General features: G+C 37.9%; 47 protein-coding genes and 1 pseudogene (1 of these 48 running past the window's edge). 31 read left to right on the top strand and 17 right to left on the bottom strand.

Annotated elements, in window-relative coordinates; translation table 11 throughout:
• The 4 genes in view from flhA to ACEN4L_RS04400 are tightly spaced (at most 51 nt apart) and all read left to right on the top strand, a layout consistent with a single transcriptional unit that may run on beyond the window.
• Positions 1 to 1,751 carry the 3' portion of a flagellar biosynthesis protein FlhA gene (gene flhA, locus ACEN4L_RS04415; RefSeq protein ID WP_407096133.1) on the top strand. The gene continues 340 nt to the left of window position 1, outside the view, so 1,751 of the gene's 2,091 nt are visible here — the last part of the coding sequence; its start codon lies beyond the left edge, outside the window; its stop codon occupies positions 1,749 to 1,751.
• A 51-nt stretch (positions 1,752 to 1,802) separates the two neighbouring features.
• Positions 1,803 to 2,519, top strand: a complete 717-nt coding sequence (locus ACEN4L_RS04410) for a sigma-70 family RNA polymerase sigma factor (protein WP_407096210.1) — start codon at positions 1,803 to 1,805, stop codon at positions 2,517 to 2,519.
• Positions 2,512 to 3,255 carry a flagellar hook-basal body protein gene (locus ACEN4L_RS04405; protein WP_407096132.1) on the top strand — a complete coding sequence of 248 codons (744 nt, stop codon included), beginning with the start codon at positions 2,512 to 2,514 and terminating at the stop codon, positions 3,253 to 3,255. The genes ACEN4L_RS04410 and ACEN4L_RS04405 overlap by 8 nt, the downstream gene beginning before the upstream one ends.
• 25 nt (positions 3,256 to 3,280) lie before the next feature.
• Entirely contained in the window at positions 3,281 to 4,063 is a 783-nt protein-coding gene (locus ACEN4L_RS04400) for a flagellar hook-basal body protein (protein WP_407096131.1), read from the top strand.
• Between the two features lie 705 nt (positions 4,064 to 4,768).
• On the opposite strand, the gene ACEN4L_RS04395 is transcribed toward ACEN4L_RS04400, so the two are convergent.
• Entirely contained in the window at positions 4,769 to 5,377 is a 609-nt protein-coding gene (locus ACEN4L_RS04395; RefSeq protein WP_407096130.1) for a 50S ribosomal protein L25, read from the bottom strand.
• A 489-nt stretch (positions 5,378 to 5,866) separates the two neighbouring features.
• Between ACEN4L_RS04395 and ACEN4L_RS04390 the strand changes: the two genes are divergently transcribed.
• A complete protein-coding gene (locus tag ACEN4L_RS04390; protein ID WP_407096129.1) occupies positions 5,867 to 6,658 on the top strand; it encodes a 3D domain-containing protein in 792 nt (263 codons plus the stop codon).
• Between the two features lie 148 nt (positions 6,659 to 6,806).
• A complete protein-coding gene (locus tag ACEN4L_RS04385; protein ID WP_407096128.1) occupies positions 6,807 to 7,622 on the top strand; it encodes a Cof-type HAD-IIB family hydrolase in 816 nt (271 codons plus the stop codon).
• Between the two features lie 100 nt (positions 7,623 to 7,722).
• Here ACEN4L_RS04385 and ACEN4L_RS04380 read toward each other — a convergent pair whose 3' ends face one another.
• Positions 7,723 to 8,016 (bottom strand): hypothetical protein, encoded by a 294-nt coding sequence (locus tag ACEN4L_RS04380; protein ID WP_407096127.1) that lies wholly within the window; start codon positions 8,014 to 8,016, stop codon positions 7,723 to 7,725.
• Between the two features lie 153 nt (positions 8,017 to 8,169).
• On the opposite strand from ACEN4L_RS04380, the gene ACEN4L_RS04375 reads away from it, so the two are divergent.
• Positions 8,170 to 9,354 carry a CapA family protein gene (locus tag ACEN4L_RS04375; protein WP_407096126.1) on the top strand — a complete coding sequence of 395 codons (1,185 nt, stop codon included), beginning with the start codon at positions 8,170 to 8,172 and terminating at the stop codon, positions 9,352 to 9,354.
• Positions 9,355 to 9,719: 365 nt separating this feature from the next.
• Here the strand turns inward: ACEN4L_RS04375 and ACEN4L_RS04370 are convergent, their stop codons facing one another.
• Entirely contained in the window at positions 9,720 to 11,171 is a 1,452-nt protein-coding gene (locus tag ACEN4L_RS04370; RefSeq protein WP_407096125.1) for a UDP-N-acetylmuramoyl-L-alanyl-D-glutamate--2,6-diaminopimelate ligase, read from the bottom strand.
• 298 nt (positions 11,172 to 11,469) lie between these two features.
• Complete coding sequence (locus ACEN4L_RS04365; protein ID WP_407096124.1) at positions 11,470 to 12,795, bottom strand: CHAD domain-containing protein; 1,326 nt, start codon at positions 12,793 to 12,795, stop codon at positions 11,470 to 11,472.
• A 269-nt stretch (positions 12,796 to 13,064) separates the two neighbouring features.
• On the opposite strand from ACEN4L_RS04365, the gene ACEN4L_RS04360 reads away from it, so the two are divergent.
• Positions 13,065 to 14,315: a dicarboxylate/amino acid:cation symporter gene (locus ACEN4L_RS04360; protein WP_407096123.1), complete on the top strand. Its 1,251-nt coding sequence runs from the start codon at positions 13,065 to 13,067 to the stop codon at positions 14,313 to 14,315.
• 56 nt (positions 14,316 to 14,371) lie between these two features.
• On the opposite strand, the pseudogene ACEN4L_RS04355 reads toward ACEN4L_RS04360, so the two are convergent.
• Positions 14,372 to 14,473: pseudogene (locus ACEN4L_RS04355) on the bottom strand (IS3 family transposase); the annotation flags it as partial.
• Between the two features lie 601 nt (positions 14,474 to 15,074).
• Positions 15,075 to 15,917: a helix-turn-helix domain-containing protein gene (locus ACEN4L_RS04350; protein WP_407096122.1), complete on the bottom strand. Its 843-nt coding sequence runs from the start codon at positions 15,915 to 15,917 to the stop codon at positions 15,075 to 15,077.
• 496 nt (positions 15,918 to 16,413) lie between these two features.
• On the opposite strand from ACEN4L_RS04350, the gene ACEN4L_RS04345 reads away from it, so the two are divergent.
• The 4 genes from ACEN4L_RS04345 to ACEN4L_RS04330 all read left to right on the top strand — a co-directional run bounded on the left by ACEN4L_RS04345 (position 16,414) and on the right by ACEN4L_RS04330 (position 22,200).
• Positions 16,414 to 18,174 (top strand): ABC transporter ATP-binding protein, encoded by a 1,761-nt coding sequence (locus ACEN4L_RS04345; protein WP_407096121.1) that lies wholly within the window; start codon positions 16,414 to 16,416, stop codon positions 18,172 to 18,174.
• A complete protein-coding gene (locus ACEN4L_RS04340; protein WP_407096120.1) occupies positions 18,161 to 19,942 on the top strand; it encodes an ABC transporter ATP-binding protein in 1,782 nt (593 codons plus the stop codon). Before ACEN4L_RS04345 ends, ACEN4L_RS04340 begins: the two co-directional genes overlap by 14 nt.
• A 538-nt stretch (positions 19,943 to 20,480) precedes the next feature.
• Positions 20,481 to 21,221 (top strand): acyl-[acyl-carrier-protein] thioesterase, encoded by a 741-nt coding sequence (locus ACEN4L_RS04335; protein ID WP_407096119.1) that lies wholly within the window; start codon positions 20,481 to 20,483, stop codon positions 21,219 to 21,221.
• 100 nt (positions 21,222 to 21,321) lie between these two features.
• The gene (locus ACEN4L_RS04330; RefSeq protein WP_407096118.1) at positions 21,322 to 22,200 is read left to right on the top strand and encodes a VOC family protein; all 879 of its coding nucleotides are present in this window, start codon (positions 21,322 to 21,324) and stop codon (positions 22,198 to 22,200) included.
• Between the two features lie 73 nt (positions 22,201 to 22,273).
• Here ACEN4L_RS04330 and ACEN4L_RS04325 read toward each other — a convergent pair whose 3' ends face one another.
• Positions 22,274 to 22,831, bottom strand: a complete 558-nt coding sequence (locus ACEN4L_RS04325; protein WP_407096117.1) for a hypothetical protein — start codon at positions 22,829 to 22,831, stop codon at positions 22,274 to 22,276.
• A 179-nt stretch (positions 22,832 to 23,010) separates the two neighbouring features.
• Here ACEN4L_RS04325 and ACEN4L_RS04320 point away from each other — a divergent pair, with 179 nt between their 5' ends.
• Positions 23,011 to 24,462, top strand: coding sequence for a DEAD/DEAH box helicase (locus tag ACEN4L_RS04320; protein ID WP_407096116.1), 1,452 nt, complete (start codon positions 23,011 to 23,013; stop codon positions 24,460 to 24,462).
• Between the two features lie 612 nt (positions 24,463 to 25,074).
• On the opposite strand, the gene ACEN4L_RS04315 is transcribed toward ACEN4L_RS04320, so the two are convergent.
• Positions 25,075 to 26,703 carry an ABC-F family ATP-binding cassette domain-containing protein gene (locus ACEN4L_RS04315; protein ID WP_407096115.1) on the bottom strand — a complete coding sequence of 543 codons (1,629 nt, stop codon included), beginning with the start codon at positions 26,701 to 26,703 and terminating at the stop codon, positions 25,075 to 25,077.
• Between the two features lie 466 nt (positions 26,704 to 27,169).
• On the opposite strand from ACEN4L_RS04315, the gene nrdD reads away from it, so the two are divergent.
• From nrdD to ACEN4L_RS04295, 4 genes are all read left to right on the top strand, one after another.
• Positions 27,170 to 29,362, top strand: coding sequence for an anaerobic ribonucleoside-triphosphate reductase (gene nrdD / locus ACEN4L_RS04310; RefSeq protein ID WP_407096114.1), 2,193 nt, complete (start codon positions 27,170 to 27,172; stop codon positions 29,360 to 29,362).
• Positions 29,363 to 29,391: 29 nt separating this feature from the next.
• The gene (nrdG, locus tag ACEN4L_RS04305; protein ID WP_407096113.1) at positions 29,392 to 29,961 is read left to right on the top strand and encodes an anaerobic ribonucleoside-triphosphate reductase activating protein; all 570 of its coding nucleotides are present in this window, start codon (positions 29,392 to 29,394) and stop codon (positions 29,959 to 29,961) included.
• 126 nt (positions 29,962 to 30,087) lie between these two features.
• Positions 30,088 to 30,549: a Dps family protein gene (locus tag ACEN4L_RS04300; RefSeq protein WP_407096112.1), complete on the top strand. Its 462-nt coding sequence runs from the start codon at positions 30,088 to 30,090 to the stop codon at positions 30,547 to 30,549.
• 160 nt (positions 30,550 to 30,709) lie between these two features.
• Positions 30,710 to 31,681, top strand: a complete 972-nt coding sequence (locus tag ACEN4L_RS04295; RefSeq protein ID WP_407096111.1) for a phosphoglycerate dehydrogenase — start codon at positions 30,710 to 30,712, stop codon at positions 31,679 to 31,681.
• Between the two features lie 53 nt (positions 31,682 to 31,734).
• Here ACEN4L_RS04295 and ACEN4L_RS04290 read toward each other — a convergent pair whose 3' ends face one another.
• Positions 31,735 to 32,718 carry a LacI family DNA-binding transcriptional regulator gene (locus ACEN4L_RS04290; protein ID WP_407096110.1) on the bottom strand — a complete coding sequence of 328 codons (984 nt, stop codon included), beginning with the start codon at positions 32,716 to 32,718 and terminating at the stop codon, positions 31,735 to 31,737.
• 192 nt (positions 32,719 to 32,910) lie between these two features.
• Between ACEN4L_RS04290 and brnQ the strand changes: the two genes are divergently transcribed.
• Both brnQ and ACEN4L_RS04280 read left to right on the top strand, forming a co-directional pair.
• Positions 32,911 to 34,278 (top strand): branched-chain amino acid transport system II carrier protein, encoded by a 1,368-nt coding sequence (gene brnQ, locus ACEN4L_RS04285; RefSeq protein WP_407096109.1) that lies wholly within the window; start codon positions 32,911 to 32,913, stop codon positions 34,276 to 34,278.
• A 964-nt stretch (positions 34,279 to 35,242) separates the two neighbouring features.
• Positions 35,243 to 36,001: a MerR family transcriptional regulator gene (locus tag ACEN4L_RS04280; protein ID WP_407096108.1), complete on the top strand. Its 759-nt coding sequence runs from the start codon at positions 35,243 to 35,245 to the stop codon at positions 35,999 to 36,001.
• A 433-nt stretch (positions 36,002 to 36,434) separates the two neighbouring features.
• Here ACEN4L_RS04280 and ACEN4L_RS04275 read toward each other — a convergent pair whose 3' ends face one another.
• The 3 genes from ACEN4L_RS04275 to ACEN4L_RS04265 all read right to left on the bottom strand — a co-directional run bounded on the left by ACEN4L_RS04275 (position 36,435) and on the right by ACEN4L_RS04265 (position 40,733).
• Positions 36,435 to 38,525 carry an RNA degradosome polyphosphate kinase gene (locus ACEN4L_RS04275; protein ID WP_407096107.1) on the bottom strand — a complete coding sequence of 697 codons (2,091 nt, stop codon included), beginning with the start codon at positions 38,523 to 38,525 and terminating at the stop codon, positions 36,435 to 36,437.
• Positions 38,526 to 38,573: 48 nt separating this feature from the next.
• On the bottom strand, positions 38,574 to 40,118 hold the full coding sequence (locus ACEN4L_RS04270) for a Ppx/GppA family phosphatase (RefSeq protein WP_407096106.1): 1,545 nt from the start codon (positions 40,116 to 40,118) through the stop codon (positions 38,574 to 38,576).
• Between the two features lie 135 nt (positions 40,119 to 40,253).
• Complete coding sequence (locus ACEN4L_RS04265) at positions 40,254 to 40,733, bottom strand: nucleoside 2-deoxyribosyltransferase (RefSeq protein WP_407096105.1); 480 nt, start codon at positions 40,731 to 40,733, stop codon at positions 40,254 to 40,256.
• A gap of 172 nt (positions 40,734 to 40,905) precedes the next feature.
• Here ACEN4L_RS04265 and ACEN4L_RS04260 point away from each other — a divergent pair, with 172 nt between their 5' ends.
• From ACEN4L_RS04260 to uvrC, 3 genes are all read left to right on the top strand, one after another.
• A complete protein-coding gene (locus tag ACEN4L_RS04260; RefSeq protein ID WP_407096104.1) occupies positions 40,906 to 42,078 on the top strand; it encodes a 3D domain-containing protein in 1,173 nt (390 codons plus the stop codon).
• Positions 42,079 to 42,100: 22 nt separating this feature from the next.
• On the top strand, positions 42,101 to 42,361 hold the full coding sequence (locus ACEN4L_RS04255) for a hypothetical protein (RefSeq protein ID WP_079650619.1): 261 nt from the start codon (positions 42,101 to 42,103) through the stop codon (positions 42,359 to 42,361).
• Between the two features lie 782 nt (positions 42,362 to 43,143).
• Positions 43,144 to 44,916: an excinuclease ABC subunit UvrC gene (uvrC, locus tag ACEN4L_RS04250; protein ID WP_407096103.1), complete on the top strand. Its 1,773-nt coding sequence runs from the start codon at positions 43,144 to 43,146 to the stop codon at positions 44,914 to 44,916.
• Between the two features lie 57 nt (positions 44,917 to 44,973).
• Here uvrC and ACEN4L_RS04245 read toward each other — a convergent pair whose 3' ends face one another.
• Together ACEN4L_RS04245 and ACEN4L_RS04240 are read right to left on the bottom strand one after the other, a co-directional pair.
• Entirely contained in the window at positions 44,974 to 45,321 is a 348-nt protein-coding gene (locus tag ACEN4L_RS04245; RefSeq protein WP_407096102.1) for an iron-sulfur cluster biosynthesis family protein, read from the bottom strand.
• 90 nt (positions 45,322 to 45,411) lie between these two features.
• Positions 45,412 to 45,756 (bottom strand): iron-sulfur cluster biosynthesis family protein, encoded by a 345-nt coding sequence (locus ACEN4L_RS04240; protein WP_407096101.1) that lies wholly within the window; start codon positions 45,754 to 45,756, stop codon positions 45,412 to 45,414.
• Positions 45,757 to 45,892: 136 nt separating this feature from the next.
• Here ACEN4L_RS04240 and ACEN4L_RS04235 point away from each other — a divergent pair, with 136 nt between their 5' ends.
• Complete coding sequence (locus tag ACEN4L_RS04235; protein WP_407096100.1) at positions 45,893 to 46,462, top strand: GNAT family N-acetyltransferase; 570 nt, start codon at positions 45,893 to 45,895, stop codon at positions 46,460 to 46,462.
• 42 nt (positions 46,463 to 46,504) lie between these two features.
• On the opposite strand, the gene ACEN4L_RS04230 is transcribed toward ACEN4L_RS04235, so the two are convergent.
• Positions 46,505 to 47,029: an LURP-one-related/scramblase family protein gene (locus ACEN4L_RS04230; RefSeq protein WP_407096099.1), complete on the bottom strand. Its 525-nt coding sequence runs from the start codon at positions 47,027 to 47,029 to the stop codon at positions 46,505 to 46,507.
• 244 nt (positions 47,030 to 47,273) lie between these two features.
• Here ACEN4L_RS04230 and ACEN4L_RS04225 point away from each other — a divergent pair, with 244 nt between their 5' ends.
• Together ACEN4L_RS04225 and ACEN4L_RS04220 are read left to right on the top strand one after the other, a co-directional pair.
• Entirely contained in the window at positions 47,274 to 47,543 is a 270-nt protein-coding gene (locus tag ACEN4L_RS04225) for an ACT domain-containing protein (RefSeq protein ID WP_407096098.1), read from the top strand.
• 17 nt (positions 47,544 to 47,560) lie between these two features.
• The gene (locus ACEN4L_RS04220) at positions 47,561 to 48,916 is read left to right on the top strand and encodes a PFL family protein (protein ID WP_407096097.1); all 1,356 of its coding nucleotides are present in this window, start codon (positions 47,561 to 47,563) and stop codon (positions 48,914 to 48,916) included.
• A 306-nt stretch (positions 48,917 to 49,222) separates the two neighbouring features.
• Here the strand turns inward: ACEN4L_RS04220 and ACEN4L_RS04215 are convergent, their stop codons facing one another.
• Complete coding sequence (locus ACEN4L_RS04215; RefSeq protein ID WP_079650744.1) at positions 49,223 to 49,387, bottom strand: YvrJ family protein; 165 nt, start codon at positions 49,385 to 49,387, stop codon at positions 49,223 to 49,225.
• Positions 49,388 to 49,676: 289 nt separating this feature from the next.
• Here ACEN4L_RS04215 and ACEN4L_RS04210 point away from each other — a divergent pair, with 289 nt between their 5' ends.
• The 4 genes from ACEN4L_RS04210 (at position 49,677) to ACEN4L_RS04195 (ending at position 53,912) form a co-directional block, all read left to right on the top strand.
• Positions 49,677 to 50,843 carry a Gfo/Idh/MocA family protein gene (locus ACEN4L_RS04210; protein WP_407096096.1) on the top strand — a complete coding sequence of 389 codons (1,167 nt, stop codon included), beginning with the start codon at positions 49,677 to 49,679 and terminating at the stop codon, positions 50,841 to 50,843.
• A gap of 42 nt (positions 50,844 to 50,885) precedes the next feature.
• Entirely contained in the window at positions 50,886 to 51,953 is a 1,068-nt protein-coding gene (locus tag ACEN4L_RS04205; protein WP_407096095.1) for a Gfo/Idh/MocA family protein, read from the top strand.
• Positions 51,901 to 52,764, top strand: a complete 864-nt coding sequence (locus tag ACEN4L_RS04200) for a sugar phosphate isomerase/epimerase family protein (RefSeq protein WP_407096094.1) — start codon at positions 51,901 to 51,903, stop codon at positions 52,762 to 52,764. Before ACEN4L_RS04205 ends, ACEN4L_RS04200 begins: the two co-directional genes overlap by 53 nt.
• Positions 52,765 to 52,838: 74 nt before the next feature.
• Positions 52,839 to 53,912, top strand: coding sequence for a Gfo/Idh/MocA family protein (locus ACEN4L_RS04195; protein ID WP_407096093.1), 1,074 nt, complete (start codon positions 52,839 to 52,841; stop codon positions 53,910 to 53,912).
• A gap of 710 nt (positions 53,913 to 54,622) precedes the next feature.
• Here the strand turns inward: ACEN4L_RS04195 and ACEN4L_RS04190 are convergent.
• Positions 54,623 to 55,513 (bottom strand): Cof-type HAD-IIB family hydrolase, encoded by an 891-nt coding sequence (locus tag ACEN4L_RS04190; protein WP_407096092.1) that lies wholly within the window; start codon positions 55,511 to 55,513, stop codon positions 54,623 to 54,625.
• Positions 55,514 to 55,663: 150 nt separating this feature from the next.
• On the opposite strand from ACEN4L_RS04190, the gene ACEN4L_RS04185 reads away from it, so the two are divergent.
• Together ACEN4L_RS04185 and pta are read left to right on the top strand one after the other, a co-directional pair.
• Positions 55,664 to 56,341, top strand: coding sequence for a uracil-DNA glycosylase (locus ACEN4L_RS04185; protein WP_407096091.1), 678 nt, complete (start codon positions 55,664 to 55,666; stop codon positions 56,339 to 56,341).
• A 155-nt stretch (positions 56,342 to 56,496) separates the two neighbouring features.
• Positions 56,497 to 57,471, top strand: coding sequence for a phosphate acetyltransferase (gene pta / locus ACEN4L_RS04180; RefSeq protein ID WP_407096090.1), 975 nt, complete (start codon positions 56,497 to 56,499; stop codon positions 57,469 to 57,471).
• The last annotated feature ends 200 nt before the right edge of the window (positions 57,472 to 57,671 follow it).

Genomic DNA, 57,671 nt, shown 5'->3' with positions numbered 1-57,671 from the left:
TTATCGTTGGAGCGGTTATCTTTATCATCATTATTCTTGTTAATATGATGGTGGTTACCAGTGGTTCTGGTCGTGTTTCTGAAGTGTCCGCTCGTTTCACATTGGATGCTATGCCAGGAAAACAAATGTCGATCGACGCGGATTTGAATGCGGGATTGATCACCGAAGATCAAGCTAAAAAACGACGCAAAGATTTAGAACGAGAAACGCAATTTTTTGGAGCGATGGATGGAGCCAGTAAATTTGTTAAAGGAAATGCTATAGCGGGAATCATTATTACTTTGATCAACCTGATCGGTGGGATCTTGATTTTCTCTCTTCAAGATGGTATGGGTATCATGGAAGCTTTGAACCATTTTGGAAAGCTGACGATCGGTGACGGTTTAGTGAGTCAAATTCCCTCATTAATGGTTTCTGTTGCTTCAGGGATCTTGGTGACGCGTTCAGGAAGTCAAACCGGTTTTGGGAGTTCGTTAAGCGGCGAGTTATTCGGAAATGCTAAAGTTATCAAAATCGCATCCGGCGTATTGCTGTTGTTTGCGATCGTTCCAGGTATGCCGACGATTCCCTTTTTGCTCATAGGGGTAGTGGCGTTTGCAGCTGGGTATTTGATGGATGAAAATGAAAAAGTAAAAGCCAGCGAAGCGAAAAAATCAGAGATTAAAGCTGTTGCTGAACAGAGAACTGAAAGTAAAAAAGTGGAAGAAGAGTCGATTACAACATTCCAAGTCGATCCGATCTCAATCGAAATCGGTTATGGGTTGATTCCATTGGCTGATGAGCGTCAAGATAACAATTTGACTAGTCAGATCCCGACAATTCGCCGTCAATGTGCTCAAGAGATGGGGATCTTATTGAATCCGATACGCATCCGCGACAATTTGCAATTAGCGCCAAATGATTATGTCATCAAAATTAAGGGCAATGAAGTTGCTCAAGGAAGCTTGTATCTGGATAAATTCATGATCATTGATCCTGGTGAATCAACGTTTGAATTCAATGGAATAGCAGCGAAAGAACCTTCCTTTGGTTTAGACGCTATGTGGGTTGATGAAAGCGACAAGGATATGGCCGATATCAAAGGCTATACTGTCGTTGATCCATTGACTGTACTGATTACTCATTTGAAAGAAACAATCACACAACACAGCTTTGAATTGCTGGGCAGACAAGAAGTGAAACAATTGTTTGAAGGCATCAAAGAGAAGTATAGTGTAGTCATTGATGAATTGATCCCGGACATCTTGCGTTTGGGAGAAGTGCAAAAAGTCCTGCAAAACTTATTGAAAGAACACATTCCGATCAATGATTTAGTTACGATCTTAGAAACTTTGGCAGACTATGGAAATACGACAAAAGATACAGAAGTATTGACGGAATATGTGCGTCAAGCACTCAAACGAACGATCGTCAAACCGCATTTAGATGCAAATGGTGTCTTGCACGTGGTGACGATTCATCCAGATTTAGAGGAACGAATCAGTCAAAGCACACGAAAATCGACAGCAGGGTCAATACCTGCTTTGCAGCCAAATGAAATTACCCATTTATTTGATAACCTGACCTTCTCAAATAACCAATTGGATAGTCATGGTATTCCACATGTGTTGCTGGCGTCACCAAAAATACGTCCAGCAGTGAAAAATCTATTGGCCTTTAATTTTCCGGACTTGCCGATCTTGTCTTTAAATGAAGTGCCAAATGACATTGCCATTGAAACTGAGGGCATGATTGAAACGACAGTGCGATAATGAGGCAAAGCAGTATACACCAAAACGAAATGGCTAGGAGGAAGGGCAATGATGTATTATGAGACAGACCGAGAACAGGAAATCTTAAAATATCTTCCCTTGGTCGAAAAAGTCGTGAATGGGTTAGACATCAAGCGAAAAGACTATGAGCGCTCTGATTTGATCAATATGGGCGTGATCGGTTTAATGGACGCCTTGAATAAATTTGATAAATCCAAAAAGGTCCCTTTTGAAGGATATGCCTATATTCGTATCAAAGGGGCGATCATTGATGAAGTGCGTAAAACGTCTAAAGTATCACGTTCACGCATTACAAAATTGAATGATTTTTACAAAGCGAAAGACAGACTGGAAAAGACATTGATGCGTACGCCGACAGATAAAGAAATCTGTGCGGAATTGGACATCGGTGAAAAAGAATTTGCAAAGATCCATGAAACGGTGCACCAATTAGCTTCCGTGTCTCTGGAAGATGTGTTGTTTTCGGAAGACGGACATGATGTTGAGGTGTTGGATATGTTGGAAGACACATCGGCTGTGAATTCTGAAGAACAACTGTTGGACATGGAACGAAAACAACTATTGGCTGTGGCCATTAAACGATTGGATCAACGTGAGCAGCAAATTTTAAATATGTTGTATGTAGATGAATTGAGTTTGAAAGAAATCGCCTATGTTTATGACTTATCGGTACCGCGTATTTCACAGATTCATGGGAAAATGATTGTAAAACTAAAAGGTTACATGAAAGAGGCTTACAATGATTAGAGGATTGATTACTACTAATAGGAACTTACATATTTTAGAAAAGAAACAGGAAAATTTAAGTACCTCTGTAGCAAATTTAAATACTGCAGGGTACAAAGAACAAGAAATCATTCAAAGTACGTTATTGGAACAGAATTTGTTCAATCGTTTGAATGGTCCAGAGTTGAATCAACAATTAGAGGTAGGCGGACTTCCTTTGGGCAATCAAATAGATGAAGTTTACCGTGATTTCAGTCAAGGCGGTATCCAATTGACCAATTCTAGTACGGATCTGGCGATTCAAGGAGATGCGTTTTTTACTGTTGAAACGGGCGCTGGAGAAGTGATGTACACACGTAATGGGAATTTTACGGTAGATGCAGAAGGGTTCTTAGCTACTCAGGATGGGAATCGTGTCTTGAGTACGACGAATGATCCAATCCAAGTGGGCAGTATGGAATTTACCGTTTCTAACAATGGAACAGTGATTGAAACAGGACAGCAGCTGCAATTGACGACATTTGCTGATCCAGCTGGCCTTACGAGTACGGGAGATACATTATTTGCCGGAAACGGCGGAGTGATGACTGGAGATAGTGTGGTCTTGCAATCAGCTATTGAAGGTGCGAATACGAATACGGCTGATGTGATGGTTGATTTGATGCAGATATCGAGAGAATTTGAAGCTAATCAAAAAATCTTGCAAGCAGCAGATCAAACGCTGCAAAAAGCTGTGAATGAATTAGGTAAAGTATAGAGTAAGTTGAAGAAGGAGGACAAGAATGAGTATTTCGTTAAGCACCAGCAGAAGCGGTATCCATGCACATCAAAAAGCAATGGATGCTATTGCAAATGACATTGCCAATGTCAATACAACTGGCTACAAATCAAAGCAAGTCAATTTCCGTGAATTAATGTCGAATCAGTTAGTAGAAGATAGATTGCTGTTGGCAGACAACGCAGAAAATACCAGCATCAGTACGGGAGCATTGAGTGGGATAACCACCTCAGACTTCACCCAAGGATCGTTAACCGAAAGCGGTGGGACGTTCCACATGGCGATTGCTGGGAACGGATTTTTTGGTGTCACAGATCCTGCTGGACAATTTTATTTGACCAGAGATGGCGGTTTTCAATTAACCGGAGATGGTACTCTGACAAATGGACGCAACGAATCATTGGTCATGAATACGACACTGCCTGTTGGTTCATGGCCTCAGGGAGATATCGTTATCCAAGAGACGGGCACAGTTATTGTCCAAGGTCTGAATGGTGAGGAAACACAAGTGGGGAACATTCCTTTATTTTACCCTAGTGTTCCAGACGCATTGCAACCTGCCGGCGGAAACAATTACCAAGTTCCTGAAGACATCGAGTTATTGACGTCAAATGGAAACAACGATGCATTCGGTACAATCCAACAAGGCTATCTGGAGAGCTCCAACGTAGACTTAGCCAGCACATTTACGGATATGATCGTCACCCAAAGAGCCTATTCCCTAAGCCTGAAAACGGCCCAAAGCAGTGATGAAATCATGGGAATGATCAATAACTTTAAACAATAGAGAGTGGAGTAAGGCGTTAAGCTCTCCGGAAAAAATAGAACCGATGAGAGTTAGGTGCACTTTACCTGACACTCATCGGTTCTATTTTGGGAGTGGGAGCTGCCTTACGCAACTTGTTCAAGCTAGAGAGTGGAGTTTATTTATCGAAAAGAGCAAGCACCAACGAAAGTTAGTAGTTTTTACTGACTTTTTGTGGGTGTTTTTTTGATAAGTGCGCTATTTATTAATAGAGGTTTACGAATAAGCTTTGATTATTAAGTAGAGGTTAGTTACTTCGTAAAAGGACTACTGACTAAGTTGCAATTGTGAAGTAGAGCCTTCTTACTTCACAAAAGTACCACTGATTAAGTTGCAATTGTTAAGTAGAGCCCTGTTACTTCACAAAAGCACCACTGACTAAGTTGCAATTGTTAAGTAGAGCCTTCTTACTTCACAAAAGTACCACTGATTAAGTTGCAATTGTTAAGTAGAGCCCTGTTACTTCACAAAAGTACCACTGACTAAGTTGCAATTGTGAAGTAGAGTCCTGCTACTTCACGAAAGCACCACTGACTAAGCAGTAATTGTTAAGTAGAGACCCTCCTCAATAATAGTAGTCGTTTTTGAAAAACAGCTAAAGACTATACTGTTTTAGTAGTAGAACAACAAGTTTAATTAAAAAAGGAATGTGGACTTATTGTCCACATTCCTTTTGAAATAAGTGATTTAGTTGGCTTCTGTTTCGCCGATTACTTCTGGCTGTGCGTCTTCTGCGCCTTCTTCAGCAACTTCCTCAGTACGAGGAGCAGAAACTGTTGCTACCAAAGTCTCAGGGTCTTCCAAGATTTCTACATCTGGAATTTCATCTAAGTCAGCAACCGTCAATGTGTCTCCGATTTCTAAACTTCCTGCATCTACAGTAAATTCATCAGGCACTTTCTCGGCTACTGTTTCTACAGACACTTCGTAGATTGCTTGTTCCAAGATACCCACTTTTATATTTTCGGTATTTTCTAATACGACTGGTACATTTACGGTTAATTTTTGTCCAGCTTTTAATGTTTGCATACTCACATGAAGGATTTGGTTTTTTAATGAGTGGCGTTGAACTTCTTTAATGTAAACTTGTCCAGTTCTACCACCTTCAACAGCAACATCAAAAATGGCACTGTCACCTTGTGTTTTTAAAATAGTCGCAATATCTTTTTCATCTAACAAAACAGGGATTGAATCTTCGCCTCTTCCATAAATCACTGCTGGAATTTGATCTTTACGACGATCCTGGTTTGAAGCGCCTGTTCCTACTGTGTTTCTTTTGATAGCTTTTATTTCCATGTTTGTTTCCCCCTTAAGATAATTACCTCACAACTAATCATAAAGGAAATCAAATTAAAATGAAAGCGATACGCATTGAGAGAGACTGCATGAACTCTCTCAATAGCTGTTTGTTTATCCAAAGGGACAGACAGAATAAAATCAAACCCTTACTTTTTTTGTGAAATAAGGAAAAGACTACTGTATCAAGGTTTTCTGCATTTTGAATGTCAGAATAATTACAAATTGTTGCAATAACATATTTTATTTTACGGATCGTCCGTATTTGTCACACATCTGCAAAGAACACTTACTTTTAATACAAAAGCAATAAGGAATCATAACAAATCCCCTTTTTTGCTTTTTTTCTTACCGATACGTGTTACGATTCATTTCGTGGCAGAGGAACCCATTAATAGAACACTTAAAGAATTATCTTTAAAGCTATTAAAAATTTCAAGGGACTCTGGAAATGCATTTACTGCATTTGGAATAGAAAGGGAGAAAATAATGAGAAACATGAAGTCGAAATTAGTAGCTGCAGGATCAACTTTAGCCCTCGTAGGACTCTTCTCAGTAGCGAACCCATCTGAAGCATCAGCAAACGAATATACCGCAAACTCATGGCAAGCACGTACAGTAACCGAAGTTAAAAATGACATTAAAAGTGATGAAAATGGTTCAAAATACACTTTCCAATGGGGAGATACGTTATCAAGTATTGCTTTAGCAACAGATATCTCTGTAGATTCATTAGTTAAAATCAATGACATCAACAACGCAGATATGATCATCGCGGGAAATTCTATTCACTTATCAACTGACCATTCAGTGGTAACGGTTGAAAACAACGATAATGTGAAAACTTATGATGTTAGTGAAGATGAAGTGAAAGAAGTCGAAACTCCTGAAGAAACTGAAGTTGTAGAACCCGAAGTTGCAGAGGAACCTGAAGCAACTGAACCTCAAACGACTGAAACTGAAACTGCTGAAGCAAGCGAAACAGCAGAACAAACTGGTGAATGGATTACTGTAGAAGCAACAGCTTACTCAACGAATCAACCAGAATTAAGCGATACAACTTATACAGGTATCAACTTAAACGAAAACCCAAATGTTATTGCCGTTGACCCAAGCGTTATCCCATTAGGATCAACTGTATATGTGCCAGGATATGGAACATTTATTGCTGGAGATACAGGTAGTGCAATCAATGGACACCGTATTGATGTTCACATGACCGATTTAAATGCTGCTCTTCAATTTGGAAGAAAAACTATTGATGTTCAAATTTTAAACTAATTCAATACAGCTATTAAAATAGACCTGACTATTCGCAAAAGAATAGTCAGGTCTATTTTAATACGAAAGAAAGCAATGCTTGGTTGAATATCTGTCAATAACTCGTATACTAGAACTAAAGAGAAATACTAGAGGAGTTGAAGAAAAAGTGACAATTAAAATGATTGTGGTGGATATGGATGGAACCTTTTTAGATGACAAAAAAGAATACAATCGTGAACGATTTAAGCGGTTGTTTACTCGGTTGCAAGAAAAAAACATCCAATTTGTCGTAGCTAGTGGAAATCAGTACGCCCAATTAAAGTCATTTTTCCCAGACACCTATCAAGATATGACTTTTGTGGCTGAAAATGGAGCTTTCATCATTGAAAAAGAAAAAGAGGTTTTTACAGAGAACATTCCTTTTGAACTGATCCGACATACATTACAGATTATTGAAAAAATACCAGATATATCAGTCATAGTATGCGGGAAAAAAAGTGCCTATGTATTAGATTCCTCAGACAAAAGGTTTATTGATATCGTCCGCATGTTTTACCATAAATTGACGATAGTTGAAAAATTTCAAGATATAGATGACCAAATCTTGAAATTGGCACTAGGGTGCTCAGAATCGCAAACGAGTTCTATACATGAGCAATTAAAAGAACTATTAATGGAAGAAATCACTCCAGTCAGTTCCGGGAGAGGGAGTATTGACTTAATCAGGACAGGCACACATAAGGCGAATGGGCTAAAGAAATTAGTTAAAGAAGAGAGGATAAAGCCCGAGGAAGTGATGGTTTTTGGAGACGGCGGAAACGATATCGAAATGCTGCAGTTTGCCAAATACAGTTTTGCGATGGCTAATGCAGATTGCGAGATTAAAAATAATGCAGCCTACGAAGCCCCTTCCAATAATGAAGAAGGTGTACTGGAAGTGATTGAACAATTTATTTTACAAGGAAATCTGCTAGAACAATAAAGAGTATAAATGCTCGACAAAAAAATCTAGGTCAGTTGAAGAGAGTCATACTTCTCCCAATGACCTTAAATTTTTGTCTAGCCTGCTCAAATGATCTGTGCTAGTAGAGAACGATCATATAAAAAATCGTTACCCCAATAGCTGCTCCCACAATAAAATAAAGCAGCATTTGCAGCAAGAGATACCAGTCCATTTTGTTGGCAGCATCTTTTTTCTTGTTTGTGGCGGATGTTGCAGGGTCATCTCGTTTAGATAAAAGGAAAAATCCAATCCCTACAATGATTCCGACAACGGATAAAAGAGACTGAGATACTTCTGGCCGAAGATACCCAACCACTAATCCCGTCAAAACGGCAAATAGCAATAAACTGTAACGTCCGATTTTATTTTTCATTACGTATCTCCTCGATGGATAAAGATTTAGTTATCTTTAAATAAGATAATTAAATTATACCATTATTCTGGAAATGAGACCGCTTAAATGTAATATAAGAAAATGAATAGTGGAACATCAATGATGTCATCCCACTAAAGGAGAAGATCAAAAATGAAAACATACTTATCTATTCTTGTTCTTTTGTCGCTGACTGGTTGTGCTGCTAAGGATACAACCTCAAATGAAATGGAACCTGATAACGTTTCTTCACTCGAAAGCAGCACGGAATCTGTTTCTGAAAGTGAGGCAGAAGAAACACGGATTTCGTTTATTGGTGTAGGAGATAACTTGATTCATGAAGAAATTTATACAGATGCTCAAACTGAAGAAGGTTCGTATGACTTTTCCTCTATGTATCAATATGTTAAAGAAGATATTCAGACAGCAGATGTAGCTTTTATCAACCAAGAAACCATGCTTGGCGGAGATGATTTAGGTTTCTCAGGCTATCCTTCATTCAATACACCAAGTGATATGGCTGAAAATTTAGTAGAGACTGGTTTTGACCTTATCAACTCCTCCAGCAACCATTCTTTGGACAAAGGGACTGAAGGTGTTTTAAATGCTTTAGAAACGTGGTCTGACTATCCTGAAGTGACTTATACAGGAGTATTTAAGGATCAAGAACAGCGAGACACTATTCCTATTTTTGAGAAGGACGGAATTACATTTTCATTGTTGACCTATACGTATGGTACAAATGGGATCGAGCCTGAGTATCCTTATTTGGTCAATTATTTTAGTGACGAATTGATCACTCAAGATGTCACACAAGCAAAAGAAATCAGTGATGTGGTGTTGGTCTCGGCACATTGGGGAGATGAACACACTTTTGCTCCTAATGAGTTTCAACAGCATTACGCTCAATTATTTGCTGATCTTGAAGTAGACGTTGTTTTTGGAACTCATTCCCATACTATCCAACCAGTAGAATGGGTCCAAGGAGAAGAGGGAAATGAAACTTTAGTGATTTATTCTTTAGGCAACTTTTTAGCTGCGACTACTTCAGACATTAATTTATTGGGCGGGATGATCGCTTTTGATGTTGTTCAACAAAATGATCAAGAAATCCACGTTGAACAGGTCAAATGGACTCCGCTGGTTATTTATTATGAGAATGAAGTAGCAAAGAACCTTGATACCCGGGAAAACTTTGCTGTATATAAATTGGAAGACTACACAGACGAGTTGGCAGAAACGCATGGATTAACTGGGTTTGAAGATAATGATGTATCCATCGATCAGTATCAGCAGTTGATAAAAAAAGTTATTGATCCTTCATTTTTAGAGGAGTAATGAAAAAGCAGGGGTTGGCTGTTTAAGAGCACACTGAGGAGATAGAGCTGGTGGCTTCAGAGAAGGCTGGTTGATCTGTAACATAGCGGATGGACTTGATAAGAGCTGTCTCAGAGCCATTTGGTGTGGTTCAACCAATCCGAATGTCGCTGATAAGCCTTGTCAGCGACATTTTAGATACTCGAATAAGCCGAATGAAATGGGATAAAAGTGCTTTTTCTAAAATAATAGTCTCGCCTCTTTAATATTAATTAAATACAAAGTAAAATGCACTCCCACTATTGGATGAAGAATCTAATAGTTTTGGGAATGCATTTTTTCTAGGGGCTTTTTGTTCCAACCCCTTCTTTTAGTTAAAACTAATCCTATTGTACGTGCTTTAATTGAAGAATCGTTTCTTTATCTGAGTGTGTACCCATTTGGAAGGTTTCTGTGTAAGCTTCTGGCCCTTTGCCAGTCAGTACGACATAATCTCCAGGTTTAGCCAACTTCTGAGCTTCCTGAACAGCAAGTGTACGGTCCATAACAATCTTGACATGGTCTGTAAGATTAGCTTCTGTTATTAACTGTTGATAAACGTCTATCATGTCCTCTTCAGAAACACCATTCAGATCATCTGTCGTCAATAAAGTATACTGACTTAGTTGATGAGAGGTCTCGAGCATCAAAAGGCGTTTCGTAGCATCTCGATTTCCGCGAAAACCAAAAATATGGATGATATTGTGGGCATCGAATTCGCGAATAGATTCCAGACAATATTGTAAGGCTAAATCTGAGTGTGCGTAATCAATGATGTAGTGAACCCCGTCAATAACGGCTGCCTGTTCAAATCGACCAGGGACGCCTGGAAAGTCCTTCAGATGTTCGCTGATTTCTTGAATAGAATGTCCTAAGTCAAACACCACAGCACCTGCCATCGACAAATTATACATATTGTGTACTCCGATCAAAATTGACTGCAGAGTAGAAACAGATTTATGAGTATCGATCTGAATGTCTTTACCTATTCTCGAAATGAGCCTAAATACAGCATCCTCATTTGTACCAACTGAAATGGTTTGAACATTTTTAGAAGCTAAGCGGTGTACTAACTTATTTCCCCAAGCATCATCAAAATTGATCACAGCTTTTCCAGTAGGTTTTAATTTGTCGAAAAGCAGTGCTTTTGCTTCAAAATATTCTGCCATTGTATGGTGATAATCTAAATGATCGTGTTGCAGATTAGTAAACAATGCATAATCAAACGTTATTCCTTCTAAACGATATTGAGTTAATCCGTGAGAGGATACTTCTACAATGATTACTTGGTCATTGGAATGAGCCATCATTTGATGGAGAAGTAATGAACTAGGCGTTGTATTTGATGACTTTGAGGTCTCACCATTAATCACGTATTCAATAGTTCCTATCAGTGATGTAGTGTAGCCCGCTTTTTCCAACAAATGCCTTAATAAATAACAAGTAGTCGTTTTTCCATTTGTTCCAGTGACTCCAATTACTATTTTATTGGAAGAAGGATTGCCGTAAAAAATATTAGCTAGCTGACCGAGCATTTTACGACTATTTTCTACTAGCATATAAGGAGTACTCATCAGATCGTTTTGAGGGGTCTCTCCGATGATCAAAGAAGCACCGTTCTTTACTGCATCCGTAATGTAGTTGTGTCCATCGAATTGATATCCTTTGATAGCAATAAATATCATTCCTGATTTTATGTTTCTTGAATCATCCGTTATACCAGTAACTTCCATTTCAGGATTTAGGCCTGAAAATTCAGATAAAGAAGAGAAGGATTCAAATAATGTGTTTAGTTTCATTTGGAAAAGTGGCCTCCTTCTATAAGACAGTCAGTATATATAAAAACAAAATCATTTTAGTTAAATGGATGTATTTTTTGTTTAAAAAGTTTCATCAATCTCAAATAAAAAACCACAAGGAAGCCTTTTGCGCTGGATAAAATCTGTAAACATGAGTTTAAAAATACCTTACTATATCAAACGTTATTTGTTTAAAGGGATAAAGAGTGGTCAGTAGGTGCTGCGGAAAATGAGGGATTTCTTAAATAAAAAATAGAAAAGAGGATATCCATCCGGAAAAACCGGATGGCTGAAGAAATCAGTGGAAAGTAAAAGGGTGTTGTTTTAAAGTCGTTAATTGTTTCTCAAGTTGATGAGTCTCATATTGCTGTAAAGTTGAAAAGTCATTCTTTAAGGATTGATCTGCTTCGGCTAAAAAAAATGCATCCAGAACAACCGTATTTTCATAAATATCCGTCACTCTACTCAATGATCTTTGTATTTTTTTCATTTGTTTTTGTTCTTTTTTGTATTTTTTATTTACTAGAGGGGGAAAGCTTTTTAAAATATAGCGGTAAGTCTTTGCTTTTTTCCGCGCTTCATGGACCTCTTTTGCATCCTTGTAGTCCAAATGTGAGAGCATCTTTTGCAATGATCGATGTTTTTTCTGAATCTTTTTTTTAGCAAAGCTCTCGAAGTCTTCAGTTTCCAATATTAATGGAACCCAATCAACAGTATCGGCCCATTCCAACAGATTATTTAAAATAGTCCGAAATTTCTTTTGATTACTGGAATGTACCAGTCTTCTTTTTTCTTTTTCGCGATTCTCAGCCATAACAGCCAATACAGCGGTACCGTTTTCTAATAAACTGGGTTCTTCTTCAATAATCGTGTTCACTCTATCGATCAAAACATCCAACTCACGCAAATGGGAAAATTGTTGAAACGCCTCTTTTGCAGGAACTTTAGCTTTTTGATAGACATTATCTGGCAATAACGGTTTTAGGAAAGAGAGCAATGAGCGGAAGTGGCGAATCTGGACTCGAAAACGATGAGTGGTTTCTTCATCAGCAGGATCTTCAAGAAAAGCTTGATGTAAACTTTGTATCTTACGGAGCTGAGATTGGAGCAGTAATCTGACTTTAATGGAATCATTAGTGTCTACTGAACCTAGATGTTTTAAAGAAACAGGCTGATGAAACCACAACAAATCACTTTTAGCAGAATTCTTCAGCTGAATAGCAGCACAGGAACCTTTATCAAATGGTAAGGAAACTCCTGTCAAGTGCTCAATCCAAATGCTTAAAGTAGGCTCATGTCCAACTACGATGGCCGTACAGTCTTTAGGAAGACTATCCAGTTCTTTAATCAATAACTGAATATCTCCTGCAGAGATAAATTCTTTTTGAACAATATCGGGATTTCCAAAAGACTGAGCCACAATCTCAGCCGTTTCATAGGCACGTGTCAAGGGACTAGACCAAATGAAAATTGGGTGTTGTGTATCCAATAAATACCGGAGATTTGGAGCGGAAGCCTGCAGTTCTTTTTTACCTTTGGGAGTTAGTGTGCGATCATAATCTGGTTTATCGTTAGTTTTTTTCTCTGCTATGCCGTGACGAAACAACCATACTTGTCGTCTCATTATATTCCTCCTTCCGATACCAAAGCGTTAACCATACTATAAAAAAATAACCAGCCAATTCTTGTTCACTATTATAGGTACTTATATTATCGCTTCTTTAATGGAATTTATCCACTAATACGATAAGGTGGTTCAGTTGTCTATCGGTTAGAGAATAATGAGTGGAGGAATATCAAAAATCTCCTAGAGTTTATAGGGAGAGTATGATAAGATTGAAACTAATTTATGAAAATAGGATTAAAATCCATATATGTAGGAGGAACCAGCAAATGAAGAGAATTAAAATAGGCTTAGTGCCGAAATTACTCATTGCTATTATTTTAGGAATACTTTTTGGCCAATTGGACATTTTGCCCACCGTTATTTTGCAGATTCCAATTACAATATCCAGTTTATTTAGTAGTGTATTATCCTTTATTATTCCACTCATGATTATTGGTTATGTAATTGTTGGTATTGCGGACTTGACTCAAGGTGCAGGGAAGTTATTAGGAGCGACGACACTTATTTCCTATGGATCAACATTAGTAGGTGGGGTAATTGCTTACGCTATAGCATCAAATGTATTCCCCATATTCATCACTCCTGAACTAAGTGAAAGTGTCACAGATAGTGGTGCAGGTTTAGCAGCCTTATTTACGATTCCCTTAGAGCCGATGATGGATGTCACCTCAGCGATTGTATTTGCATTCTTATTTGGGATCAGTATATCTTGGCTGAGAGGACAAAATAAAGGAGAAACGATTTATCATTTCTTCAATGACTTCAGTGCTATTATTACTCGTATATTGAATTCATTTATTATTCCGGGTTTACCAATTTATATTTTTGGAAATTTCATCAACCTCAGTTATACAGGATCAATTCAATCTATTTTAGCTGTATTTTGGAGAGTATTCTTGATCGTTTTAGCTTTACAGTTATTGGGAGTTGTGGTGTTATTTACTATTGCAGGTATTTACCGTAAAGAAAAACCTTGGCAATTTATTAAAAACCAAGTGCCAGGCTACATCACTGCTGTCGGAACACAATCATCGGCAGCTACGATACCAGTTAACGTAGAGATTGCCAAGAAAAATGGCGTCTCACAACAAATTCGGGAATTTGTTGTGCCGCTATGTGCTACGATTCATTTGTATGGAAGTATTACAACGGTCACTTCGTGTGTAACAGCAGTACTGATCATGTATGGAATTCCATTTGATTTTCCGATGATGCTGAGTTTTATATTGGTACTCGGCGTAGCTATGGTAGCAGCCCCAGGCGCTCCAGGCGGGGGGATAATGAGTGCTTTGCCTTTCTTGCCTCTAGTCGGTATTCCTACAGCAGGGCCGATTGCGACATTATTGATCTCACTCTATCTGACTCAAGATAGTTTTGGAACAGCTGCAAATGTCTCAGGCGATAACGCGATTGCGTTGATTGTAGATAAGATTTACCATACTAAAATCTTGAAAGATAAGTCATGGACTCCAAAAAAGAATTTTGAATCTAGTATTTTAGAAGAAAATAATCTATAAGTAAAAAGACTATCTGAAGTAAAAGGGGTGCTGGCCCCTAAAAGTGAGAGTTTTTATTATACAGCTGATTGGCTGGTTTGAGTTCGGTATTCAACCGGACTTAAGCCAGCCAATTTTGCTTTTGCTCGAACATGATTATACCATTCGATGTATTCCTCGTTTCTTGACCTATATTGGTACTGTCAGCTTTGATCAGAATGGGAGATTGGTGTATATCGTGGCTTGTTCCAGTGGGATGCTCTATCCAACGTGAAAGAGACGTTCGTTCGATGAGTGAATGAAGGTTATTCTTCAAGTGAGTATTAAATTGTTTCCCACTTGAAGAATAAAATCGATTTACTCATCAAGTGGACATAAAATTAAGTCTCACTTGAAGAAAAAATTTGGTTTATTCATCAAGTGAACATTAAATTAAGTTTCACTTGAAGAATAAACTAAAATAATAGTGCCGCTGGCTGTCTCTGACTCATATTTTTTTCTATTCAGGCAACATTTAAGGATAAAGGGATGAGAAACACACGGTTTCTTCATTATAAATAATAAATGATAGCCAAAGGACCTTTTAAATATTTTTGGTCTCTTGTAACTTAGATTCTTCACTAGATTTTGCCATAAAAAACGACCTCTAAAAATTAGATTTTGCTCTAACCTTTTTAGGGGTCGCTACCCTTCAGATAATCTTTTTTAGCAGAACATTTTATAAATACCAGAACCAGTGCCAGAGAACTTCTTTTGATAAGACAAAAAAAGAAATAAAGTCTATTTAAACTTCATTTCTTTTTGAAAAAGGGTCGGAGGCTTTCCGTAATACTTTTTAAATAATTTGCTAAAGTAATAAGCATCTTCGTAGCCTACCAGTTTTGAAATCTGGCGGATACTGATTGCTATGTCCTCTTCAATGATCTCTTTAGCTTTAGATAACCGCAGTTGAATGAGGTAATTGATCAAGGTTTCGCCAGTATGATCTTTAAAAATACGTGATAAAGAAGCAGGGCTAGTGTAAAAATGCTGAGCAATTTGGTTTACGGTAATGTCTTCCATGTAATGATTTTCAAGAAATAGAACCACTTCATCTACCAAACTGATTTTTTCTTTTTCTTCTTCTGTCAGCAATAACGAACTTTCTGTTAAAGGCAGCATAGCAGCGTCTCGTAAAAGTAAAACAAATAATTTCAATACTAATGATTTCAACAATAACTCTGAACCGGCTTTTGATTGTTCGCGTTCGATCAGAATTTCTTGGCAAGTATCAAAAAAAGAATGGTTGTGTTCAGATAGTTTAATGATTGGATTCGTAATAGGAAAATAATCTTTTGGGAATCGATCAACGTTAAAATTACGGATACCAATATGAATTTGGACATTTCTCATTCCCGTATCCGAGTATTCATAATGACTGATGCCCGGGTTAAAGAGTACGACGGTTTGTTCGCTTAGACGAGTAGTGTTCCCCTCTATATTATAGAAAATTTCTCCGCTGACGATCACACTCATTTCTACAAAATCATGATGGTGATTTTTCCCTTGAAAACGATCTTTAGATTCTGCGTCAAAGATATAAAGGATCTCTGGGTTAAACGTTTTTGCATCAATTTTTAACATGCTTACACCCCACTTCATGTTACGGCAATTATTTTGAACATTCAGAATAAAGCTATATTCAAATTATAGGTTATCTGAAAAGCGAACTCAATAAGGAAGATCGATAGAAATAGCGAAAACGGGATTTTTTTAGAGCGCTTACAGATCTATGCGATATTTCTTTAGTTAAATTAGGCTAGAGAGTATAAAAAAGAAAAGATTTAAAGGCTTACCTGTTGCTAACGCGTTAGTTTATACTGTTTGACTAAACCAGCTCCTTATCTTTCGAAGCATCATCTTTCTAAGCGAGCTTCGAGCCTCAGCTCCTCGGAGAAAATCATCCCCTTTTTAGAGGACGAAAAGAGTCCTCTAAAAAGGGGATAGATTTTTCTATCGGAGCTAAACGAGGCTCGAAGCATCTGGTAATTTTATCCATTGTTTTTGTTTGTTATGTCCATTTTATGGGTGGTTGTTTTGGTTTATGATGTGGGTAATTGGTTGGGGAGGGGTGTGTTTTATGGCGAGTTTTCGTTGGGTTTGGGGATATATCAAACCTAGTAAACTGAATTGGATTTGGGCGAGTTTGTGGACGGTTATGGTAGCTTTGTTGAACATCGTGACGCCTTATATCGGCGGGATGATTGTAGATGAAGTGATTGATAATAAGCGTGGTTCTTTGTTGGTACCCTTATTGATTATCATGGTCGTCGCGACGGTATTGCGAACAGTATTGCGATATGTTTATCAAATGATGTTTGAAACGATCGGGCAGGAAGTTTTATTTCAAATTCGAGAAGATCTCTATGTCAAACTGCAAGAAATGGATTTCGTTTTCTTTAATACTACTCGTGTCGGGGATATCATGGCACGAATGACTGGGGATACAGATGCTATCCGGCATGCAGTTTCCTGGGTGTATTTTAACGTGCTGGACAATATTGTGCTTTTTATTTCCGCTATTGCTTTTTTAGGCGGAATTCAGTGGCGATTGATGCTGGCAATGCTGGTTGTCACGCCGTTTATTGGGATATTGACCGTCATGTTATCATCTCGGGCAAATGCAGCTTATTACGAGATTCGGGAAAGTTTTTCCAGATTAAACTCCATGGTAGAAGAGAATATCGGGGGGAACAAGGTCGTTAAGGCCTTTGCAAATGAAGACTATGAAACGAAAAAATTTAACAAACGAAATGAAGATTATAGAGAACGCAATTTATTTTCAGCTAAAATTTCGCGTACGTATTTGCCGGTATTGGAAACGTTGGCTGGCTTGCTGTCGGTGATCTCTATTGGATTAGGGGGATTCTTTGTTATTAGAGGGTTGATGACTGTTGGAGAACTAGTTGCATTCAATGGGCTGGTTTGGATGCTGAATGCCCCTATGCGGAATATTGGGGGATACATGAATGATTCGCAGCGTTTTATTACCGCGACGTATAAAATTCGAGAAATGCTGTCTGCTCAGCCGTTAATTCCTGTTGAGCTGCAGAGAAGAGAAAAACGCATCAAAGGAGAAGTAGAATTCCAAAACGTCTCTTTTGCTTTTGCGGATGACCCGGACAATAAAGTATTGGAGAACATTTCGCTGAAAGCTTCTCCTGGTCAAACGTTAGGGATTTTAGGAGAAACGGGCTCAGGGAAATCAACTTTAGTGAATCTCATTTCCCGCTTCTTTGATCCTACAGAAGGAATGGTATTGATCGATGGGGAAGACATAAAAAATTGGAATGTACGGGAATTGAGGAAAAATATTTCCATCGTCATGCAAGATGTGTTCTTGTTTTCCGATACGATCAAGAAAAATATTTCTTACGGGACACCTCAAGCTACATTTGAAAATGTTCGAAAAATGGCTCGAGTTGCTGATGCCAGTCCGTTTATTGAAAAAATGCCGGAACAGTACCAAACTTATTTAGGAGAAAGAGGGAGCGGATTGTCCGGTGGGCAGAAACAGCGGCTGTCGTTGGCACGTGGATTGATGAAAGATCCCTCTATTTTAATTCTCGATGATACGACTTCAGCAGTTGATATGGAAACTGAAGTGAAAATCCAAGAAGGAATGAAAAATGTGAGTTTTGCGAAGACGACTTTTATCATCGCAAACCGGATTTCATCTGTGAAAAATGCTGACGAGATTATTATTTTGTCTAAAGGGAAAATCATCGAACGAGGCAAGCACCAAGAACTGCTCCAAAAACAAGGGGCTTATTACGATATCTACAAAGAACAGCTTGGACGATCAGAGGTAGAGGAGGTATCCGAAGATGGCAGAGAATAGTTTTGAAGAGGACAAGCAGTTAGCAACCAAATTCAATAAAGAAGACTACAAAAGAATCGGAAAATATTTAACGCCGTACAAATTTTCCATCCTGAAAATATTTGCGGTCATCATCTTTTCCAATTTAGTTCTAGTCTTAGGACCTTTTTTAACCAGTATTGTTATTGATGAAACCATTCCAAATCAAGATAGAACCCAGCTTCTTTGGATTACGGTCCTGTATGCATTGGCTATTTTCTTTAATGGTGCTGCTGTACGATACCGATTGTACAACATTACTGAATTGGGGCAAAATGTGTTAAGGGATATGCGGTCTGATTTATTTAACCATTTGCAGCGGTTGTCATTTTCGTTTTACGATACACGGCCGCATGGGAAAATTTTAACTCGAGTGGTCAACTACATCAATACGTTAAGTGACTTACTGTCAAATGGGGTCATCAATGTATTGTCGGATATTTTAAGTATTGTGGTGACTTTGGTATTCATGTTCTCTCTAAATGTCACGTTGACGCTATACAGTTTTATTTTGTTGCCGGTTTTATTTGCGATTACAATGGTGATCAAAAATAAACAGCGGGTGGCTTATGATGAGCTGAGTATTGAACAAGCTAATTTAAATGCTTATATTCACGAAAGTATTGCTGGGATCAAAACGACGCAATCTTATACACGTGAAGGAATGAATTACGATATCTTTTCTAAATTTAGTGACAACCAACGAAAAGCTTGGATGAAAGCCGTTCGAATACAATTTCTATTGGGACCCTTTGTCCAAAACATTGCCACTATCACGATCGCTTTTATCTATTTTGCTGGGATCAGAGGATTAGGAGTGGATGTATCGACGGGGATTTTAATTGCTTTCGTCGGGTACGTGAACAACTTTTGGAATCCCATCATCAATTTAGGGAACTTTTACAACTCCTTGGTTTCGGGTTCGGTTTATTTGGAACGAGTGTTTGAATTGATGGATGTGGAACCCAGTATTAAAGACTCCGAAAATGCTTTTGAAATGCCGCCTGTAAAAGGAGATGTGGAATTCAAAGACGTGACTTTTGGGTACAAAGAGGGACAAACGATTTTTGAAGAATTGAATTTCCACGTAAAACCTGGTGAAACGATAGCGCTGGTAGGGCCGACTGGAGCAGGTAAGTCGACGATCACCAATTTGATCAGCCGCTTTTACGATGTGCAAAAAGGGGCTATTTTAATTGATGGTATTGACATACGGAATGTGACACTGGATTCATTGCGCAATCAAGTAGGGGTCATGTTGCAGGATACGTTTATCTTTTCGGGAACGATTTTAGATAATATTCGTTATGGGAAGTTGGATGCTACAAGCGAAGAAATTGTAGAAGCAGCCAAGATCGTTCGTGCTGAAGAGTTTATCGATAGTATGAAAAATGGTTATCGAACCGTTGTGCAAGAACGAGGCAGTACGTTGTCAGCTGGACAACGGCAATTGATTTCTTTCGCTAGAACGCTGCTGGCCGACCCAAAAGTGTTGATTTTGGATGAAGCAACATCCAGTATTGATACGCAAACAGAAATTCTTCTGCAAGAAGGGTTAGACCGCTTATTGGAAGGTCGAACAGCATTTATTGTAGCTCACCGTTTATCGACTATTCGAAACAGCGATCGTATCTTCTATATCGGCGATAAGAAAATATTGGAAGCGGGAAGTCATGAGGAATTGATGGCGAAAAAAGGATTATATTATCAACTGTATCGGACACAGTCTGATTTATTGCAAAAGGTATAAGTAAAAGCTGAATTTACCACTAGATTTTTTTCGACCATAACAGGCATGAATGAAGAAATTCATTCATGTCTATTTGTATGAGAAAATCACTGATAAATCTTCTGAATAAAGAAAAAAAGGATTAGGATACACTTTTTTAGATTCTTATTGGGTTTGACAGTGAAGTAACGTGTCTCTATTTAACAAAACGCTAGGATTTTAGGGTTGGATTATGAAGTAGTGTGTCTCTACTTAACAAACCACTTGGATTTTAGGATTGTATTGTTCAGTAACGTGACTTTACTTAATAAATCGCTAGGATTTTAGGATTGGATTATGAGGTAACGTGTCTCTACTGAATAATTTACTGTGATTAGTGGATTGGATTATTCAGTAGATCGACTCTAGCGAACAAACCCCTGCGATTTCTGGGCCAGATTGTGAGCTAGAGGACTTTCTAAACTCTAGACGCATGGCATAGAAGCAAAACGTCTTACTCCACGTTCTATTTTTTTATGGTATTCTTATTGGTATGAATATAAGGAAATGAGGACATCAAATGAGTGGAAAAATTTATGAAGCAAAACATCTAGTGAAATATTATGAGTGTGATACCAACAAGAAAATGACATTGCCAATGCTGGTCAACATCATGATCCATACTTCAGGCGAACAAAGTCATTTATTAGGTGTTGGGGACGATGTTGTAAATGAAATGGGATTGTCGTGGGTTATTTTACAATATGAAATGAACTTTAAGCGAGTACCTGAATTTGCTGAAGAAGTGACGATCACAACACAAGCATTGTCCTACAATAAGCTGTTTTGTTACCGTGAATTCAAAGTCTACGGTGCAAATGGAGAAGAGTGCGTTACTGCTAAAACAACTTTTGCTTTGATTGATAGAGAAAAACGGAAAATGGCACGTATTCCAGAAGAAATTGTGGCACCATATGAGGTTGAATTTAATAAAAAATTGGTGCGTACAGCTAAACCGGAAAAAGTAGGAACTGAAGCAACTTCAACTGAGTATCGGGTACGTTTCTTAGATATCGATCGCAATCAGCACGTCAACAATTCAAAATATTTTGATTGGGCGCTAGATACATTAGACTACGAATTTTTAACATCTCATGACTTAGACTACGTCAATATTAAATTTGAAAAAGAAGTTCATTATGGAAATATGATTACAAGTTCCGTCAGTGTGATTGAATTAGAAGATGGAAGAATATCTACGGCGCACAAAATCACTACTGGCGAGACCGTGAATTGTGAACTGAGCATCATTTGGAAATAATAAGGGCTGAAAAAAGCAAATTATCCTTGTAATTAATGTGTCTGTCCTTTACACTTGTAAAAAGTAAGTAAATAAACAGGGTATATGAAAGGATAGAGAGATGTTTAAATTAAATGAGAATACAAAAATTGGAAAAGTAGTATTGAATGTTGAAAATTTAGAGAATATGAAAAATTTCTACAATCTATCTATTGGATTAGATATCAAATCAGAATCGGCTAAAGAAGTTTCTTTTGGACCGCATGGTGAAGATAAAGTGCTTTTGACATTGCAGGAAGTACCTGCTTCAGGAGAAAGAGGTCGTTTTGCTGGGTTATACCACTTAGCTCTTCTATTGCCGTCTAGAAAAGATCTAGGAGAAATCTTGTATCATTTATTGACTGCAAAATATCCACTAACAGGAGCTAGTGATCATGGTTATAGTGAAGCTCTTTATTTAGATGATCCAGAAGGAAATGGCGTAGAAATCTACTGTGACAAACCAGTAAGCGAATGGGATATTCGTGAAACGGGTGAGATCGCTGGAGTTACAGAACCAATGGATGCAGAAGGCGTAATTGCTGAAGCTAAAGAAGCTTTCAAAGGTATGCCGGCTGGAACTTATATGGGACACGTTCACTTATTTGTTTCAGATTTGCAAAAAACAGAAGACTTTTACCAAGATCTATTAGGATTTGATTTGAAATACAACTTCGGTTCGCAAGCGAAATTCTTCGCCGCCGGATTGTACCACCACCAAATCGGTTCTAATGTCTGGGCAGGTACAAATATCCCTGCAGCACCTGAAGGAACAAGAGGAATGGACTACTACACTATCGAATTGGACTCTGTCGAAGATTTTGCTAAAGTAAAAGAAGCCTTGGATGAAAAAGCTTATGCTTACACATTAGATGAAGCAGCCAATACGATTGCCTTAGATGATCCAAACGGCATCCATATCGTTATTGAAGTAGCGCAGAAAGTAAAAAAAGGCGTTTAGCCTATCAGCTTTGATTAAACAAGAACGGCAAAAAAGCCAGAGGACAAATGTTCTCTGGCTTTTTTGGCATTTATTAAGATTCACTCGGATCTCTAGGAGTTCCTGGTGAAAATGGAATACTTTGCTCATTAGTGGTTTGTTCCTTGTTAGAAGTTTTTGCTGGAATATTATCTAGTGAAGGATCTTCATTCGTATCAGCAGGCTTTCCTCTATACGCTTCAGATACTTCACCAATGTTTGAAAGCGTAGGATCGTCTTTTGATTTGATCGGCGAACGGTTTAAGTCTGTACCTTTTCCATTCGTACCTGCTCTTTGTTCAGATAAAATAACGTAACCGCCATTTTTGATAGTTTTATTGTACCGTTCGGTTGTATCAGCATCTAAATCATATGCACCAAGCGGGTTGTTTTCATCACCGTAATTGAATAATTTCGGGTGCCCTTTTTCTACTCCTTTTTTGTCTGCTACCGGATCTACATTTGCTATAGTAAGAGATTCTAAAGCGCCTTTATTTGCGCTGTTGGTTACGACAATAATGTCTGATGAGGTGTACCCATCGGTTAATAAATGTTCTATTTCAGCAGCAGTTTCTTCTACAGAGATATATCCACCTATTACTTTTTTGACCATTGTACGAATTCCTCCTTTATTTAGCTTATGTTCATTTACAATAGTAACAAAATTTGGAAGCGAACCCAAATGATTGAATTGTGTCCGAAAAGTCACGGAGTAGAAGATAACTCTCAGAATCCTTATACATCTAAGCGAAATCCTGTTATACTGTAAAAAAAAGAACGAAAGAGGCTAACATGAATAAAGAAACTAGTTTTAAAGATTTTGCAATCAGCTCTGAAATAGTAGAGGCCGTAACAGATCTTCGTTATTACCACCCAACAGCAGTCCAAGAAAGAGTCATCCCTGTTGCATTACAAGGAGAAGACATTATTGTTGAAGCTCAAACGGGCAGTGGGAAAACCGTCAGTTATGGAGTACCATTAGTAGAAAAGGTAGAATGGGCAGAAAATAAACCTCAAGCTTTAGTTTTAACTCCTACAAGAGAACTTGCGACACAAGTAAAAGAAGATTTAACCAATATTGGACGATTTAAACGTGTTAAAGTCGCGGCAGTATTTGGAAAATCCTCTTTTAAAAAACAACAATTAGAATTGAAACAAAAAAATCATATTGTAGTCGGTACTCCAGGGAGATTACTGGATCATTTGCAAAAAGGAACCTTGAGCTTGGAAAAAGTTCGTTACCTAGTGTTGGATGAAGCAGATGAAATGTTGAATATGGGGTTCATTGAACAAGTAGAATCGATTATTGAATTTGTACCGAAAGAACGCCAAACATTACTATTCTCGGCCACTATGCCAGAAGAAGTGGCGCGACTAGCCGGTTTCTACATGCGTGAAGAAAAAGCATCTATTCAAATTGAAACAGCAGAAGGCAGCAAACCGAACATTCACCAGTCATTTGTGAAAGTGCAAGAAGAAGAGAAAGAACGTCAGCTTCTGAACTTGTTGACGGTTGAAAATCCGGATAACTGCATGATTTTCTGTAATACGCAAGCAGCTGTAAACGAGGTACACAGTTTCTTGAGCAAGGCAGGATTGCCGATTGATAAGCTTCACGGTGGAATGTATCAAGATGACCGATTTGATGTGATGAAAGATTTTAAAGAAGGTCGTTTCCGTTATTTAGTAGCGACCGATGTAGCTGCTAGAGGGATCGATGTGGATAACGTGACTCATGTCATCAACTACGACGTTCCTGTGGAGAAAGAAAGTTTTGTCCACCGTACTGGTCGTACTGGCCGCGCTGGAAAAAGTGGATTGGCGTTAACAATGGTAACTCCAAAACAAATGAGCTGGTGGAGAGAAGTTAAGGAATATACCCATCAAACATTTGAAGAAATTCCAATGCCAAATGCTCGATTAGTACAACGTCATCAACGCGCATTCGATGAAAAAATCGCTACACGTCCACCTTTGAAACGTCCGCGTGAAAAAGAACTGAACAAAAACATTACTAAAGTTTATTTCAATGGCGGTAAAAAGAAAAAACTGCGTGCTGTCGATTTTGTTGGAACGATCGCCAAAATCCCTGGAATCAATGCAGAAGATATCGGGATCATTACGATCCAAGAAGGCTCGACTTATGTGGAGATCTTGAATGGTAAAGGACAACTTGTGATTGAAGCAATGAAGACCAGAACGATCAAAGGAAAACAATTAAAAGTTTTTAAAGCAAAAAAATAAAATCATGGAGTATGGCTTGTGAGCTGCCATGCGCAATTTGCATAGGAATAGAGTCATGAGGATTTTAATCGCTGTATTTGCCGAAGAGCCCGTCCAGAAAAATTCTGGACGGGCTCTTCGGCATCTTTATCTTGAACAAATAGGCTTGATTGAGAAGACGAATAAGGTCTATCTCAGAAGAAAAAGCCCCTTATTAGTCAAGTGGGAATTTATGTGAAGCTCGCTTGATCAGCAAACCAGTACTCTATGATAATTGAACTCCCTCTTAGTACCATATTTCACTGTTTGAAAGCACTATATGGTAGTTGAACACCTGTTTAGTACCCTATCTCACTGTTTGAAAGCACGATATGGTAGTTGAGCATCTTACTAGTACCGTATCTTTCTGTTTGAAAGCACGGTATGGTAGTTGAGCACCTTACTAGTACCGTAACTTTCTGTTTGACAGTTTTATTAGTCAAGTGGGAATTTATGTGAAGCTCACTTGATCAGTAATCTACTTTTATAGATAGATAAACAGAAAAAGCACTCCCGCTACTGAATAATTTTTCAGTAACGGGAGTGCTTTTTAGTGAGAGGTTTTTTGTCCTAATTCTCAATAATTAGTCTAGATTATTTTGCGTAAAGTTCTGCGATTTGTTTTTGAACTGTTTCATTGTCCAAGAATTCATCGTAAGTGGTTTCCGCACGGTCAACAACTCCGTTTGGTGTCACTTCAATAATGCGGTTCGCGATTGTTTGGATAAATTGGTGGTCATGTGAACTAAATAGTAATGAACCTTTGAAAGCGATCAAGCCATTGTTCAATGCTGTAATAGATTCTAAGTCCAAGTGATTAGTAGGGTCATCCATTACCAATACGTTGGCTTTACTTAACATCATTTTAGACAACATACAACGAACTTTTTCTCCCCCTGAAAGGACAGAGACTTCTTTCAGTACTTCTTCACCAGAGAACAACATACGTCCTAAGAAGCTGCGTAAGAATGTATTGTCACTTTCTTCTTTAGAAGCATACTGACGCAACCAGTCAACGATCGTTAACTTGCCATTTGCAAATTCAGCTGAATTGTCTTTTGGTAAATAAGATTGAGAAGTGGTAACTCCCCATTTGATCGTACCTGAATCAGGTTCCATTTCACCCATAATGATTTTGAAGAGAGTTGTGATAGCAATATCGCTTTCTCCTGTGAAGGCTACTTTGTCATCTTTGTTCAAACTAAAGCTGATGTTGCTCAAAATTTGTTTGCCATCGATAGATTTAGAAATGTTTTCCACACGCAATAAGTCATTTCCAATTTCGCGTTCAGGTTCGAAGCCGACAAATGGGTAACGGCGAGTAGAAGGTTGGATATCATCCAAAGTAATTTTTTCCAGTGTTTTCTTACGAGAAGTTGCTTGTTTCGATTTAGAAGCATTTGCACTGAATCGAGCAATAAAGTCTTGTAGTTCTTTTACTTTTTCTTCTTTTTTCGCGTTTTGGTCAGCTTGCAATTTAGCAGCTAGTTGACTAGACTCCAACCAGAAGTCATAGTTTCCAACGTACAATTTAATTTTACCAAAGTCTACGTCACACATATGTGTACAGACTTTATTCAAGAAGTGGCGGTCATGAGAAACAACGATGACCGTATTTTGAAAATTGATTAAGAACTCTTCCAACCATTCGATAGACTTTTTATCCAATCCATTGGTAGGCTCATCCAATAATAGAACATCTGGTTTGCCAAATAAAGCTTGAGCTAATAAGACTTTCACTTTTTGTCCACCAGATAATTCACTCATTTTTAGGTAATGCAAGTCTTCTTGAATGCCTAACCCTTGTAGTAATGTAGCTGCTTCAGGTTCAGCTTCCCAACCATTTAAATCTGCAAATTCTCCTTCAAGTTCGGCAACTTTGATGCCGTCTTCGTCAGAAAAATCAGGTTTCATATAAATAGCATTTTTTTCTTGCATAATGTCATACAAGCGTTTGTGGCCCATAATAACAGTGTCTAAAACCGTTTGGTCTTCATAATCATAATGGTTTTGTTTTAAGGTTGCCATACGTTCATCTGCAGCCATAGAAATATTCCCGGTAGATGGTTGGATTTCACCAGATAAAATTTTTAAAAAGGTTGATTTTCCAGCACCATTTGCTCCAATCAAGCCATAACAATTCCCTGGAGTGAATTTTAAATTCACTTCATCAAATAATTTACGATCAGGAAATTGCAAACTTACGTCCGATACAGTGATCATTAATTTATTCCCTCTATTCTTTATATTGTCGCAGGTCAACTAGTTGTATGTCTCCGGCTTCCAATTTTTTGTTGATCGCGCAACAGAAATTTAAAGTAGAACTCCACAACCAGTAAAAGCCCGATTAGTTCAACTAACATTCAGCGGAGTAAATTGCACCACTAAATGAAGTCTCACTTTATCTGCATAATTTTAGCATACTAATATTTAGAAAGCGATAGTATTGTGCTTTTTCTCATATTCAATAGTAACAATTTGTTCAAAATGAATGAAGATAAGATGGATACAGGACAGAGGGAATTTAATTTAAAATTGGTCAAATGTTATTGCTATTTTTATTTGTGATGTTTATAATATGGTTATCCATATATAGATTGTTTTATTGGATTTACATACTATATATAGTGTTTAGTAGGATTTTAAATATGTTAATAAATGAACTAATTAATAGTGAGTGGGGTAAAAAATGATGAGTCCATTAGTTGTTACGACGAAAAATGAGATGCTGAATGTGATCAAACGAGATGATCGGATGATACCGTATGACCTCGATAAAATAATGAATGCTTTGATGAAGTGTTCATTACAAGTAGAAAATCTGGTAGATGAGTTCCGCATGACTAAAATTTACACTTTAGCTTTGCAAATCGACCACGAAATAGCTCATCGCTTCAAAGAAGACATCAAAATTTATGAAATACAAAGCATTGTGGAACACTGTTTAGTGGAAGCTGGGGAAACTAAGATGGCCGAAGCTTACATCCATTACCGGAGTATGCGGGATATTGAGCGACAACAGTCCACAGATGTCAATCAGTCGATCAACAAGCTGCTTTCACGAGACGAGACCGTTATCAATGAAAATGCGAATAAAGACAGTAAAGTGTTCAATACTCAACGTGATTTGACAGCAGGAAGTGTAGCCAAAGCAATCGGATTGCAAATGCTGCCTAAGCATGTAGCAAATGCCCACTTAAAAGGAAATATCCATTTTCACGATTTGGATTATCAACCTTACTCACCAATGACAAACTGTTGTTTGATCGATTTTAAAAACATGTTTGAAAACGGTTTTAAAGTTGGGAATGCAGAGGTGGAATCACCAAAATCGATCAATACGGCTACAGCCCAAATGGCACAAATCATTGCCAATGTTGCTTCTAGTCAGTATGGCGGATGCAGCGCCGATCGGGTAGATGAATTGTTGGCGCCTTATGCGGAAAAGAATTACCAAAAGCATATAGCAGATGCAGAATATTGGATCGATGGAAAAGAAAGAAAACACAAATATGCATTTGCTAAAACCAAAAAAGATATTTATGATGCTATGCAAAGCTTAGAGTATGAAATCAATACCCTTTATTCGTCTAACGGACAAACTCCTTTTACAACACTGGGATTTGGACTAGGAACGAATGAATTTGAACGAGAGATTCAAAAGGCGATTCTACAAGTGCGTATTGAAGGGTTGGGAAAAGAAAAAAGAACCGCTATTTTTCCAAAACTGGTCTTTACATTACGTCGTGGAGTGAATTTAGAGGCGCAAGACCCTAATTATGATGTGAAGGCATTAGCAGTTGAATGCAGCACTAAGCGGATGTATCCGGATGTTCTTAGCTACGATAAAATCGTTGAATTGACAGGCAGTTTTAAAGCTCCAATGGGGTGCCGTTCTTTTTTACAAGGCTGGCAAGATGAAAATGGAAATGAAGTAAATTCCGGGCGTATGAATTTAGGCGTGGTAACGTTAAATCTGCCGCGCATTGCTCTTGAATCGAATGGAGACAAAGCGAAATTCTGGAATGTGTTCAGCGAGCGTATGCAGGTCGTGAAAGATGCTTTAGTTTATCGCATTGGTCGAGTAAAAGAAGCGACACCAGAAAATGCGCCTATTTTGTACAAATATGGTGCATTTGGCACGCGCTTAAGTGATGAAGACGCAGTGGATGAAGTCTTTAAACACAAACGCTGCACGGTTTCGATCGGATACATCGGGTTATATGAAGTCGCGACTGTTTTCTATGGTCCAAATTGGGAAACCAACAAAGAAGCTAAAGAATTTACTATAGAGATAGTGCGTCAAATGAAGCAAAATGCTGACGTTTGGGCTGCTGAATACGATTATCACTTTAGTGTTTATTCTACGCCTTCTGAAAGTTTAACAGATCGTTTTTGCCGATTGGACAAACAGAAATTTGGAGAAATCGCTTGTATTACTGATAAAGAATATTATACCAATAGTTTTCATTATGATGTGCGCAAACAACCGACTCCATTTGAAAAAATCGAGTTTGAAAAAGTCTATCCGCAGTATTGTTCCGGCGGCTTTATCCATTATTGCGAGTATCCAGTACTGCGTCAGAATCCAAAAGCTCTGGAAGCCGTATGGGATTTTGCGTACGACCGAATAGGTTATCTAGGTACGAATACTCCTATCGATCATTGTTACAAATGTGGGTACAATGGCGAATTTGAACCAACCGCTAAAGGTTTCCAGTGCCCAGCGTGCTTCAATACAGACCCAATGACTTGTGATGTGGTAAAACGGACTTGCGGGTATTTAGGGAATCCGCAACAACGCCCAATGGTCCATGGACGTCATGAAGAAATCGCGGCGCGTAAGAAACACATTACAGATGAACGCACTTATCTTGTTTAAAAGCATAATGAGTGGAGGAGGACGATAAAATGGCGCCTAGAATTCCACAGCAGCCAAAACCTAAAGCTTGGCTGTCTGAAAAGTGGACCCAGAAAAAAATAGCGGACTATAAACCCTTTAATTTTGTGGATGGAGAAGGTATTCGATGCAGTGTTTACGTCAGCGGATGCTTGTTCAACTGCCCGGGCTGTTACAATAAAATCGCTCAAGATTTTTCATACGGAGTAGAATACACACAACAACTAGAAGATCAAATTATTGCTGATCTAGGACAGACTTATGTCCAAGGGTTAACTTTGTTAGGCGGGGAGCCGTTCTTGAATACGCCAGTATTGCTGCAATTATGTGAGCGTGTACGACAAGAATTCGGCCGAACAAAAGATATCTGGTCGTGGACAGGTTACAAATGGGAGAATCTGCAACAGGAGTCTGCGGATAAGTTAGCTTTACTCCATTATGTGGATGTCTTAGTAGATGGTCCTTTTATCTTAGCTGAGAAAGATTTAACGAAAGCCTTCCGTGGAAGCCGTAACCAACGGATCATTGATGTAGCCAAGACGAAATCAACCGGTGAAATAGTCCTTTATATTGATGATTGATTATGGTTGATAAAAAGATCAAAATTTTTGTAAAAAAGAATGGTTTTAATTGACAAATTATATGGGTTTGTTTATAATAATTATAAGGTAATAGAAAAACTAAACAAAAACAAGGAGGATTTTTTCATGGCAAATCAAGAAGTACAAGAGTATTTGAACAACACAGTAGCAACATTGGGTGTATTTTATACGAAATTACATCAACATCATTGGTACGTAAAAGGATCTCACTTCTATACACTGCATGAAAAATTTGAAGAATTGTATGATTCAGTTAATGAAGTTTTCGATGAAGTAGCTGAACGGTTGATCACGATCGGCGGTAAGCCTTACTCTACATTGAAAGAATTTATAGATCACTCAGCTATTCAAGAAAGTCCTTATACAACAGAAAAAGCGGCTACTGAAATGGTGGAAGCAGTTGTGGCTGATTTAAGATTATTAGCAGATAGTTTAACAAAAGGAATCGAATTAACGGGTGAAGCTGGAGACGACGTGACACAAGACTTATTGATCGGGTATAAGACCGATGTGGACAAAAACATTTGGATGTACCAAGCGTTCTTAGGAGAAAGCCCAGTAGAATAACCATTTATTAAAGAGGTCAGGAAAACAAACATTCCTGGCCTTTTTTTTTCAGGTCTTGCAAAATCCTTTATTGATTCAATGAATAGGAAAGATTTCTTTTCTAATAGGAAGAAAAATGACATAATAGAGTTGAAGTCGAGTTTGAATAGGGGGATAACGAATGAACGAAAAAGGTATTTGGTTATTGAATGAAATGAAACCCGAGCACTTTAAAAAGGCGCAAGAAATAGCACCTGATTATGACTTGATTAAAGGGTGGGAGGAAAACAGTGAACTGGATTACCCTGTAGAAAAGATTGAAGTTGTTTACGGATGGGATAAAGACAAAGTACAAAAAGCAGGCTTATTCGATACAGAAGATAGCCAATTAAAATGGATACAAGCCAGTTCAGCTGGAGTGGATTACATGGACTTGACTCATTTGGAAGAACAAAAAATCTTGTTAACGAACGCTAGCGGTATTCACAGCGTACCTATTGCGGAATCCGTATTCGGGATGTTGTTGGCATATGGAAGAAAAATCCAGCAAGCCGTTATAGATCAGACGCAACATGTTTGGAGAAAAGAGCAGGTACTGATGGAGTTGTCTGGTAAAACGATCATGATCGTAGGAACTGGGCACATTGGTAAAGAAGTAGGGCGCTTGGCAAAAGCCTTCAATATGAATACGATCGGTATCAATCGAAGTGGTAGAGAAGTAGAGAACATGGATGCGATCTATCAACAACCTGACTTAACAGATCATGTGGAAAAAGCAGACATTGTAGTCAATATTTTACCGTTAACTTCTGAAACAGAACATTACTTCGATGAGAAAATTTTTTCTCAAATGAAAGAGGGAACTATCCTTGTAAATGTTGGACGCGGCCCGACAGTGAAGACAGAAGATTTGATCCAAGCTTTGGATAATGGAAAAGTGGCTTTTGCGGGATTAGACGTTTTCGAAGCGGAGCCGCTGGAAAACGACAGTCCTTTATGGGATAGAAACGATGTGTTGATCACACCGCATATCTCAGGAAATGCTGAACACTACAATACACGCTTATTTGATATTTTTGAAGAGAATCTACAGGCATATATTGCCAAAAAAGAGTTGCCGAAAAACTTAGTCGATTATGAAAAAAGTTATTAAACAAACAGGGCATTTACTTCAGCTTTCATTAAAGCTGAAGTAAATGCCCTATTTTAGTGAATCAGCGGTTTTGTAGATCCTCTTTGAATCAACTTAAAATCAAGAGATTGCAAAGGCTGCTCTTTTTTTGTCAGTCGTTGGTAAATCAAATGGAAGGCATTCACAGCTTGTAAATCAACCGGATAATCGATAGTGGTGATGTCCAACATTTCAGATAAGAAAATATTGTCAAATCCGATGATGGAATAGTCTTTCCCAGCAACATAGCCTAAATGCATGGCCTCAGCTACAAACCCAGCTGCTACCGAATCAGAAGCACACATAAAAGCATCTGGTTTTTCTGCTTGAAGATCAAACCAGCGAGCTGCTGTTGCGCCATCTTTTGTACCGGATAAGTTGATAAACAATGTGGGATCATGGGATTCTAAAGCATATTTATCGGTAAATTCTTTAAAAACCGCTATTCTCGTTTGGGTATTTAAGCCAAATTCACTACTATACAAGTTAATGATTTTACGGCATCCGCTTTGGTACAAATGCTCCAGTCCTAATAAATACCCTTGATATTGATCTATGTAAACGGAAGGAATAACCGCTGATTCCACACGATTTAAGGTTACGATAGGCCCATATTTTACATATTGTTCAATAACGTCCCATTCATTGGTTCGGTAAAGCAGAAAAATACCGTCTAATTGTTTGCTTTTCAACATTTCTAAGGCGTCCAGTTCTTTTTGTTTGTCGTGACTGGTGATAAAAATAGTGACTGAGTAACCTTCTTTTTGGGCTTCCAGAGTGAAGCTTCGCAACAAGAAGGTAGCCGTATCAAAAAAGTCAGTTGATACGATGCCAATAGTTTTTGTTGAGCCTTTTTTTAACGAGACCGCTTGGCTGTTTGGAACGTAATCCAATTCTTTGATCGCTTGGTCAACGATTCTTTTGGTCTCTTTACTGACATAACCATTTTTATTGATGACTCTGGATACCGTTGCAGAGGATACTTTCGCTAATTGAGCGATATCTTGAATGTTTGTCATATTCGGTTCGATTCCTTTCGCTTAGCACGTAATGAATGTTGCAAAAGCTATTACCCTTAGTATAACAAAGTAAACGTAAAATGAAATAGATAGAAAATTCAGAATTGTTACCCTTACATAAAAAGATTTGTTGTTTCGAGACAGAAAAAAAGTTATTATAGGTGGAAATAACAAGATTGAAGGGAGAACAGAATGAGAAATGAAACTAAATTAACAACTGCTTCTTATTTGACAATAGGTTCGATGTTGTTTGGATTGTTTTTTGGAGCAGGAAATCTAATTTTTCCCGTTCATATGGGGCAACTTGCCGGGTCTAACGTGCATTCAGCTATTATTGGTTTTTTGATTACAGGAATTGGGCTGCCTTTTTTAGGTATTGTAGCAATGGGGATCACAAACAGCGATAGTTTATTTGATTTAGCCAGCCGCGTCCATCCATTATACGCTTATTTTATGACGGTGGCTCTTTATTTAACAATCGGACCATTTTTTGCAACACCTCGTCTGGCAACGACGTCATTTGAAGTGGGATTTGCACCATATATTGCTGAAGGGTATCAAACGGTTGCTTTAGCCATTTTTACTCTGTTATTTTTCGGGACAGCTTTGGTGTTGTCTTTGAAACCAGCAAAAATTTTAGATTATGTTGGAAAAATACTAAATCCGCTCTTTTTGATTTTCTTAGGAATTCTGATCGTAACGGCTTTTTTCAAGCCCTTAGGAAATATTAGTGATGTTCCGGTTTTAGAAACATATACGACAACGCCTTTTGTAAATGGATTTTTAGAAGGCTACAATACGATGGATGCCTTAGCTTCATTGGCTTTTGGTGTTATCGTGATTCAAGCTATTAAAGGTCTTGGTGTGACAAAACCATCTCAAATTGCTATGGATACAGTTAAGTCAGGTTTATTAAGTGTCCTATTGATGGGAGTCATTTATACTTGCTTAGCTTATTTAGGAACAATGAGTGTCGGACAATTTCCTGTTTCAGAAAACGGAGGAATTGCGTTAGCTCAAATCTCCAACTATTATTTTGGAACATTCGGCAGTATTTTACTAGCTATTATTGTAACAGTAGCTTGTTTGAAAACAGCGATTGGCTTGATCACTTCCGGTTCAGAAACTTTTTATGAACTGTTTCCTCAGTTATTGAGTTATAGAGGGTACGTTGTTCTATTGAGTGTTGTTTCAGGTGTGATTGCAAATGTGGGACTAACCAGTATTATTGCGTACTCCTTACCGGTATTGATGTTCTTGTATCCCTTAGCGATCACGTTGATCCTACTGGCTATTTTTTCGCCATTATTTAAACATCGTCAAATCGTATATGTTTGTGCCACTCTATTCACGTTGCCGATCAGTATGGTAGATTTTTTAAAAGCAGCACCAGCTTTTATCAGTGACCTGAATTGGGTACAAAATATGCTGACTTTCTTAAACGAAAACTTGCCTCTGTTTGAAGTTGGTCTTGGTTGGTTGATTCCATCTTTGATCGGGTTTTTAGTAGGTTGGGGATTAAGCTTGTTTACTAGACCGCTTCGAAAGCGCAACAAATAAGTAAAAAAGATTCCACGAAACCGACTCCCAAACGTTAGATTTTATTCTAACTTTTGGGAGTCGGTTTTTTATTTATCGAGTGAGCACTCGTTTAAAGCCCACTTGACTAGTAAACCTGTTTTATTCATCAAGTGAGCACTCGTTTAAAGCCCACTTGACCAGTAAACCTGTTTTATTTATCGAGTGAGCACTCGTTTAAAGCCCACTTGACCAGTAAACCTGTTTTATTCATCGAGTGAGCACTCGTTTAAAGCTCACTTGACCAGTAAACCAGTTTTATTCATCAAGTGAGCACTCGTTTAAAGCTCACTTGACCAGTAAACCTGTTTTATTCATCGAGTGAGCACTCGTTTAAAGCCCACTTGACCAGTAAACCTGTTTTATTCATCAAGTGAGCACTCGTTTAAAGCCCACTTGACCAGTAAACCTGTTTTATTCATCGAGTGAGCACTCGTTTAAAGCCCACTTGACCAGTAAACCTGTTTTATTTATCAAGTGAGCACTCGTTTAAAGCCCACTTGACTAGTAAACCTGTTTTATTCATCAAGTGAGCACTCGTTTAAAGCCCACTTGACTAGTAAACCTGTTTATTCATCGAGTGAGCACTCGTTTAAAGCCCACTTGACTAGTAAACTTTTTTATTCATCGAGTGAGCACTCGTTTAAAGCTCACTTGACCAGTAAACCTGTTTTATTCATCGAGTGAGCACTCGTTTAAAGCCCACTTGACTAGTAAACCTGTTTTATTCATCAAGTGAGCACTCGTTTAAAGCCCACTTGATCAGCAAACTTGCTTTATTCCTCAAGCGGGAAATCATTCACTACTCACTTGAAGAATAACCGACCATTTACGTCATTGAATGAATCTTTATGTGTCTTTCTTTTACAAAATGCTTGACCTTCACGTTGCGTAAAGGTTTACAATCGAATTAAGTCAAAGAGGAACGAAGAGAGGAGGAATAAAAATGGAATATACTGTCAATACCTTAAGCCATATAGCGGGGGTCAGCAAGCGTACATTGCGCTACTATGATGAAATCGGGTTGCTGTCCCCAAAACGAAAAAGCTCTAACGGATACCGGATATATGGAGAACAAGAAATCGAAACATTGCAGCAAATTTTATTTTACCGCAACTTGGATATGCCTTTAGAAGACATCAAACAGATTTTAAATGATGTTCACTTTGACAGTGAAGCAGCGTTGTTGGAACATCGACAACGACTAGCAGCTAAAAAAGTGCAATTAGACCAGCTATTGACCACTATTGACAAAACATTAGCTAGTAAGAGAGGAGAGACTAAGATGTCAGACAAAGAAAAATTTGCAGGATTTAAAGAAGAACAGATTGAAAAAAATGAAGCACAGTATGGTAAAGAGATTCGTGAGAAATACGGTGTTGCAGCCATTGAAAAAGCAAACAAACAGTTTGTTGGGCTAAGTAAGGAAGAATATGAACATATGCAACAGCTAGCTGTTCAAATTTTAGAAAAACTAAAAACAATTCTGCACAAAAAAGATCCTGAAAGCAAAGAAGCATTACAAATCGCCGCACTGCACAGAGAGTGGTTGACGTTTACTTGGCCAACGTATTCAAAAGAAGCTCACCGAGGATTAGCGCAGATGTATGTGGACGATCCAAGATTCACCAAATATTATGATGAACCAGCAGGAGATGGCGCTGCTGAATTTTTACGTCAGGCTATCTTTAACTATACTAAATAAAGATACTGATTCTTCAGTATACGCTGTTTATAGAAGCTCCGAGTTACACCTATGCAAATAGAGCGAAAAGAAACGATTACCGATTTAATAAATAAATTTATTTCTCAAATGAAGAGGTTGCAGACGCTCACTTAATAAATAAATGCATCTTATTGATTAAGTAAAACTCTAATTGAAGCTCACTTGATCAATAAAATCAGTTTATTCTTCAAGTAAGACACTAACTATCACTCACTTGAGACTTAAAAGCCTTTAAGTTAATGGCTCATATAGTTAGATGACTTTGAAAAATATTTTGTGGATAAATGATATTGATTTCCATAAGCAAACTCATATGGCAGAGGAATTTTTTTACCAACGTTAGAAGATGAAGAGCTAGAGATCACGAAAAACGTGTACTTACCAATTTAGGTAAGTACACGTTTTTTCGATCTTAATGTTCTTCGCGAGGATTAATCAGTTTCTTTTCAGCAATAGCCATTTCCATAAAGGTTTGTTGGCTGTCGACTTTAGGCTGATCATTTTGGACCATTTGATACGTTCCATCTGTCAATTGTTGCCGAGCTTTAACATTATCTTTTAAGTAAATGTCTAAAATCGAAAAAATCGATTCTTTGATAGTATTGTCTAGAATAGGAAATTCGATCTCCACACGTTTTACCATATTTCGGGTCATCATATCAGCAGAAGAAAGATACAACTTCTTCTCTCCGTTGTGATGGAAATAGTAGATGCGACTATGCTCCAAAAAACGTCCAACTATACTGATGACGCGTATATTTTCACTTAGTTCAGGAATTTGAGCCCGCAAACAGCAGATACCTCTGATGATTAAATCAATTTTCACACCAGCTTGACTGGCACTGTAAAGCTTATCGATAACGACTTTGTCCGTCAGAGAGTTCATTTTAGCAATAATATGACCATTCCCGTGTTGTTGATGGAAAGCTATTTCTTCGTCAATGTCTTCAATGTAAGAATCACGAATATCAAAAGGAGAAACAGACAAGTAATTATAAACAGGTTGTTCTGAATAGCCGCTTAAATAGTTGAAGAAATTAGTCGCATCTTCTCCGATTTTTTTATTGGTCGTGATGATGCCCATGTCCGTATACAGTTTGGCGGTCGAATCATTATAATTGCCGGTTCCTAAATGAACATAACGGGTTACTTTATTTTTATTCTTTTTCACGACCATAGTGATTTTGCTATGCGTCTTCAGCTCAGTCATCCCATAAATCACGTGACAACCAGCTTCTTCCAATTCTTTTGCCCACTGCACATTTCGTTCTTCATCAAAGCGAGCTTTTAATTCAACCAACACGGTGACTTGCTTGCCATTTTCCGATGCCCGTTTTAATGCATTGACGATCGGTGAATCACTGCTGACACGATAAAGCGTTTGTTTGATCGCTAAGACAAGAGGATCGGTAGCTGCTTCTTGGATAAATTGGACAATCGGATCAAAAGAATCATAAGGATGATGAAAAAATAAATCTTGTTTGTCAGCTGCATCGTAGACATCTTTATCGACCAATTCTCTGGGGTATACTGGAGAGAACGAGTTGAAGACTAAGCCTGGCAGATCTTTTGAAAGATATTTCGAAATAGAACCCAAGACAGTCAGATCCAGAGGGCCGTCGATTCGATAGACATCTTGCTCCTCAATTTCCAAGGCCAGGGTTAAATGATAGATATCCTCATTGATGGTGGAGTGCGGATGTCGAGTATCTACTTCTAAACGTACAGCCATGCCGTTTTTACGTTGTTTCAAATAGTCTTCGATCACCACTAACAGATCTTCAGCACCTTGTTCATGGATTTCCAGATCGGCATTTCGCGTCACACGAAAATTAAAGGTGCTCTTGATCGTATACCCTTTGAACAAATCACTCATAAAATGAGCAATCAAATCTTCCGTATAGATAATAGTCGTATGATCGTTCATTTTGATCGGAACAAAGCGGTCCGCCAATGCCGGTAATGGGACAATAGCGACTTTTGAATCTCCCTCTTTTTCCAAATGAACAAAAATATTGACTAACTTGTTGTTCAAATTAGGAAAAGGTCGATAGGCATCGATTCCCAGTGGGGTAAGTGTAGGGAAAATAATTTCAGAAAAGATACTTTTTGCGGCTTTAAATTCTTTTTTAGTCAATGCTGTAATATCTTTAAAGTAAACAGAATGACTTTCTAATTTTTTAACAACTTCCGTGTAAAGACGGTATTGGTAAGTTACATTGGAACGATTCTTGATTGAAATAGCTTCCAGTTGTTTTTCGGGAGATAAATGAGTTTTGCTGTCCGGCTGATTGTAATTCAATTTTACTTGATCTTGCAGACCAGCGACCCGAACCATATAAAACTCGTCCAGATTGGAACTGCCGATACCTAAAAAGTTTAATTTCTCCAGCAACGGGTTAATATCCAGTTCTGCTTCAGAAATGACTCGCTGATTAAAGTCCAGCCAACTCAATTCTCTGTTTTGATAAAAATTAGGATTGGAATAGTCCTGTTCTTTCATTCAAATTCACCCCGCTCTGTTTAATTCCATTAACTTGATGATACTTATCTATTGTGTAGATTCTGTAAATTTAATAGCAAGGTTTGCGTCTAATATGCGTTCCAAATGCTTTTTCTGTCTATTGGTACGGTATTCTTCCGTTAAAACGTCTCCTTGATTCACAATGTGAAGGGTATAATTGTTCGAATCCTTTTTTTCTAGAGAGATATCTTTGACGACATTTACATGAGAATCATTTAATGCTTCGCTGAATTTAATGATACCGCCTAAATATTGGAGCAGATTTAATTCATCTTTATCAAACCAATTGGCCATTTCTTTCGTGTATTGCTTCAACAACGATTTATTTTTAAAGCTGGCTAACAGAGCCAGGATGACTCGTTCTTTGTGATTTAAGCCAGGAAGATTACTATTCGAAAGAATGTAAAACGTATTTTGTGATTGGGCATCGTTGTCGATGTAACTACCGATATAGTAAAGGTAAGCACTAGAACGCAGATAGTTTTTCCAATAATCATTCACTTCGATAATGCCTTCTTTTTCAAGAACAGAGAGCAATTTGTCTGCAATGGAGACGCGTTGTCTAGCAACCATCGGAGGAATATTATATGACTGGGCAGTACGACCAACAGTTTGTTGTCGTATTTCGGTCAGACTGAAGGGATTGTTGTGATGAATATTCAAATACTCCATTACGACACCTTCACGAAGTCCTTTGTTGCTAAAAATAAAAGTAGACGCAGCTACTGCATCAAACAGGGCATTAAAAACCAAATTCGCCGGCAAAATAATATCGGTACGGTCGCGACTCAATCCATCTAAATCATTCAATTCATCAGTGTCCGATTTTTCTAAAATATTTAGAGTATCTTGCAGATTATCTCGTGTCATTTGATACGCATGAACCCCTGCAATAGGGTATTCGATCATTCGCTGATGGATATTGGCAATGTTCCGTGCACTTCCGCCGATAGCGATGATAGGCACTTCTTTGTTTTGGATCCAAGGCAGCGAATTGAATTGTTCTGCGATAAATTTTTTAGCATTTTTGATGGCTTTACTATCATTATGAGCTTTACCATCAAAAAAAAGCTCCTTCAAAGTGACCACTCCAAAAGGAAAACTAATGGAATGCAGTAATTTTTTATTTTCAAAGTATGTGATCTCTGTACTCCCGCCACCAATATCTATAGTAATTCCATTTTTAGAATTGATGGAATGGAGAACGGCGTAATTTCCATAATAAGCTTCTTGTTCTTCTGCCAACAAGGTGATTTTAATTCCTGTTTCTTCTTTAATATGCTCTAAGATCTCTTGTTGGTTTTTGGATTGACGAATAGCAGCTGTAGCAACCGGCATTAAAGTGTCTACTTCATATTGAATGGCTACTTTCTTAAAACTTTGCATAATCTCCGTTAATTTATCAATGCCTTCTTGACTCAATACTTTATCTTCTGAAAGGTAGAGATATAAGCGAGCAGGAGTTTTGATATTTTGTAATTCTTTAATATTGTAATATGCATCTGTTTCAAAAATAACTAAGCGAACCGTGTTGGAACCAATATCGATTAATCCAATTCTTTCATTTGACATAAAAAAACCTCATTTCTATAAGAAAACTTAGTATAAGTTTATCTTACTTGAATGAGGTTTCTTTGTCTAAAATTAACAACGGAACGATTATAGTGAGTTCAAAAAAAGAAGAAGATTAGAAAAATGTCGGTTATATTACAAATATGACTGAATACTGCGGATTAAGTCCGCTGAATTTGTAACAATAGCTCCATTCATTTTTATCAATCCTACAGTGTACAAGTTAATGTAAGCAAACTGTGATTCTGCCGGCTGTTGCAAGGCATCAAGCTTTTGCTTATTGGTGGCCCCTTGTTGACGAGAATCACTATATAATCCAATAATCGGGATTCCAGCTTGATAAGCTACTCCGATTTCAGAGGCAACACCTACATCAATTGAAGCACCATCTAAAACCGCTACCACAAGATCGCTGGCCAGTAAAGCATCTGTATCATATTTGGCAATCGCAATAGAATCGGCATAAGTATTTTTATCGTTGATATCACCTTGTTCTTGAGGAGAATAGATCTCAATATCGGGGTATTGTTCCCGTATTTTATTGACTAGAAATTCGTTATAGGTGTATTCCATTTCTGAAAAAAGCGGACTAGCATAATAAATCTTTTTTGGCATTGTAATTCCTCCTTATAGAATGTTACAGAATCATTATACTATAAATTCATATTGTAATAAAAAGTAAAGTGAAAGAAATGTACCAGCCGGTATTATTGGTTATAATGTAAAAGGATTAAGGAACCGGAAAGTTGAAAGATAAATAAAATCATATTTAGAAAGGCGTTGTCTTATGAAGAAGAGAACCGTAAGTTTCTGTTTAGTTGTTGGAATGATGATTTCAATGTTCAGCCCAATAGTCGGAGAAGCAGCTACGTTAGAAGAAATCAAAACACAACAACAATCTAAACAAAGCGAAATGATACTATTGGATAACCAAATCAATAGTAAATTGGAAGAAGTAAACAAAAAGAATACAGAGCTTGAAAAAGTAGAAGAAGAGATTACTACTTTGGAAGTGACTGTTGAAGAAACAGCACAAGCTGTTGAAAAACAAGAAGAAGTTGTTTCAGAACGTTTAGATCAAGCCAAAGACAGACTTAAAACGATCCAGACAAATGAAGTGAACCAAAACACGGTATTAAGTTTAATTGAAGCTGAAAGTGTTACAGACTTCTTAAATCGTGCATACGTATTAATCACATTACAATCAGCTGGGAATGACCAAGTTGCCTCAGCTCAAGAAGAAGCAGAGGAATTAGAAAAACTGGAAGAACAACATGCAGCTAAAATTGCAGAATTGAAAGAGCAATCTTCACTGGCTAAACAACAAAAAGAAGAACTAGCCACAGAATTAGCTGATTTACAAGAAACAATGGATGAAAATAAAGCTCTTTTAGATAAATTAGATGAAGAAAGAGCCAATGAAGAAAATCGTATCGCTGAAGAAGAACGTCTAGCAAAAGAAGAAGCTGAAAAAGCAGCATTAGCTGAAAAAGCTAAAGAAGAAGCTAAACAAGCTGAAATCGCCGCTACACAAACGACAGCAAAAGAAGAAACTGCACCTGTTGCAACGAATGTAACAGTTAAAGAAGAAACTGAAGTAACTGAAACAAAAACAGAACAACAAGCAGAAACAAAAACGGAAGCACAAGCAACACCGGAAAAAACGACTTCAAGTAGTAAAACAGTGGTTGTTTCAGCCACAGGCTATTCAACACAACAAGCTGGTTTAAGTACTCATACAGCAATGGGAATTGATTTGACAGTAAATCCAAATGTTATTGCGGTGGATCCAAGTGTTATTCCATTAGGTTCAAAAGTTGAAATACCAGGATTTGGTGTTTTCATCGCTGGCGATACAGGTGGAGCAATCAAAGGAAACAAAATTGACATTCACTTCTCAACAGTTCAACAAGCATTAAGCTGGGGAAGAAGAACGATTACAGTTAAAATTCTTGATTAAAATCCAACAAACAGGTGATCAAATGGAGAATAGTTTAGATATAGATTTTTACCAAGATAAAGATGAAGATATTTTCTTAGAAGCTTGGGAAGCAAAGTATGGGGAATTAGAAGATTCTGCAATCGAGACGCTTTATCAAGAAATTGCACAAGATATTCACCAACAAATCAACACTGAGCAACATAAACTGGGAAAGAAATATGTGTATCGTGAAGTATTTGTGGGCTATTCAGACTACAATACCTTTAATAATTTGTATCTATTCTCCCAATCTAAAAGATAATTTAAGCTTATTATCCTAAACAACGACAGAGATCAACTCTGTCGTTGTTTTTCGATTTGGCTTTAACTCATCTTCTAGCGTTGGTAAAGAAATTTTCTCCGGCCTACGGGGTTGCTTATGAAAGCCATGGGAACGCCTTGAGCCTAAAACCGCGTCTCAACGCTTGCAAGCTTTGCCGTAGCCGTTGGAGCGTGAGCGACGTACGGATATGGTATGCGTAGCGTAGTGGAGAACAAACTAAGCGTAACGGCTAAAGCCTAACGCTCAGTAATTGCCATGATTGTTGCTGCTTCAGCAGCTTACAAGCATGGTACACTTGGGCGTACGCCCACAGTGTTTCCTTTTTTTGCATCCTTTTTCATGGCTATAAGCAACCTCATATTCCTCCGAAAATTTCTAGGAATGAGTTTTTTAAAGGATTAGGATTTATTTTTTTCTTACCAACGTTGGATGTTGTAGAACCGCTTTAATGCACAATCAGCAAGGTAAATCTGAGTATAATAGTAGTTAAATGCCGCATATCGCACGATCATATTCAATAAATAGTACAAAATAGGAGTTCGTTTACTTAAGAAACTGATATACTGAAAAAAGAAGCAAAGTGGACCAGCTGTGCTAACCCTGCATGGAGTTATCCATCAACTTGTGTACAATTTACAGCTCATTTTCAAAACTTGTCCACAAAATCCAATACACCATCACCTTTCTAATCACAAAAAGTTGACCGAATCAGAAAAGAACCCTAAACTACTATTAATATAAAAGATAGGAGAATTCCGTAAATGGTAAGTGATCACATCAATAACAAACTTACACTGCTGCCTGATTTACCAGGGTGCTATGTAATGAAAAATAAAGACCAAGAAATCATTTATATTGGCAAAGCTAAAAACCTAAAGAATCGTGTTCGTTCTTATTTCAAGGGCAGCCATGAAGGAAAAACACAACTATTGGTACAAGAGATTCGTGATTTTGAAACGATTATTACCAAAACAGAAAAAGAATCTCTTCTTTTAGAAATTACCTTGATCAAAAAACACCAACCTAAATACAACATTAAACTAAAACAAGGAACCAATTATCCTTATCTTAAAATTACCAACGAAAAGGATCCGCAATTGATCATTACATCAGATGTCAAAAAAGACGGCGGTCATTATTTTGGACCTTACCCGAATGTTTATGCAGCTTCTGAAACGCAGCAGCTGATTCAGAAAATTTATCCACTGCGAAAATGCAATGGACGCCAAAAAAGAGCTTGTTTGTATTACCATATAGGGCAATGTATTGGTCCATGCGACCATGAAGTACCCGAGGAAGAATATGTGTCGCAAGTCAATCGCATCAAGCGATTCTTGAATGGTGATGTCAAAGAGGTTAAAAAGGTATTGCGGAGCCGAATGAAAGATGCGGCAGACAAGCTTGAATTTGAACGTGCTGCTGAATATCGAAATCAAATTCAATACATTGAAACTACAGTAGAAAAACAAAACATCATTACAAATGACCCAACGCCTAGAGATGTCTTTAGTTACTATATGAATAAAGGGTGGATTTCCATTCAAACGTTCTTTATTCGCCAAGCCACATTGATCAAGCGAGAAGCCACTATTTTTCCCTGTTATGATACACCAGATGAAGAACTGTCTTCTTATATCGTGCAGTTTTATGAAGAAAAGAACCATATCCTTCCTAAAGAGATATTGGTCCCGCAAGGTATGGACACAGCTGTCTTGGAAGATGTATTGCAAGTTTCAGTTCGCAGTCCTTTTAAAGGTCGTAAAAAAGATATGTTGGATCTAGCTACCAAAAATAGTGAGATCGCCCTCAATGAGAAATTTAAATTGATTGAAATGGATGATAAGAAGACGGTAGGGGCTATCAAAGAACTTTCTCAAGCTTTGGGCATCCCTTATATCGAACGGATCGAAGCTTTTGACCACTCCAATATTCAAGGAACAAGTCCCGTATCAGCGATGGTCTCTTTTAAGGACGGAGCTCCTGATAAGAGTCAGTACAGGAAATATAATATCAAAACGGTAAACGGCAGTAATGAATTGGCGACCACTCAAGAAGTAGTGCGCAGAAGATATACTCGCTTATTAAAAGAGGGAAAACCCTTGCCGGATCTGATTTTGATGGATGGGGGGAAAATCCAAGTAAATGGAGCAATCGATGTTCTGGAAAATGAACTGGGACTGAGTATTCCTGTGGCAGGTATGGTCAAAGACAATAAACATAGAACAGCATCGCTTATTTTTGGCGAATCTCATCAAATTGTTCCGTTAGAACCGACCAGCCAAGCTTTTTATTTAGTCCAACGGGTTCAAGATGAAGTTCACCGTTTTGCGATCACCTTTCATCGAAAAGTTCGTAGTAAAAACAGTGTCTCTTCAAGATTAGATCGAATCGAAGGAATAGGTCCTAAGCGAAGAAAGAAAATCATGACGCACTTTAAATCCATCAAAAATATTCGCGAAGCCTCTATTGAAGAGATTACCAGTATTGGTGTGCCGCTAGAAGTAGCTAAAAAAATAAAAGAAGACATCAAATAAATGAAAAAGCCTTCTACCCATTTTAAAGGGTGGAAGGCTTTTTCATTTGTATTTGTTTTAATATAACTTCGTGTCATTATCATCTACAACAGAAATATTGGAGTTGATAATACCAGCATCGCTTGTTAGAACAAGTGTGTTTTTATCTTTTTTATAATCTAATTTCAGGTTCTCGTTTAAATCATCTAGATGAGAACTTTGAGTGTAAACTGCACCAATACTTGAGTCAATTGGTGTGTCTAATGCCTCGTTGTCTGAGGTCACAAGTTTTAAAGAATAAGCGCCTCTAATGCCACAAGCATAACCACCCGGTACATCATTATAAGAAAGAGCCCATTTTCCTTCGTGCTTTTCTTGGATGAGCTCTAATCGTTCTCTTGCTGAATCTGTAATGGTTAAATACATACAAACGGCCTTCTTTCATCAAAATTGGTAACTTACTATTAATAAGTGTTTTTAGTGTAACGCAAATTGTCTCAAAAGTCTAGCAGCTAGTTAAAGAATCTGTTTGCCTTCTTGATCAGTGATGATAACGTTATTGTTAATCAGGCCCGTTTCGCCTTTTAGAATTAAGGAATTTTTGTCTTTTTTGTAATCCAGTTTCATTTCCTGATCTAAATAAGATAAGCTCCATTTTTGAATGGGAAGATCGCCTAAATTGGATTCAAGAAGACCATCCATATCTTTATCAGTATTTTGTCTTATTTGCAGCGTGAATATTCCTGTATTCCCACATTCACAACCTACTTTTGATTCATAAAAAACAGCTAAGTTGCCTTGAGAAACAGATTGAGCCTTTTGAATTCGTTCTTGTGCAGCCTCTGTGATATCTAAGAACATTAGAATTCCCCCCTTTGCTGGTTCGCTTTAAGTATACTATCTTTTAGAGCATTAACCAACAGGATAAAATTTGTCGAAAAAATAATTTTCAGGTACTATTAGAAAGAGAATATAGGGAATAGATGAGGTGTATTAATTGATTCGCAAAGCTGAGAAGAAAGATACAGAAAATTTGATTGATGGCATCATAGCCATATGGGAAGACATGGAGTCTCCTTTCGTTACTGAAATTCCATTACCGGAACTGAAAGAAATTTTGAGAGAGAGTATGCTGCAAGAGGATTTTCGCTATCACTATTCTAGGGGAATCGTCTGCGAACGCAATAATGCGGTTGCCGGATTTATCTATGGATATAAAGGAGAAAACGAACGAAATCTTGATCGGTCTTTCAAAGAATTATTAAGAGAAAAAAACTATGACCAAAAAATTAATTTGTCTTTTGACCAAGAAACTAAAGCTGGTGAATGGTATATAGATATGGTGTTCACTCAAGCCAATTTCCGTAAGCAAGGTGTGGCTACAGAATTGTTGGCCTCGCTGCCTAAGATCGCTAAAGAAGCAGGAGAACCAATGATTGCATTAAATTGTGATTTGGTAAATGATAAGGCTCGGAAAGTGTATGAAAAACAAGGTTTTCAAAAAGAATCTGAGATTACAATCGTAGGCCATGTTTACGATCATATGGTAAAAAAAGTCGATGAATGAAAAAGGGAAGCGGATCTTATTCCGTTTCCCTTTTTCCCTATATTAGATGAGGCGAATAGCCGCCTGTTTATTTTTTTTAACGAGTACAAAATCTTTTTTTCTTTTTCTCGCATAATGATCTACAATCAGTGCTACCACAACACAAATAGGAGCGTGGTGCGGTTCAGGAATGGTTAAAGTATAGAAATCTCCCCGAGCAAAGCAATTCTTTTCCATTTCCATAATGGTTTTTGAATGTTGTTTAACTTGATAGCGTGCATGTTCAAAGTCTCCGAATATGATCCAATTTAACTTGCTGATTTTAAAATAGGTCTTGGAAAAAGCTACGTGTTTTGTGATGGTACCTATCTTTTCATCTCTTACATACAAATCAAATCGTGGCATCAAGGAAAGAGTCACTTGTTTTACCTTGACCATTAAGGAGCCGTTCATAGCGTATAGGGAAATAGAATCCCCAACACGTCCCCATGTCCCCACAGCTAGGAAGATATCTTCCCCGGCATGGTTTTTGACGATAATTTTCTCTTGCTTTGATATAAATTCTTCTTTCATATAAAGTCGAACCATTTTATCAACACCTCTAATGAATAAGACTTGATCCATTATGCTAGAAAATATCCGTTGTTTTATTCCTTCTATTCGACAAAAAGAAACACCCATTCCTATATCAACTTCATTATAACAAAAATCAGAACAGAATCGAAGACCTTATTCTACTTTCTACATTAAGACAAAGAAAGTAACTGAACTTTAGAAACAAACATGGTAGAATAGTACAATATAATGAAAGGTTATTATGAGGAGGAAAAAGATGAAAGCGATTGTGACAGTTATAGGACAAGATAAAGTAGGTATCGTGGCTGGTATCAGTAAAAAACTGAGCGAACTACAGATTAATATCAACGATATTTCTCAAACGATTATGGAAGGCTATTTCACTATGATGGTATTGTGTGATCTTTCTGCTAGTGAGCTAGAGTTTAGTCAAATCAAAGAGGAACTAACTAAAGAAGGGGAAGAATTAGGAGTAAAGGTACGCATTCAGCGCCAAGAAACATTTGATACGATGCATAAACTATAAAAGGAGCCTTCGATAAGATGGAAATCACAAATATATTTGAAACCGTTCGTATGATTGAAGAAGAAAATTTAGATATTCGAACCATTACAATGGGAATATCGTTGTTGGATTGTATTGATTCGGATGGAGAGAAAGCACGCCAAAAAATCTATGATAAAATCACGACTAAAGCTAAGGATTTGGTCAAGGTAGGGAAAGCTATAGAAATGGAATATGGGATTCCTATTATCAACAAACGAATTTCTGTAACTCCTATTTCTTTAGTAGCGGGAGCTTCTGCAGATAAAGATTATGTAGCGTATGCTAAAACGTTGGACGCTGCAGCAAAAGAAGTTGATGTAAACTTTATCGGCGGCTTTTCTGCTTTAGTAGAAAAAGGATACCATAAAGGCGATGAAATTTTACTTCGTTCCATTCCTAGAGCTCTGGCTGAGACAGAACGTGTGTGCTCATCTGTTAATATTGGCTCTACAAAAGCCGGTATCAATATGGATGCCGTTCGTGATATGGGAGAGATCATTAAAGAAACAGCTGAGTTGACTGCGGATACTCAAGGACTAGGTTGTGCTAAATTAGTCGTATTTGCCAATGCGGTAGAAGATAATCCGTTCATGGCAGGTGCTTTTCACGGAGTAGGAGAAGCGGATTGTGTTATTAACGTAGGAATCAGTGGACCGGGTGTTGTCAAAAGAGCTTTAGAAAAAGTTAAAGGAGAACCGTTTGATGTTATCGCTGAAACGGTCAAAAAGACAGCTTTTAAAATTACCCGGATGGGTCAATTGGTAGGGCAAGTTGCTGCAGAAAGATTAGACGTACCTTTTGGGATTGTCGATTTATCTTTAGCTCCAACACCTGCCATTGGAGATTCCGTTGGGCGCATATTAGAAGAAATGGGCTTAGAGAGAGTCGGAACTCATGGAACTACGGCGGCTTTGGCTTTATTGAACGATGCTGTTAAAAAGGGTGGCGTGATGGCTTGTGGCCATGTAGGCGGATTGTCTGGCGCATTCATTCCCGTATCAGAAGATGAAGCTATGATAGAAGCTGTTGAAGCAGGAGCTCTTAATGTAGAAAAATTAGAAGCCATGACCGCTATTTGTTCGGTAGGGTTGGACATGGTTGCTGTTCCTGGTGAAACATCCGCAGCAACACTGTCTGCGATTATTGCTGATGAAGCAGCCATAGGAATGTCCAATCACAAAACGACTGCAGTACGCATTATTCCAGCACCAGGTTCCAAAGTAGGCGATCGCATCGAATTAGGCGGCCTACTAGGAACAGCACCCGTAATGGCAGTAAATCCCTTTGGATCGGAAGAATTCATCCAAAGAGGTGGAAGAATTCCTGCTCCGTTGCATTCATTTAAGAATTAAGAGCGCGAAGCAAAACGTTTAGAACACTGTACACAACACCCAAGCGAAAGTTAGGTCTTTTTATCTAACATTCGTCTGGGTGTTGTGGTAGTGTGTTCTGCTTTGCGTAGCGCGTCTATGAGAGCAGAAACCTTTCTCTTGATTTTTCTAGAAAGGATTTTTTGGTCACGAAAAGTTTTGAATCATCTCAGGCAAATTTTGACAAACAAACTGAATTGCTAACTAGAGTCATACCACTAAAATCCAATATGAAAAAGCAGCTGAGAAGAATGAAGACACTCTTCACTACTGCTTTTTCATTTGTTATTAAGGTGTCGATTTGATTACTGTACTTAAGTCATGTAGTGCTTTTACCACGTCATCCAGCTTTGTTTCCATGCGTTGCAGTAAAAACAGCGAAATAAATATTGGAAAACCAATATTACTAACGAGTTCTATCACAGATGTCCACCACTGTATTTCAGTTTCCATGCACTCACTCCTTTCTTGTAACTCATCTCCAATTAAAATAACGAGTTACAGTAAAAAAGTGTTACATAAAGAAAATTCTTTAACACAAAAATAACAGAAAGCGGTTTCGGTCAATTTTAAGAGAGAAAGTGTACAGGTGGAGACAATGAAAAACAAGAATGGAAACGCTATAATAAGGTAGTACTCATAGAAACCGATTACTTAATAATAAAATAGAGAATTTACTCTATATAAATAAAACGTAATCGGATATGAAAAATGAAAATAATTAAGGATAGGTGAAGCTAAAATGACGAAAAAAGTTAAATTAGGTATTATCGGTCTTGGGACTCAAGGTAGTATGTATGCAAAATTTATTAAAGATGGAATGGTTCCAAACATGGAAATCGCAGCTATCTGTGATATTGATACAGAAAAAAAAGCTGTTGTTGAAAGCGAATATCCTGAAGTACCTTTTTATGAAGATTACATTGAAATGATGGAAAGCGGAAAAGTAGATGCTATCATCACAACTGTACCGCACTACCTTCACCCTGAAATGGGAATCGCAGCTTTAAAACGCGACATCCATGCACTAGTTGAAAAACCTGCTGGAGTTTACACGAAACAAGTAAAAGAGTTAAATGAATTTGCAGCTACTAAATCAGAATTGACATTTGGAATCATGTTCAACCAACGCAACAATCCATTATACAAAAAAATCAAAGAGATTGTGGACAATGGTGAAATCGGAAAAATCCGTCGTTCAAACTGGATCATCACAAACTGGTGGAGACCACAACCTTACTACGATCAAAGCGAATGGAGAGCAACATGGGGCGGAGAAGGTGGAGGCGTCTTAGTGAACCAAGCACCTCACCAATTAGACCTATGGCAATGGATCTGTGGAGTTCCAAAATCAGTTTACTCAAAAGTAGCATATGGTTTCAAACGTGATATCGTAGTAGAAGATGAAGTGACTGCTGTTGTAGATTATGGTGATGGAGTAACAGGAGTTTTTGTTACAGCTACACATGATATTATTGGAACTGACCGTTTTGAAATCTTAGGCGATCAAGGGAAAATCGTGGTAGATGGAAGTAAAACAGCTACAGTTAGTCGCTTAGTTAAACCAGAGCAAGAACTTAGCGAGAACATGGATATGGAAGACGTTAAAAAGCTCTTTATGGGTCAATTGAAGGCAGATGAATTGTATACTCAAGAAACGATTGAATTTGATAGTCCATGGGGAGAGCAACATTCAGGCGTATTGGAAAACTTTGCAGCGAATATTTTAGATGGCGCACCTCTATTGGCACCAGGTTCTGACGGAATCAACGGAGTTCGCTTAGCAAATTCGATTCACCTTTCAAGCTGGACAGGTAAAGAAATCAATTTACAAGATCTAGACGAAGAATTATATCTGGAGGAATTAAACAAACGCATTCGTGAAGAAGGCAAATTCTCCGAAAGATAGTCTGTCGCTTAGGGTAGAGTCAAGAACAAGGAGAGAAAGCTTATGTTAAGAGTTGGTTTAATTGGCTTAGGAGACGTTTCTCCCGTACATGTTAATGCTATTAATGCAAGTGAGTACGGTGAATTGGTAGCAGTATGCGACATGGATGTAGATAAAAAAAGTGAATGGACGGAGTTTCCATTTTTTACGAACATGGAAACGATGTTGCAAAAAATGGAGCTGGATGTTGTCCACATTTGTCTGCCGCATTATTTGCATCAACCGGCTACCGCTATGTGTGTGAAATACGGTGCACATGTCTATTTGGAGAAACCTGTCTCTGTCAATTATGAAGAATCTCTAGAACAACTTGAATTAGCTGAAAGTACAGATCGAAAAATCTGTGTCAGTTTTCAAAATCGCTACAATAGAAGTTTTATGAAGCTGATAGACATCCTCGAAAATGAAGATGTGGGACAAATTACTTCTATTAAAGGATTAGTAACGTGGTTCCGTCCAGAAAGCTATTATACAACTAAACCGTGGCGCGGGAAGAAACTGGAAGCAGGTTATGGCTCAATTATCAATCAATCGATCCATACACTGGATTTGATTCAGTTGATCGGTGGCGATTTAAAGAGCTGTAAAGCGTCACTGACTAATTTGACGGACTACGACATTGAAGTAGAAGATACAGCCAGCGCGACATTTGCTTTCGAATCGGGGGTAAAAGCTTTTTTCCATGCAACCAATGCGTATACAGAGAATTCTTCAGTGGAATTACAAGTGATCACGGAAAAGGAAAAATTTACGATCAAAGATAGTCGCTTGTATTTCACTAATGAAAATGGACGAAAAGAAGTTATTGAAGAAGACGATCGAATTCCAGGATCTAAATTCTACTACGGGATGGGGCATAGAATTCTGATTCAACGATTCTATAAAAGTATTTTAGACAATACCGAAGACTATGTCCACGTAAGAGAAGCAATCGCCTCTATGGAAATGATTGAAATGATGGACCGTTCATCAAAAAATGCAGGAAATGCAGAACGGATAACAAGAGAGGAGCTTAATCATGACAAAAGTGAAAATCGGGGTACAAGGGTTCACGTTGAAGGAACAGTTTAAAGACTTAGGACCTTACGAAACACTAAAAAGAGCAAGTGAATTAGGTTATAACGCAGTGGAGATTTCTCAAGTAGATATGACACCAGAAAATGTCCAAGAAATCAAACGGGCTTCCACAGAGTTAGGGATGGAAATCGCTTCTTTATCAGCTGGACTGAAGCCGATGATGGAAGGGCAAGAATCTTTGACCACTCATTTGGATAAGATTATCGATGATTGTAAAACATTAGATGCAGACATCGTTCGTATCGGAATGCTGCCATTTGAAGCAATGGCTTCGCTGGATAAAGTAGTGGAATTTTGCCATGAAGCCAATGATGTAGCGGAAAAAATGAAAGAGCAAGGGATTAAATTGTATTACCACAACCACCATATTGAATTTGTAAAATACGACGGTCGTTACCTGTTAGACATCATTCGTGAAGAAGCACCATTATTGGGCTTTGAATTGGATATGCACTGGGTACAACGTGGTGGAAGAAATCCAATCGAAGTACTGAAAGAATACGCTGGGAAAGTAGATTTGGTTCACTTGAAAGACTACCGTATCGTTCCGGTCCCTCAAGAAGCTGTAGATGCTTTACAAAGAGGGGAAGCAGAGCATTTCATGGATGCATTCACAAATAACATTCAATTTGCTGAATTGGGAACAGGTTCCCTTGACTTGAAAGGCATTATTGAACAAAGTATTGAAAGTGGTGCTCGTTACTTGCTGGTTGAACAAGATGACGTATATGGACGCGATCCATTCGACAGTTTAGCGGACTCACGCGACTACTTATACGAATTAGGATACAAAGAATTATTCTAATGCACACTAAAAGAGGAAACCAGTTGATCAGAGACGACTGGTTCCCTTTTTTCTACTGAAAGGAAGGGTATTATATGGGCAGTAACGATGGGATGAATTATGCGCCAAAAGGAAAAATGAATCGAGTAGTTGAAGAAGGGGAATTTAATTTCGCAGCAGCAGCTTTAGATCATGGACACATCAATGGAATGACCAATGGTTTACTGGAAGCTGGAGCAACTTTGAAATGGGTCTACGATCCAAATCCAGAAAAAGTAGCCGAATACAAAGAACAATTCCCGCAAGCACAAGTGGCTGAGTCATTAGAACAAATCTTGGAAGATCCAGAGATTCATTTGGTGGCGGCAGCTGCAGTTCCAAACAAACGCAGTGAGCTGGGAAATCAAGTGATGAAAGCTGGAAAAGACTATTTCACAGATAAAACAGCTTTTACAACCATGGAACAATTGGAAGAAACGAAACGTGTCGTAAAAGAAACAGGACAAAAATTCTGGGTCTACTTCAGTGAACGTCTGCACGTGGAAGGGGCTGTTTATGCTGGACAGCTGGTAAAAGAGGGTGTCATCGGAGACGTGATTCAAGTCACCGGTTTCGGTCCGCATCGTTTGGACAAAGAAAAACGTCCTGATTGGTTCTTTAATAAAGAACAATATGGTGGGATATTATGTGATATCGGAAGCCATCAAATCGAACAATTCTTATACTTTACAGGAAATGAAGATGCTGAAGTGCTGCATAGTAAAGTTGGAAATTTTGCTAACTCGGATACGCCTGAATTAGAAGATTATGGTGATGCTACCTTAGTTGGCGAAAATGGCGCAAGTTTCATCTTTAAAGTAGACTGGTTCACACCAGATGGTTTAAGTACTTGGGGTGATGGTCGTGTGTTCATTACGGGTACTAAAGGAACGATCGAAGTACGTAAATACGTAGATGTAGCTCGCGAAGAAACAGGCGACCATTTATATTTGGTTACAGCAGAAGGCGAAAAACATTACTCATTGACTGGAGAAGTTGGATTCCCATTTTTCGGAGAAATGATCAAAGACTGTATCAATCGCACTGAAAATGCCATGACCCAAGACCATATCTTCAAAGCTCAAGAACTGTGTCTGATAGCACAAGAAAAAGCTATGGTTATTAAGTAAGAGCGCAAATCAAGGGCTGACCCCGAAAAGTTAGAGTGAAATCTAATTTTACGGGGTATATTTTTATGGCAAAGTATCATGAAAAATTTAAGCTGAAAGTGGTTCAAGAATAGCTGGATAGACCTTTGATTATCATTTCTTAACGAATAAACAGAAGAATTTCTCATTAAACTATACTCAAATGCCGACTGAATAAAGAATGAATGTGTCTGAGACGGCAGGTAGCTCTAATTTTTTTAGTTTATTCTTCAAGTGAGCCTTAATTTAATGTTCACTTGAGTAATAAAACCATTTTATTGATCAAGTGAGCACTTATTTAATTGCTACTTGATCAATAAACTCGCTTTATTAGTCAAGTGGGAAATAATTCACTACTCACTTGACTAATAAACTTGATTAACTCATCAAACGAAGCTTTCTTTGGACATGATAATCAGAGGATCTCACTGGAAAAACACATTGAATGGTGTAATCCTGTTCGACCAAAAGCAAAATTGGCTAGTCTAAGTCGTGGGAATACCGTATGCAAACCAGCCAATCAGCTGCATATAAAAAAGCTAACATTTTTTTGGAGGGCTACCCTGATAGTTTTACGCAACACATCCAAAATAAGAGAACATCACAGGCTTTAAATTCAATACCTCAAAAAAGCTCACAGAGTCGGTTATTCAACCAACTCTATGAGCTTTTTACCATTATTTTATAGGGGATTAGTTAATGCTGACTTTTTCTTCTAAGCGGCCATTAAGAGCCAACATAATACCTTCAGCAACCCCATTTTCATTATTGGCTGAAGTGAGGTATTTTGCGGTATTTTTAGTTTCTTGTGCGCCATTTTCCATAGCAAAACTAAATCCTGTGATTTTAAGCATTGATAGATCATTGAGATTATCTCCGAATGTCATGACATCGTCCAAGTCAATATCCATTTTTTTAGCCATCTCGCTGACGGCAATTCCTTTTTGAGCATCAACATGATTGATTTCAATGTTGTTTTCGAAGGAAGAAGTGATTGCTAAATCACCGATTTGATTTAACTCAGCTGAAATAGGCAACAATGTTTTTTGTCCGTCTTGACTGAAAGCAATAATTTTCAGCACATCTATTGTTTCGTCCTCAATCAATTCATCGTAATTATCAATGTAATGGATATTCATAATCTCTAAACGAGCAGCAGCTAACACTACAGCCATTTTATAAGTCGTTTCAGGGTTTGTTTCGAAAAGCAAAGAAGCAACAGACTCGATACGTTTCGCTTTGTTATCCGAAAAAATACCATTGCCAGTTGTGATCTCACAATACAAATTATTCTCTCTAATAGTGGCTAATATTTTACGAGCCGTGTCTTTAGTGATACCGGCTGTTTTTAAAATAGTTCCTTTTTCATCATAAACTTGAGCACCGTTAAGCGTAATGATCGGGCAAGACAATCCAGCTTCTTCTAATAATGGTTTGGCTTCTGTAAAGCCACGTCCTGTTGCTACCATAAAAGGGATACCTTGTTTCTCTGCTTCACGAATAGCATCCGCATTTGTTTGGGAAATCATCATTTTTTCATTTAACAATGTCCCATCCATATCAGAAACAATCAATTTTACCATTCTACAACCTCCATGATTTTTTACTAGTTTCAGTCTACCATGATAGCTTGAAAATAGCACCTTTAAATGAAAGAGGTTTTCGCTTGTGAAAGGGTCTTAATTCTTGTAGGATAAGGAAAAAGGAAAGTAATTAAAGAGAGGAACATAATTGTGACAATTCCAGTAAAAAATGATTGGGCACCTATTCTGAAAGAAGCCAGTGAATCGGAGAGTTACCAAAAGCTGCGAGAATTTCTAAAAAAAGAATATGAAACAGAAACGATCTACCCGCCAAAAGAAAATATTTGGCAGGCTTTTGAATGGACACCATATAGTGAAGTAAAAGCAGTTATATTAGGTCAAGATCCTTATATTAGAGAAAATCAAGCACATGGACTGAGTTTTTCTGTACAACCAGGAATTAAACTGCCGCCTTCTTTAAAAAACATCTACAAAGAATTAGAGGCCGATTTAGGATATCCTCCAGCTGATCATGGTTACTTAGAATCATGGGCGAAGGAAGGAGTGTTGTTGTTAAATACCGTCTTGACTGTGAGAGAAGGACATTCTCATTCGCATAAAGGAAAAGGATGGGAGGAATTAACCAATTTTGTGATTCAAAAACTGAATGAACGAAGTGGAATGATCGTGTTTATTCTGTGGGGAAATCCTTCGATTGAAAAAAGAGATTTGATTGATGAGTCTAAACATGTGGTCCTAACGTCGCCTCATCCAAGCCCCTTTTCTGCCAGAAAAGGTTTTTTTGGATCAAGACCTTTTTCAAAAACCAATGAGGCTTTGATCGAAAGTGGACAGACACCGATCGATTGGGAAGTGCCTACACTCTAAAAAGAAACAACAACTGAATATCTGTAATAGTTTTGTTCTGTGAAAAAATAAAAAATAGCTGTATAAGAATAAAAAAAGCTGAAATAACTGTATTTTTTGGTGATATAGTAGTATTATTAGAACTGTAGTATAAAACAAGGTTGGAGGGAATTAGATTGGAACTATTTGAGAGTTTAAAATCTAAAGTTTTAAATAAAAATGTCCGTGTAGTATTTCCAGAAGGAACTGAACCACGTATTTTGGGTGCGGTAGTCCGTTTACAAGCAGAAAACTTGGTACACCCAGTACTTTTAGGAAATGTTGAAGAAATCAAAACTTCCGCAAAAGATCATGGATTTAACGTAGAAAACATTGAAATCATTGACCCAAATAACTATGATGAATTTGACGCTATGGTAGAAGCTTTTGTTGAACGCCGTAAAGGTAAAGCAACTGCAGAACAAGCTCATGAAATTTTAAAAGATGAAAACTACTTTGGAACAATGTTAACTCACATGGGTAAAGTAGATGCTCTTGTAAGTGGGGCTGTACACTCAACAGGAGATACCGTTCGTCCTGCTCTTCAAATCATCAAAACTAAACCAGGCGTTAGCCGTACTAGTGGAGCGTTCATTATGATGCGCGGACGTGGACAAGAAAAATACTTGTTCTCAGATTGTGCCATCAACGTGAACCCTTCTGCGCAAGAATTAGCAGAAATCGCAGTAGAAAGTGCTAAAACAGCTGAAATGTTTGATATTGAACCTAAAGTTGCTTTATTAAGCTTCTCAACAAAGGGTTCAGCAAAAGCTGACGAAGTAACTAAAGTAGCCGAAGCAACTAAAATTGCTAAAGAATTAGCACCTCAATATGAAATTGACGGTGAAATCCAGTTTGATGCTGCTTTCGTTAAAGCTGTTGCAGATCAAAAAGCACCAGAATCAAATGTTGCTGGACAAGCATCAGTATTTGTTTTCCCAGAATTACAATCAGGAAATATTGGTTACAAGATCGCACAACGTTTCGGTAATTTTGAAGCAATTGGACCAATCTTACAAGGTTTGAACAAACCCATTTCTGACCTTTCTCGTGGTTGTGTGGAAGAAGATGTCTACAAGACAGCTATCATCACAGCTAATCAAGCTCTATAATTAAAATTCTATGATTAAAAGACAGAAAAGGCGCTCTTTGAGTGCCTTTTTTTATTTTGAGAAGTTTCATCAAAACTTAGTGTAAAATATTCGGTGGTAGAAATAAAAGACGAATGACGATCGTTTTTTAAGTTGACAAAAAAAGAGGAAGACCGTTACCATACAATTATAGGTTTGAGCGCCTAAATATAATCGTAAAG

Source organism: Desemzia sp. FAM 23988 (assembly GCF_045528365.1).
Lineage (GTDB): Bacteria > Bacillota > Bacilli > Lactobacillales > Carnobacteriaceae > Desemzia.
Note: the sequence above shows the minus strand (reverse complement) of the source record. Positions and strands in the feature narration are given on the sequence as shown.

Excerpts from the sequence above, each read along its gene's own strand:
- ACEN4L_RS04410 (WP_407096210.1), top strand. The coding sequence starts at position 1,803 with ATGTATTATGAGACAGACCGAGAACAGGAAATCTTAAAATATCTTCCC.
- ACEN4L_RS04405 (WP_407096132.1), top strand. The coding sequence starts at position 2,512 with ATGATTAGAGGATTGATTACTACTAATAGGAACTTACATATTTTAGAA.
- ACEN4L_RS04400 (WP_407096131.1), top strand. The coding sequence starts at position 3,281 with ATGAGTATTTCGTTAAGCACCAGCAGAAGCGGTATCCATGCACATCAA.
- ACEN4L_RS04395 (WP_407096130.1), bottom strand. The coding sequence starts at position 5,377 with ATGGAAATAAAAGCTATCAAAAGAAACACAGTAGGAACAGGCGCTTCA.
- ACEN4L_RS04390 (WP_407096129.1), top strand. The coding sequence starts at position 5,867 with ATGAGAAACATGAAGTCGAAATTAGTAGCTGCAGGATCAACTTTAGCC.
- ACEN4L_RS04380 (WP_407096127.1), bottom strand. The coding sequence starts at position 8,016 with ATGAAAAATAAAATCGGACGTTACAGTTTATTGCTATTTGCCGTTTTG.
- ACEN4L_RS04375 (WP_407096126.1), top strand. The coding sequence starts at position 8,170 with ATGAAAACATACTTATCTATTCTTGTTCTTTTGTCGCTGACTGGTTGT.
- ACEN4L_RS04370 (WP_407096125.1), bottom strand. The coding sequence starts at position 11,171 with ATGAAACTAAACACATTATTTGAATCCTTCTCTTCTTTATCTGAATTT.
- ACEN4L_RS04365 (WP_407096124.1), bottom strand. The coding sequence starts at position 12,795 with ATGAGACGACAAGTATGGTTGTTTCGTCACGGCATAGCAGAGAAAAAA.
- ACEN4L_RS04360 (WP_407096123.1), top strand. The coding sequence starts at position 13,065 with ATGAAGAGAATTAAAATAGGCTTAGTGCCGAAATTACTCATTGCTATT.
- ACEN4L_RS04350 (WP_407096122.1), bottom strand. The coding sequence starts at position 15,917 with ATGTTAAAAATTGATGCAAAAACGTTTAACCCAGAGATCCTTTATATC.
- ACEN4L_RS04345 (WP_407096121.1), top strand. The coding sequence starts at position 16,414 with ATGGCGAGTTTTCGTTGGGTTTGGGGATATATCAAACCTAGTAAACTG.
- ACEN4L_RS04340 (WP_407096120.1), top strand. The coding sequence starts at position 18,161 with ATGGCAGAGAATAGTTTTGAAGAGGACAAGCAGTTAGCAACCAAATTC.
- ACEN4L_RS04335 (WP_407096119.1), top strand. The coding sequence starts at position 20,481 with ATGAGTGGAAAAATTTATGAAGCAAAACATCTAGTGAAATATTATGAG.
- ACEN4L_RS04330 (WP_407096118.1), top strand. The coding sequence starts at position 21,322 with ATGTTTAAATTAAATGAGAATACAAAAATTGGAAAAGTAGTATTGAAT.
- ACEN4L_RS04325 (WP_407096117.1), bottom strand. The coding sequence starts at position 22,831 with ATGGTCAAAAAAGTAATAGGTGGATATATCTCTGTAGAAGAAACTGCT.
- ACEN4L_RS04320 (WP_407096116.1), top strand. The coding sequence starts at position 23,011 with ATGAATAAAGAAACTAGTTTTAAAGATTTTGCAATCAGCTCTGAAATA.
- ACEN4L_RS04315 (WP_407096115.1), bottom strand. The coding sequence starts at position 26,703 with ATGATCACTGTATCGGACGTAAGTTTGCAATTTCCTGATCGTAAATTA.
- nrdD (WP_407096114.1), top strand. The coding sequence starts at position 27,170 with ATGATGAGTCCATTAGTTGTTACGACGAAAAATGAGATGCTGAATGTG.
- nrdG (WP_407096113.1), top strand. The coding sequence starts at position 29,392 with ATGGCGCCTAGAATTCCACAGCAGCCAAAACCTAAAGCTTGGCTGTCT.
- ACEN4L_RS04300 (WP_407096112.1), top strand. The coding sequence starts at position 30,088 with ATGGCAAATCAAGAAGTACAAGAGTATTTGAACAACACAGTAGCAACA.
- ACEN4L_RS04295 (WP_407096111.1), top strand. The coding sequence starts at position 30,710 with ATGAACGAAAAAGGTATTTGGTTATTGAATGAAATGAAACCCGAGCAC.
- ACEN4L_RS04290 (WP_407096110.1), bottom strand. The coding sequence starts at position 32,718 with ATGACAAACATTCAAGATATCGCTCAATTAGCGAAAGTATCCTCTGCA.
- brnQ (WP_407096109.1), top strand. The coding sequence starts at position 32,911 with ATGAGAAATGAAACTAAATTAACAACTGCTTCTTATTTGACAATAGGT.
- ACEN4L_RS04280 (WP_407096108.1), top strand. The coding sequence starts at position 35,243 with ATGGAATATACTGTCAATACCTTAAGCCATATAGCGGGGGTCAGCAAG.
- ACEN4L_RS04275 (WP_407096107.1), bottom strand. The coding sequence starts at position 38,525 with ATGAAAGAACAGGACTATTCCAATCCTAATTTTTATCAAAACAGAGAA.
- ACEN4L_RS04270 (WP_407096106.1), bottom strand. The coding sequence starts at position 40,118 with ATGTCAAATGAAAGAATTGGATTAATCGATATTGGTTCCAACACGGTT.
- ACEN4L_RS04265 (WP_407096105.1), bottom strand. The coding sequence starts at position 40,733 with ATGCCAAAAAAGATTTATTATGCTAGTCCGCTTTTTTCAGAAATGGAA.
- ACEN4L_RS04260 (WP_407096104.1), top strand. The coding sequence starts at position 40,906 with ATGAAGAAGAGAACCGTAAGTTTCTGTTTAGTTGTTGGAATGATGATT.
- ACEN4L_RS04255 (WP_079650619.1), top strand. The coding sequence starts at position 42,101 with ATGGAGAATAGTTTAGATATAGATTTTTACCAAGATAAAGATGAAGAT.
- uvrC (WP_407096103.1), top strand. The coding sequence starts at position 43,144 with ATGGTAAGTGATCACATCAATAACAAACTTACACTGCTGCCTGATTTA.
- ACEN4L_RS04245 (WP_407096102.1), bottom strand. The coding sequence starts at position 45,321 with ATGTATTTAACCATTACAGATTCAGCAAGAGAACGATTAGAGCTCATC.
- ACEN4L_RS04240 (WP_407096101.1), bottom strand. The coding sequence starts at position 45,756 with ATGTTCTTAGATATCACAGAGGCTGCACAAGAACGAATTCAAAAGGCT.
- ACEN4L_RS04230 (WP_407096099.1), bottom strand. The coding sequence starts at position 47,029 with ATGGTTCGACTTTATATGAAAGAAGAATTTATATCAAAGCAAGAGAAA.
- ACEN4L_RS04225 (WP_407096098.1), top strand. The coding sequence starts at position 47,274 with ATGAAAGCGATTGTGACAGTTATAGGACAAGATAAAGTAGGTATCGTG.
- ACEN4L_RS04220 (WP_407096097.1), top strand. The coding sequence starts at position 47,561 with ATGGAAATCACAAATATATTTGAAACCGTTCGTATGATTGAAGAAGAA.
- ACEN4L_RS04215 (WP_079650744.1), bottom strand. The coding sequence starts at position 49,387 with ATGGAAACTGAAATACAGTGGTGGACATCTGTGATAGAACTCGTTAGT.
- ACEN4L_RS04210 (WP_407096096.1), top strand. The coding sequence starts at position 49,677 with ATGACGAAAAAAGTTAAATTAGGTATTATCGGTCTTGGGACTCAAGGT.
- ACEN4L_RS04205 (WP_407096095.1), top strand. The coding sequence starts at position 50,886 with ATGTTAAGAGTTGGTTTAATTGGCTTAGGAGACGTTTCTCCCGTACAT.
- ACEN4L_RS04200 (WP_407096094.1), top strand. The coding sequence starts at position 51,901 with ATGACAAAAGTGAAAATCGGGGTACAAGGGTTCACGTTGAAGGAACAG.
- ACEN4L_RS04195 (WP_407096093.1), top strand. The coding sequence starts at position 52,839 with ATGGGCAGTAACGATGGGATGAATTATGCGCCAAAAGGAAAAATGAAT.
- ACEN4L_RS04190 (WP_407096092.1), bottom strand. The coding sequence starts at position 55,513 with ATGGTAAAATTGATTGTTTCTGATATGGATGGGACATTGTTAAATGAA.